The sequence below is a fragment of the Pseudomonas sp. GW821-FHT05D12 genome, assembly GCF_059419825.1.
The window spans coordinates 1-54556 of sequence record NZ_JBWKSN010000020.1; the positions used below are offsets into that span (position 1 = coordinate 1).

Below are 54556 nucleotides of genomic sequence, written 5' to 3' on the forward strand. Positions count from 1 at the left end.
CCCCCCCCCCCCCCCCCCCCCCCCCCCCCCCCCCCCCCCCCCCCCCCCCCCCCCCCCCCCCCCCGCTCCCACATTTGCAGTGTATTGGTCTGAAAGTCTTATTCCAGAGCCTTTGGCGCGGTAGTTTTAGCTTTGTTTAAACCGTGACCAATTATTGTAGGACAGTCGTGATTATGACCGCGGGGCCCTCTTTTGGCTCTAGGCGGCCCTTGGCAAAGCTGCTACTCTCGGCGCGCTTTGTGACGTCTAGGCCTGCTTGAAAGCGCCAGATACACCTAAAAAAACATACACCAATAATAATCGCATCAAATGCGATGATGAATTCGCGTCGCTGAGGAGTGGGCTTCCATGAACGAAGACTTTTGGAAGGATAAGTACCCCGCCGGGATTGCTGCAGAAATCAATCCAGACGAGTATCCGAATATTCAGGCGGTATTGAAGCAGTCCTGCCAGCGCTTCGCCAACAAACCGGCTTTCAGCAACCTGGGCAAGACAATCACCTACGGTGAACTGTACGAATTGTCCGGCGCCTTCGCCGCGTACCTGCAACAGCATACCGACTTGAAGCCGGGCGATCGAATCGCCGTGCAACTGCCCAACGTCCTGCAATACCCGGTCGCCGTGTTCGGCGCCATCCGTGCTGGCCTGATCGTGGTCAACACCAACCCGCTGTACACCGCGCGGGAAATGGAACACCAATTTAACGACTCCGGCGCCAAGGCGCTGGTCTGCCTGGCCAACATGGCCCACCTGGCGGAAAAGGTCGTGCCCAAGACCGCCGTCAGGCATGTCATCGTCACTGAAGTCGCCGACCTGCTGCCGCCACTCAAGCGCCTGCTGATCAACAGCGTCATCAAGTACGTGAAGAAAATGGTCCCGGCCTATCACTTGCCCAAGGCGATCAAGTTCAACGACGTGCTGGCCAAGGGGCACGGCCAACCGGTCAGCGACGCCAGCCCGGACAGTGGCGATGTGGCCGTGCTGCAATACACCGGCGGCACCACCGGCGTGGCCAAGGGCGCGATGCTCACCCACCGCAATCTGGTGGCCAACATGCTGCAGTGCAAGGCCCTGATGGGCTCCAACCTCAATGAAGGTTGCGAGATCCTGATCACGCCGCTGCCGCTGTACCACATCTACGCGTTCACCTTTCATTGCATGGCGATGATGCTGATCGGCAACCACAACATCCTGATCAGCAACCCGCGCGACCTGCCGGCGATGGTCAAGGAACTGTCGAAGTGGAAGTTCAGCGGCTTTGTCGGCCTCAACACCCTGTTCGTGGCGCTGTGCAACAACGAGGCGTTCCGCAAGCTGGATTTCTCCGCGTTGAAAGTCACCCTGTCGGGCGGCATGGCCCTGCAACTGGCCGCTGCCGAGCGCTGGAAGGCCGTGACCGGCTGTGGCATCTGTGAAGGCTACGGCATGACCGAGACCAGCCCGGTGGCCACGGTGAACCCGATCCAGCATATCCAGATCGGCACCATCGGCATTCCGGTGCCGTCCACGGTGTGCAAGGTCATTGCCGATGACGGCACCGAGCTGGCGCTGGGCGAGACCGGTGAGCTGTGCGTCAAGGGCCCGCAAGTGATGAAAGGCTACTGGCAGCGCGAAGACGCCACTGCCGAGATGCTCGACAGCGAAGGCTGGCTGAAGACCGGTGACATCGCGATCATCCAGCCTGACGGCTATATGCGCATTGTCGACCGCAAGAAGGACATGATCCTGGTTTCCGGTTTCAACGTGTATCCCAACGAGCTGGAAGACGTGCTGGCAGGCCTGCCGGGCGTGCTGCAGTGCGCGGCCATCGGTGTGCCGGATGAAAAGTCCGGGGAGCACATCAAGCTCTTTATCGTGGTCAAGCCGGGCGCGACCCTGACCAAGGAGCAGGTGATGGAGCATATGCGCGCCAACGTCACCGGCTACAAAGTGCCCAAGGCCGTGGAATTCCGTGACGCGTTGCCGACCACCAACGTGGGCAAGATCCTGCGCCGGGAACTGCGCGATGAAGAGCTGAAGAAGCTGGGCCTGAAAAAGTAACCCTAAAAAACCCCGCGAATGCGGGGTTTTTTAATGCTTGCTGATTAGCAGGGGTGAAATGCAATCCAAAGTGTGGGAGCGGGCTTGCTCGCGAATACGGTGTATCAGCGACTTATCATGCGACTGACACTCTGCATTCGCGAGCAAGCCCGCTCCCACATTTTAAACCGCATTCCTACAGTGCGAATTGCGCAAAGCTGACGCCGGCCCCGGCTGGACGTACATCCTTGAGGAACGAATCCTTGTCCGCGCTCAGCTCCAGGGTGATCTCCGGCTTGCGCTTGCCGGCATTGCGCACCACCAGCCCTTCGAGTTTTTCACGCAGGAACACCGTCGGCACCTTCAGGTGCAGCAACTGGTCGGTGTCGGCGTTATGCATCAACAGGTGAATCCACTCGTACTGGCCCACGGCAATCCGACCCACTGGCAGGTCGAACCACCAGATGTTGCGTTTGCGGTCCAGGTCAGTGAAGTGGCAGTTGTTGACGCCGAGTACGGCACCGCCCAGTTCCTGGTTTCTGCGGGCGATGGCCTGTGCTTTATTGAGTTTCATAACCTTCCTACGGGATCTGTTATTCAGCGTTATAGCCTGAATGTGCCGGGCATTCTCGTGGGTTGGCCGCAAAACATAAAGCCAAACCTGCGGCTGGCGATGAAATGCTCGCGCAAAAATAATTGAAACTCTGCCGAACCGCTTCGGGTCAATCTTTACGTAATGACCAAAACCCTTTGATTGTTCTTTCGGAGAAATACCATGGGCAGCACAGCGGATAAGGCAAAAGGTTTGAAAGACGAAGCCGTCGGCAACATCAAGCAAGGCGTCGGCAAAGTCACCGGCAACGACAAACTGCGCGCTGAAGGCGTGGTGCAGGAAAAGAAAGGCCAAGTCGAGAAAGCCGTCGGCGACACCAAGGACGCGGTCAAGAAAGCGACCAAGTAATACGGCGCTCGCGCAGTCTGACGGCCATCCACGGATGGCCGTTTTTATGTCACACCCCGTGATTAAAGTTTCGAAATTGTTTCGAGGTCGCCAAATAGGCTACCTTGATGTAGAAAACGGCCCCTGAGTCGCCCACGAACTCAACCTTTTGCGGCGAAAGGAGACGCTATGATTTTTCCGGTACTGCAAGGCCTCAAGCTTCATAAAGTGCTGGTGCGCACCGTCAAGGAATTCGTCGATGACGAGATGCCCACCTACGCCTCGGCACTGGCCTACCAGATGCTGTTCTCGTTGTTTCCCTTCCTGCTGTTCCTCATTGCCTTGATCGGTTTCCTGCACCTGCCGGACTTTTTCACCTGGCTGCGCATGCAGTCGGAGCTGGTGTTGCCGCCCCAGGCGCTGGAGCAGGTCAACCCGGTGATCGACCAATTGCAGCAATCCAAGGGTGGCCTGCTCTCGGTGGGTATCGTGATCGCGCTGTGGACGGCTTCCGCCGGCGTGCGCCTGATGATGAGCGCGATGAACGCCGCCTACGACGTGGTCGAAGGTCGCCCGATCTGGAAGCGCTTCCCGCTGTCGATTTTCTACACCGTCGGCATTGCCGGCATGCTCCTGGCCGCCGCCGCGCTGATGGTGCTCGGCCCGCAGGTGATGGAGTGGCTGGCCGGGCAGATCGGCATGCAGGAATTCGTGGTCACCCTGTGGACCATCCTGCGCTGGCCGTTGATTGTGATCTTGCTGATGTTCGCCGTGGCCCTCATGTACTACGTGATGCCCGACGTCGAGCAGAAATTCCGCTTCATCACGCCTGGCTCGGTGCTGGCGGTGGTGGTGTGGATCGTCGCCTCACTGGGGTTTGGCTACTACGTCAAAACCTTCGCCGACTACAACGCCATGTATGGCAGCATCGGTGCGATCATTGTGCTGCTCCTGTACTTCTACATTTCCGCCGCCGTGCTGTTGCTGGGCGCGGAGATGAATGCGGTGATCGAGCACATGTCCGCCGAAGGCAAGGACCCAGGCGAAAAGGAGTTCGACGAAGCGGGCGCCACCGATGAAAAACAGCATGTCTCCGGCCTTGGCCGGGACCACTCCAAGCCCACTAACGACGAAGTCTGATCGATGATCCGTGAAATCCTGAAAATGGGCGATGAGCGCCTGCTGCGTATCGCGCCCCCGGTGCCGCCGGAAATGTTCGACAGCCCCGAGCTGTGGCAATTGATCGATGACATGTTCCAGACCATGGAGCATGTGGGAGGCGTCGGCCTGGCCGCGCCGCAGATTGGCGTCGACCTGCAACTGGTGATCTTCGGGTTCGAGGCCAGTGAGCGCTACCCCGACGCGCCGCCAGTGCCGCAGACCATTCTGATCAATCCGTTGATCACACCGCTGAGCCCGGTGCTGGAAGAGGGCTATGAGGGTTGCCTGTCCGTGCCCGGCCTGCGCGGCGCCGTGGACCGTTACCAGCAGATTCGCTACGAAGGTTTCGATCCCAAGGGCGAGCCGATCGTGCGTTTTGCCGATGGCTTCCATGCGCGCGTGGTACAGCATGAGTGCGATCACCTGATCGGCCGGCTGTACCCATCGCGGATTACGGATTTCAGCAAGTTCGGGTTTATCGAAGTGATGTTCCCGGACATGGATCCTGCGGCTGACGAGTAAACCCCTGGCACAACCCATCAAAACGGTGGGAGCGGGCTTGCCCGCGAATGCGTTTTATCAGTCGATACATGCGTGACTGATACACCGCCTTCGCGAGCAAGCCCGCTCCCACAGGTTGATGGCATTTCACGTCAGGTTATTGGGCGGGTTTGACGAACCGCAAGGTCATCCGATCCGACTCGCCAATCGCCACGTACCTAGCCTTATCCTGTTCTCCCAGCTTCAACGTCGGCGGCAAGGTCCACACTCCGCCGGGATAGTCCTTGGTGTCCTTCGCATTGGCATTCACCTCACTTTGTCCCGCCAGCTTGAAGCCTGCATCGGTCGCCAGCTTCACCACTTGCGCAGTGGTCAGGTAACCGCTGTCCTTGATCGCTTCCAGGTCCGCGCCATCCTTGGCCCGGTGATCTTCCACGCCCAGCACGCCGCCCGGTTTCAGCACTGTGTAGAACGCACGGAAGGTGGCGTTGGCAGTGTCGGCCGCCACCCAGTTATGCACATTGCGGAAGGTCAGCACGGCGTCGGCTGAACCGGGTTTGCCCAACACCGGCGCCTTGGGGTCGAACTCGACCACTTCAGCCTTGGCATAGCGCGCCGGGTCGGCAGCGAATTTCTTCTTCAGGTTCTCTTCCGAGGTCCGCGCATAGGCACTGCTGCTCGCCGCCTGTACGGCGGCAATGTAGTGCCCGTGATCCTTGAGCAGCGGCGCCAGCAGTTCGCTGTACCAACCGCCACCCGGGGTGATTTCGATCACGGTTTGCCTGGCGCCCAGGCCAAAGAACTCCAGCGTCTGCTGCGGATGACGATAGCCGTCACGCGCACTGTTGGCGGGGTCGCGCCAACTGCCGGCGAGTACGCTGGCGTACTGCTTGGCGCTGATCGGTGCGTCGGCGGCCTGGCTGAAGGTGGGGGCGAGGAGGGCGGTGAGGGACAGCGCTGCAAGCGTCGTTTTCATGATCATCCTGTAGAGGGCTAGGGTGCCCCCGAGGCTAGCATGGGCCCTCTGCCGGCCGATCACACATTATCTGCGGTGAACCGCACCAAAGGTTCTAAGCACCGATTTTCAAGCCCATGGCGATCATCGGCTTGTTGCGTTTGTACCGCACCAGTCGTTCGCTGAGGGACTGCGGCAGCCGCGTGTCCTGGGTGAAGCCGATGCGCTGATACAACCCTTCCAGGTCCGGATGGCACAGCAACCAGACCGTGCCATCCACATCTGCCACAGCCTGCTCAATCAAGCGCGCCGCCAGCCCCTGGCCGCGATACGCCGGGTCGACAAACACCCCCGTCAGCCACTGCCCGCCGACCACCGGCGTGAGGCACAGGCCGGCGACAATCTCGCCATCGCGCGCCACCCACAAACGGCCGCCCTTGAGTGCCTTCATCGACGAATCGTGGTGGCGGTAAAACTTGTTCAGCAGCGGCCACAGCGGCTCTGCCAGCGGTTCGAGGTGCAGTTCGGGCATGGTGTTCGCGCAACATAATCCAGGGCCGGAGATTATAAGCGCCATCTGTGGGGCAATAGGTGGTATACCCAGTGTTACATCCCCTGTAAGTGGAGCATGCATCATGGCCAAAGGTATGGATTCAAAGAAAGCCGCGAAGAAAAAACCGGCAAAGACCGCCGATGAAAAGCGCGCTGACAAGAAAGCCAAGAAGTCCGAGACCGGCCTGTTCGGTCACTGAGTTACAAGCTTAGAACCAAACGATCTGCAAGATTTTTGCGCCTCATTGCACAGAGCAGGAAACACCTGCTCTGAGCTGCCGATGGCCAACTACCTTGATGAGACCCAACGCCGGGAAATCGAAGCCCTGGCGCACAGTTTTACCGCCCGCACCGAATGGCCGACCTGGCTGTTGTTGCTCGGCGTCTACGCCGGCTGGTTCGCCGTGGTCCTCGCCAGCCACTGGCTGGGTGTGGGGCTGAGTATCGTGCTGCTGATTCCCATCGTGACGCTGTGGCTGTCCGTGCAACACGAGCTGCTGCATGGCCATCCCACCCGCTCGCGCCGGCTCAACAAACTCCTCGGTTATGCCCCGTTCGCCGTGTGGTACCCCTACACGCTGTACCGCGACAGCCATCTGCTGCACCACAATGATGACGACCTGACCCTGCCCGGCATCGACCCGGAAAGCCGTTACCTCAACCAGCAACAATGGGACAACAGCTCACTGTTCGAACGTGGCGTGCATTGGCTGACCAAAACCGTGCTCGGTCGTTTTCTGCTGGCCGCGCCCTTGGCGATCACCCGCCTGGCGCGCCATGAATGGCAGCGCCTGCCACAGGTCTGGCCAATGTGGCTGGCCCACGGTGCGGTGACGCTGCTGATGCTGAGTTTCGTCGCCCACTACAGCGCGCTGTCAGTCGTGCAGTACCTGCTGCTGGTCAGCGTGCCGGCCTTGTCGCTGGCGTCGATCCGTTCCTACTATGAGCACCGTCCGCATCCGCAACCGGAGCAGCGCACGGTGCTCAACGAGGCGTCGTGGCCGTGGACCTGGCTGTTTTTGAACAACAACCTGCACCTGGTGCACCACGACTTGCCGCAATTGCCCTGGTATTTGCTGCCCACCGTCTACCGCGCCCGTCGCGAGCAGTGGGTGGCGCGCAGCGGCGGGTTCCTGGTGCAGGGCTACGGCCAGTTGATCAGCCGCCACGGGCTCAAGGCCATCGACAGCCCGCGCCATCCCTTTGCCTGAGAGGCCCGCATGAGTGATCACTACGCCGAGCTGCTGATGTATGTCGCGCCGGACCCCATCCAACAGGCCAACCAACAGTGGTTGACGCGAATTCTGGAGCGCCTGGGCCTGGGCCGGCGCGACGCCGCGCATTTGGACCTGCTCGGCCTGTGGCTGGCCCCTGAACTACTCGTTACCCAGACCTGCGGCTACCCGCTGATGACCCAGCTGCGCGGTCAGGTGCGCATCATCGGCCGGCCATGTTATGAATTGCCGCACAGCAGCAACGGCGCCCATTGCAGCCTGCTGCTGGCCCGCGAGGACAACCCGCACACCGACCTGGCGCAGTTCTACCAAAGCCGTGGCGTGATCAATGGCCACGACTCCAACAGCGGCATGAACCTGCTGCGCGAACGCTTGGCGCCGTTGCAGCAGGACGGTCGGTTTTTTTCCAGCGTCGGCATCAGTGGTGCCCACCGCGAGAGCCTGCGCTGGTTGCGCGAGGACCGTGCCGACCTGGCCGCCATCGACAGCGTCACTTACGACTACCTGGCCCGTTTCGCCCCGCAGGAAGTGGCGGGGCTGCGCGTGGTGAGCCACAGCGCGCCGAGCCCGACCTTACCCTACATCGGCCCGCACAGCTTGAGTGAGGCGCAGGTTGCAACGATTCGTGCGGCCATGAACCTGGCGTTGCAGGACTTGCCGCACGTGGTTGAAACCCTCGGCTTGCATGCGGTGCTGCCGGCCAGCGAAGACGACTATCAGGTACTCCTCGACTACCAGCAGCACGCCGCCAGCCTTGGCTATCCGGTGCTTGAATAAGGTTATATAAAAATACCTTTTAAATATTATTAAAGAATAAGCAGCCTTGCTAGGATCTCCCCACCGGAACACCGGACATAACGCGCAACCTACTCAGATGGAGCCACTATGTCCGGCGCCGACACTTCTCACAGCGATTACGTGGGCGGATTATTCCGCAGTCATTACGACTGGCTGTGCGGCCGTTTGCACCGCCACCTCGATTCGCGCGCGCACGCCGAAGACATCGCCGCCGACACCTTCGTCCAGCTCCTGAGTTCGCCGTCGGTGGAGCCGATCCGCCAGCCCCGCGCCTTGCTCACCACCATCGCCCAGCGCCTGATGTACCAGCTGTGGCGCCGTCGTGACCTGGAGCGCGCCTACCTCGACGCCCTCGATACCGACGACACCTGCACCGCGCCTTCGCCCGAAGACCTGGCGCAAATGCTCGAAGCCCTGCAAGCCATCGACCAGTTGCTCGACGGCTTGCCGGCGAAGGTCAAGGCGACCTTTCTGCTGTCGCAACTCAATGGCCTGACCTACCCGCAAATCGCCGCCGAGCTGGGCATTTCCCAGCGCTCGGTCAGCGACTACATGACCCGCGCCTTCAATCGATGCCTGCGGCTGTGCCTGGAATGAACGACGAACTGATCGACAGCGCCACGCAGTGGTACGTGCTGCTGCGTTCCGGCCAGGCCACGACGCAGGATTGGCAGCGTTATCACCAATGGCGCGCGGCCGACCCCCGCCATGATGCCTTGTGCCGGCAGTTGGAAACCCGCCTCGGGGTGTTCCAGGTGCCGCAGGCGCAAGGCGTCAGCGGCAAAGTCGTGCAGCAGGCGTTGGAGGCGCCGTCCAGTCGCCGCCAGGTATTGCAGATCGCCCTGGCCGGCGCCGGCGTGGCCGTCGGCGCGGTGCTGCTGGCCAAACCCATGGGGCTGTCGGAACTCACGGCGGATGTGCGCACCGGCACCGGCGAGCGGCGCACCGTGACCCTGGATGACGGCAGCGAATTGCTGCTCAACGCCCAGAGCGCGGCCGACATTCAGTTCGACCCGCAACGGCGCCTGGTGCGCTTGCGCGAAGGTGAACTGCTGGCCAAGGTCGCCAGTGATCGCCTGCGGCCGTTTCTGATCCAGACCGACCAGGCGCGCCTGCGTGCCTACGGCAACCGCTTTCTGGTGCGTGAGCGTGAAGGGCAGGGCCAGGTCGTCGCGCTCAACGGCGCCGTCGAAATCGATGGGCAGAACGGCGAGCGCCTGCAACTGGCCGCCGGCCATGAAGTGCATTACGACCGCACGGGCTTCGGCCCGATGCAGGCCAGTTCTTCCGGCGCCACTGCCTGGGTCGACGGCTTCCTGCAAGTGCGCGACCGCCCGCTGGCTGAAGTCATCGACGCGCTGCGCCCCTACCACCAGGGCGTGCTGCGCCTGGATCCGGCCGTGGCCGAGTTGCGCGTGAGTGGCCTGTACCGCCTGGACAACCCCCAGCAGATCCTCGACACCCTGGCGCGCACTTTGCCGATCCACATCACCCGCCGCACCGGCCTGTGGGTGACCGTTAGTGCGGCCTGATTTTTTGTGGGCGTTGACTTGCTTGCGATGCCTGCCCGTTACATCGCGTCGATGCCATCGCAGGCACGCCAGCGCCTACAGGGTTTGCGCTTCGAAAGTGGGTTCTAAGGACATAACCAAACGATCTGCAAGTTTTCCCGCGGCCGTCCCACATCACTCCCGTAAGCGCTGCGGGGAGCAGCGTTCTCGAGTTTCCTTGGGGGGAGCCAAAGTGAATCAGTTCAACCGTGTGCCGCTGCGAACCTTTGCCCTGGTGCCGTTGGCCAGTCTGTTTTTTTCGTTTGCCGCCAGTGCCGAAGAGGCGCGCCAGGTCTACCACATCGCGCCCGGCCCGCTGGATGAGGTGCTGCTGGACATCAGTCGCCAGAGCGGCCAGGTGATTTCGTTTACGCCGCAACTGGGCAATTATTCCTCGGCCCGTGTCGACGGTTCGCTGTCGGCGCAACAGGCGGTCGACGCCGCGCTCAAGGGCACCGGCCTGCACGTGCAGGTCAGCCCGGACGGCGCCTTTGTGATCAAGGAAGGCGCGGCCAAAAGTGCCCAGGCCACCAGCAGCGTCAAGGCCCAGACCAGCGCCGCCCAGGCACCGACCCTGGACCGCGTGGTGGCCATCGGCACCCGCCGCAGCGACGCCACCGCCCTGACCAGCGCGGCCCCGGTGGACGTGATCAACGCCGCAGAACTCAAGCAAACCGGCGCCACCAGCCTTAACCAGGCACTGTTCCAGCTGCTGCCCTCGTTCAACTTTCCGCAGAACAACAGCGCCACGCGCGGGCAGGATCCCAAGGGGGCCTCGCTGCGTGGCCTGTCACCCGACCAGACCCTGGTGCTGATCAACGGCAAGCGCCGGCACACCTCGGCGGTGGTGAATATTTCCGGTGGCGTGCCGTTCATTGGCGCGCAGCCGGTGGACCTGGACATGATCCCCATCAGCGCCATCGACCATGTCGAAGTGCTGCGTGATGGCGCCTCGGCGCAGTACGGCTCGGATGCGGTGGCCGGGGTGGTCAACATCGTGCTCAAGGAGCGTGACAGCGGCGGTGGCATCAACACGCAACTGGGCAAGTACGCCCAGGGCGATGGCTTCAGCAAGACCACCGACGGCTGGTACGGCATCGGTTTGCCGGGGGATGGTTTTCTCACGCTGAGCTTCAACACCCTGAACAACAAGCCCGACGATATCGGCGACAAATACGTCGCCGACGGCCAGTTGCAAGACCCGCGTTGGGGCGGGGCCGGGCGCGACAAATACAACCTGGCGGCGAATGCCGAGATCGGCCTGAACGATCAATGGCGGCTCTACAGCTTCGCCACCTTCGGCCAGGACACCTCGGTCAACAACACGCCGCCGCTGTTGGCCAGCAGCCCGAACAACGTCGCGTCGATCTACCCCGGCGGCACGATTCCCAAGTACCGCTACCGCTATGAAGACGGCGCCGTCACCGTGGGCACGCGCTATGAAGACGAATCCATCGGCCGCTTCGACCTGAGCGCGACGTATGGCCGTGACGAGCACGACGAGTTGGCGTTCAACACCGTCAACCCGAGCTATGGCGCCAACAGCCCGACCAAATTCAACGTCGCGACGCTGGTCAACGATCAGACCAACATCACCCTCGACTATGCCAAGGACCTTGACGTGAACTGGTCCAGCCACCCGCTGACCGTCTCCGCTGGCGTGGCCTACCGGCACGAGCAATATCGCCTCGAGGCCGGGGACTACGATTCCTACTCCTACGGCGGTATCGACAACGTGCAGGTGGGCGCGGTGCAAGCGTCGGGCTTGACCCCGGACGATGCCGGCACCTTCAAGCGCGATGTCGGCGGCGTGTATTTCGGCCTGGAAAACCAGGTCACCGACAAGCTGCAAGTCGGCGTCGCCGGGCGCACCGAGCACTACTCGGACTTCGGCTCCGCCACCACCGGCAAGCTCTCGGCGCGCTATGACTTTACCCCGCAAGTGGGGCTGCGCGGCACGATCAACAATGCCTATCACGCGCCAAGCCTGGGCCAGATCGGCACGTCCTGGACCACCACCACCAACCTCGATGCCAACGGCAACCCGGTGCTGACCCGCATGCTGCCGGCCGACAACCCGGCAGCGCGGGCCCTCGGCGCACAGCCGCTCAAGCCGGAGAAGTCCACCAACTACTCGCTGGGATTGGTACTGCGTCCTACCGAGCATGCCTCGCTGACCATCGACGCCTACCAGATTTCGATTCGCGACCGCCTGTTGTTCAGCGGCGGTATCTCGGGGCCGTTGGCTGAGCAGATCCTCACCAATGCCGGCTACGGCCAGTACTCCTGGGCGCAGTTCATGACCAACGCCGCCGACACCCGCACCCGGGGCGTCGACATCGTCGGCAAGTACAACCTGGACCTGGCGCAGTTCGGTGACCTGAACCTGTCGGCCGGCTACACCAAGGCGCGCACCACTATCGAGAAAGTCCACGAGAACCCCAACGGTTTCGAGGTGCTGACCCGCGAAGCCCGGGGCTTTATCGAGCACGGCTACCCCGAAGACAAGCTGGTGTTCGGCGCGGTGCACACACTCAACCAATGGACCATCGCCCTCAACCAGACCCGTTACGGCAAGTACCGCAAATACGCGGCCGCCGAAGCCAACGCCCAGTACGACCAGGTGTTCAGTGCGCAATGGACCACCGACCTGGACGTGAACTATGCGTTCACCAAACAGCTGCGGGTGTCGGTCGGTGTGAACAACCTGTTCGACAGCAAGCCCGATGACTTCAACAGCCGCCTGCGCCAGACGCCGGGGCAGCAATACAGCTACCTGTCGCCGACCGCGCCGGAAGGGGCGTTCTACTACACGCGGCTCAGTTATGACTTTTAAACCCTGATCTTGAAGGGTGTGGAGATCAACTGTGGGAGCTGGCTTGCCTGCGATTGCATCACCTCGGTCTTCCTGAAAAACCGAGGTGTCTGCATCGCAGGCAACCCAGCTCCCACACTGACACTGCCCACTCTGGATCTGTTTTGAATCTCCAAGAGGCTACTCATGAGAACACTAAAAAACCTGCTCGGTGGCTCGCTATTGGCACTCACCGTCCTGGCACAATCAGCCACGGCCGCCGAACCTGCCAAACCCATCCACTTCGGTGACATCACCTGGGAAAGCGGCAGCCTGATCACCGAGGTCCTGCGCCTGATTGTCGAGAAAGGCTACGGCCTGCCCACCGACACCTTGCCCGGCAGCACCGTGAGCCTGGAAGCGGCCCTGGCCAAGGACGATATCCAGGTGATCGGCGAAGAGTGGGCCGGGCGCAGTCCGGCGTGGGTCAAGGCCGAAAGCGAAGGCAAAGTGTTCGGCCTGGGCGACACGGTCAAGGGCGCGACCGAAGGGTGGTGGGTGCCGGAATACGTGATCAAGGGCGACGCGGCACGCGGTATCAAACCGTTGGCGCCGGACCTCAAGTCGGTGGCCGACCTGGCGCGCTACAAGGATGTGTTCCGCGATCCCGAAGACCCGACGCGTGGGCGTTTCCTCAACAGCCCAACCGGCTGGACCTCGGAGATCGTCAACAGCCAGAAACTCAAGGCCTACAAGCTCACGGACAGCTTCGTCAACTTCCGCACCGGCTCCGGCGCGGCGCTGGACGCCGAGGTGGCGTCGTCGATCCGGCGTGGCAAGCCGGTGTTGTTCTACTACTGGTCGCCGACCCCGCTGCTGGGGCGTTTCAAGCTGATCAAGCTGGAAGAACCGCCGTTCAGCGCCGAAGCCTGGAAGACGTTGTCCGACGCGAAAAACCCCAACCCGATCGGCACCCGTTCGATGCCGGCGCGCCTGGCGATTGGCGTGTCCGCGCCGTTCAAGGCGCAGTACCCGCAACTGGTGAGCGTGTTTGAGAAGGTCGACCTGCCGATTGATCTGCTCAACGGCATCCTCGGGGACATGAGTGAGAAACGCACCCCGCCCCGCCAGGTGGCGGAAGCCTTCCTCAAGGACCATCCGCAGGTCTGGCAGCAATGGGTTCCGGCGGATGTCGCGGCCAAGGTCAAGGAGGCGCTGTGATGCTGAAGATGTTTGCTGGCGTCGTCCTCTCGTTGATCGCCGGCCAGGTGTTGGCCGCCGAACCCGCCACCTTGCGCATCGGCTACCAGAAAAGCTCGGTGAGCATGGTCCTCGCCCGTGAGCACAAACTCTTCGAAGCGGCGTTGCCGGGCACCCAGGTGCAGTGGATCGAATTCCTCGGCGGCCCGCCGCTGATCGAAGCCCTCAACGGCGGCAGCCTGGACATCGGCAATATCGGCGACATCCCGCCGATCTTCGCCCAGGCCGCTGGCATCGAGTTGCAGTACTTTGCCGTCGAGCCCAACGAGGGCAAATCCGAAGCCGTGCTGGTGCCCAAGAACAGCAGCGTGCAAAGCGTGGCCGAACTCAAGGGCAAGCGCGTGGCGTTGCTCAAGGGCTCCAGCGCGCACAACCTGTTCCTCAAGAGCTTGCTGCGCGCGGGCTTGCAATGGAAGGACGTCGACGTGGTGTACCTGTCACCCTCGGATGGGCGCGCCGCCTTTGAACAGGGCAAGGTCGACGCCTGGGTGGTGTGGGATCCGTACTATTCGGCGGCGGTGGTCGACGGCTCCGCCCGCGTGCTCGGCGATGGCCAAGGCCTCAATCCTGCGGGCACGTTCTTCGTCGCCAGCAGCGCGTTTGTGCAACAGCACCCGCAAGCCATCGGCCCGATTATCCAGACCCTGGCCAAGGCGCAGCGCCTGTCCCTCGACCAGCCCGAGGAAAGCATCGCGCTGATGGCCAAGACCCTGGGCCTGCCTCCGGCGGTGGTCAAGAGCTACTTCGAACACCGTTCGTCGACAGCGATCCGCCCGCTGCAAGCCAGCGACATCGCCACTCAGCAACGCACCGCCGACCTGTTCTTCGCCAACGGCCTGATCCCGAAAAAGGTCGATGTGCAGCAAGTCGTCTTCAAGGCCCCATGACCTTGCAGGGGCCCGGCAAGCCGGGCTCCTGCGGAGGCGGACAGGCGCTATTCCATTATCAGTGAGCAGACCATGCAACCGATCTACATCGACTTTCTCAACGGCCTCGACATCGACGAGCTGGGCCTCACTAACGATGAAATCCTCGCCGCCATCGAAGCCAGCCTGGGTATCCAGGGCCGGGGCGAGGCGGTGATCGAACCGCGTACCCACCTGATTCCCGGCGGCGGTATCAACGGCCACTTCAACGTACTGCGCGGTGTACTCGGCGGCGATATCGGCTACGCCGGCGTCAAGGTGGTGGGCGATTTTGTCGACAACTACCGCAAAGGCCTGCCCTCGGAATTGGCGATTCTCAACCTGCTGGACCCGGCCACCGGCATCCCCAGGGCGATCCTCGACGCTTCGGCGATCACCGACATGCGCACCGGCGCGGTCACCGCCATTGGCGCCAAATACCTGGCCCGGCCCGACAGCAAAGTGCTGGCGCATATCGGCGCGCGCGGCACCGCATACTGGAACGTGCGGCTGCTCGATCACCTGTTCGACTTCGAGGAAATCCGCGTGCATTCGCGCCGCAGCGAAAGCCGCGAAGCCTTCGCCGAGCGCCTGCGCCGCGACCTCGGCAAACCGGTGATTGTCACCGACGACTGGGAGTCCACCGTGCGCGGCGCCGACATCGTGGTCGAAGCTTCGCGCCTGGAGCAACCCGAGCCGTTGCTGCGCACCGACTGGATCAAGCCCGGCGCCTTTGTCGTGCCCTACGGCACCATGAGCGCGGTGGAGCTGTCGCTCACCGACATCATGAGCAAGCTGGTGGTGGATGATTGGGGCCAGTGCAAGGGCGGCATGTTTGGCGCGTTGCGTGCGCATGTGGAAGCCGGAAAACTCAGCGCCGACACCTTGCACGCCGAGTTGGGGCAGATCGTTGCCGGCTTGAAAAGCGGCCGTGACAACCCCGAGGAAACCATCCTGTTCTGGCACCGCGGCTTGAGCCTCAGCGACATCGCCCTGGGCCATGCGTTGCTGGAAAAAGCCAAGCGCCTGGGGATTGGCCAGCGGCTGCGCTGGGCATGATTCACTTCGATCCCCAAGGGTTGGCGCTCGCCGATTTGCTGGCGATTGCCCGGCAGGATGCCCCGGCGGATTTCACCGTCCAGGCGCGACAACGTATCGACGCAGGCCATCGGTTGCTGCTCGAGTTGGCGGCCGCAGGCACACCGATCTATGGCGTGACCACCGGCCTCGGTGCGGCCGTGGATACGCAGGTGGCGCCGCTGCAGGCGAACATTCCCCTAGGGCGTGCGGTGGGCGTCGGGCGCCTGGCCAATCGACAGGAAGTGCGCGCGATCACGGCGGCGCGCCTGGCCGGATTGGCCCAGGGCCGCGCGGGGATTTCACCGGCGGCAGCGGACGCCTTGTTGGCGTTGCTCAACTCGGGTGTCGAGCCCAAGGTGCCGCTGCTCGGATCGCTGGGCGAGAGCGACCTGGCGCCCCTGGCACACCTGAGCCTGGCGCTGGACGTGCCGTTGACCGGCAAGGATGGCCTGGCGCTGGTGTCGGCGAATGCGGCGAGTGTCGGGCTGGGCGCCTTGCTGGTCTTCGAGGCGCGGCAGGCGTTGGAGGCCTTGATGGCAGCGCTGGCGTTGGCGTGCGAAGGCTACCGCGCCAACCTCAGCCCGTTCCAGCCGTGGGCGTCACGCCTGCGCCCGGCGCCAGGGCAGACTGAACAGTCGGCCGCGTTGTTGCAGTTGCTGGCCGGCGGCGAACTGGCAGACCAGCCCCGCCGCCTGCAGGACCCGCTGAGCTTTCGCTGTGCCACGGTGGTCCAGGGCGCGGCGCAGCAGGCGTTGCAGCAACTGCATGCACTGGTCGAACTGGAACTGCGCAGTGGTGCGGATAACCCGGCGTTGATCAGCGAAGACGCGTTGGTCTTGGCCACCGCCAATTTCGACAGTACTCACTTGGCGCTGGCCGCCGAAGGCTTGGGACTGGCGCTGAGTCGCGTCGCCGCGTGCAGCGCCGAACGGATTGCCAAGCTGCTTTCGCCGACGTCCAGCGATTTACCGCGTTTTCTGATCACCCAGCCTGGGCACGTGGGGATGGCGGCGTTGCAGCGCACCAGCTCGGCACTGGTCGCCGAGATCGGGCATTTGGCCAATCCGTTGCCCGCCGTCAGTGTGCCGGTGGCGGACCGCGTGGAAGACTACGCCGGGCAGGCACTGGCGGTGGTCGACAAGACCCGCCGCCTGACCGAGCGCCTGTTGTGGCTGGCAAGTATCGAGCTGATCGTGGCGGCACAGGCGGTGGACCTGCGCGGCCCCTTGCAACTGGGGCAGGGCGTGCGGCAGATTCATGCCGCGGTGCGCAGCCGCGTGGCGCACCTGGATCAGGATCGCTCGGGCTCGGTGGATGTACTGGCGCTCGCCACCTTCCTCGAATCCAGCCCCTTCCCCCTGTAGGCGCCGGCAAGCCGGCTGCTACAGGGGGCGTGTGTGTTTATGGATTTTCAGCAGCCAGGGCGGCAATCACCGCTGGCCGCTCACCCACGCGCTGTTGAAACGCCGCCAACGCCGGCCATTCGCCCAGGTTGATAGCGTGAAATGCCGCCCAACGTAGCACCACGAACAGGTACGCATCCGCCACCGAGTACTCGCCCAGCAGGTAATCCTTGTGCTCCAAGGTCTTTACCAGCACCGCGAAACGCTTGAACAGGGTGGCCTGGAACAGGCCACGCACCTCGCCCTGGATCGCGCTGTAAAAAAACGCCGCCAGCCCGCCATGAATTTCGGTGGCGATAAAATTCAGCCATTCCTGCAGACGCACACGCTCCCAGCTGCCGTTGGCGGGGGCGAGGTGGGCGGCGGGCTTGAGGTCGGCCAGGTACTGCAGGATCGCGCTGGCTTCGGTCAGTACCTGGCCGTTGTCCAACTGCAGCGCGGCGACGTAGCCCTTGGGGTTGATCTGCAGGAAATCCTGACCGTCGGCGGTGGTTTTGGCCTGGTTGTCGACCTGCACCAGCTCGAACGGCAGCGCCAATTCGCGCAACACGATATGCGGGGCGAGTGAACAGGCGTTGGGGAAGAAATACAGTTTCATCTGCGGCAGCTCCGTTGAATTTGCGCCAGTCTCACGGGCATGGCACCGTGCGTAAAATTAAACCTTCAGACCCCTGCCATAAGGACAGCTACTGCCATGATGAACCTGATGCACTGGCGCCTGCTGGTGGCCGTGGCTGATCGCGGCAGCATCACCGCCGCCGCCGAAGCGGTGGGCATGACGCAATCGGCCGCCAGCCAGGCCATGGCCAGCATGGAGGCGACCCTGGGTGCGCAGCTGTTTACCCGTGAACCGCGCAAGACCTTGCCCACTGCCTTGGGCCTGAGTGTGATCGAGCAGGCGCGGGTGATGCTCGGCGCCTTGCAGACGATTCGCAGTACCGTGGATGAAGCACGCCCGATGCTGCGTGGGACGATTCGCATCGCCAGTTTCCCGATGGTGCTCGCGACCTTTCTGACACCGCTGCTGCAACGCTTCGCGCAGTTGTACCCGGGTATCGAGGTCACCACCCTGGATGTCACCGACAACGAAGTGCTGACCCTGCTCGACGCCGACCTGATCGACCTGGGCGTGGTGCTCAACCCCAAGCCCGAGCGCAATGCCACGGTGCTGGGGCGCGATTTGTGGATGGCGGTGCTGCCGGTCAACCATGCACTGGCGCAGCGCCCGGCCGAGGCCAGCGTGTCGCTGGCGGAGTTGCTCGAACAACCGTTCGTGCTCGCCACCGGCGGTTGCACCGCCAACGCCCGCAGCCTGGGTGCCGCCGCGGGGCTGACGGTCAGCGATATCCGCGTGGAAGTGCGCGAATGGAACAGTGCCTTCAGCCTGGTGCGTGAAGGCGTCGGCGTGACGCTGGTGCCGGAAATGGCCTTGCCGGCCCAGCGCACCGGCCTGCGCGTCATGCCGCTGACGGTGCCGCTGCACCGCGAATTCGCGCTGGTGGGTTCCTCTGCCCGTGTGCCTTCGGCCGCTACCAACGCATTGTTGAAAATGCTTGCTGACTAGTGGGCTTGCATAGCGCCAAGCCCTGTCTATGCTCACCCAGAACCGTTGATGACGCTTGGCATATAAAGCGTTTCGGATGGTTATTTCCCCATGAAGGTGTGGCTGCACTGTCCAACAAATGAATGGAATGCGCCTTCGAGGCGCCGGGAATCCAGGGTGATCTGACCATGTTCAACCGCCATCACAAATCCGACCTGCTTGAAATCCAGCGTTTCTCCTGCGCACTCACCGAATCCAACGCCAAACTCGCCGCCATCAGCCGCTCCATGGCGATGATCGAGTTCGACCGCGACGGTGTGATCCTCGATGCCAACGACAACTTCTGCAAAACCATGGGCTACAGCGCCGAGGAAATACGCGGCAAACATCACCGCATCTTTTGCGACGAGGCCTACACCCACACCGACGCCTACGCCAAGCTGTGGCGCGACCTGGCGCGGGGCGAGGCCCTCAGTGGCACCTTCATGCGCTTGAACAAGCATGGCCAGGAAGTGTGGCTGGAAGCCAGCTATATGCCGGTGCTGGGCCCGGACAACCACGTACAGAGCGTGATCAAAGTCGCGTCGGATATTTCCGCGCGGGTACACCACGAGCATGAAAACCAGAGCCTGATCGACGCCATCGGCCGCTCGATGGCGGTGATCGAGTTCACCCCGCAGGGGCAGATCATCAATGCCAATGAAAACTTCCTGAGGACGGTGCAGTACTCCCTGGATGAGATCGTCGGCCAGCACCACAGCATGTTCTGCCATCGCAGCGAGGTGGAGTCGCCGGCCTACAAGGCGTTCTGGGCTTCGCTCAATCGCGGCGAATACCACTCGCACCGCTTCGAGCGCAGGAATAAATACGGCAAGACGCTGTTCCTGGAGGCGTCCTATAACCCGATCTTCGACGCCAGCGGGCGGCTGTACAAAGTGGTCAAGTTTGCCAGCGACATCACCGACCAGGTCACCACCCTGCGCACCGCCGCCGACTCGGCCCACGCCACTTCGGTACAGAACGACGCCTGCGCACGCAAGGGCTCGGAGGTGGTGCAGCAGACCGTGCAGATCATCGAGGAGATTTCCCACGACCTGAACCAGGCGGCGCAGAGTATCGACGCGGTGAGCAAGCAGTCGGACATCATCGGCGCCATCGTGCAGACCATCCGCAGCATTGCCGAGCAGACCAATATGCTCGCGCTGAATGCGGCCATTGAAGCGGCGCGGGCCGGCGAGCATGGGCGCGGTTTTGCGGTGGTGGCCGACGAGGTGCGCAGCCTTGCGGCGCGGACCAGCCAGGCGACGGTGGAGATTGTCGAGGTGGTGCGCAAAAACCACGACCTGTCGCTGAGCGCGGTGTCGAGCATGCAGTCGAGCTTGAGCCGCACAGGGCTGGGGGTGGAATTGGCGAACGAGGCGGGGCAGGTGATCCTGGAGATTCAGGAAGGCTCACGGCATGTGGTGGATGCGATCAGTCAGTTCAATTCGACGTTGCAACTGCAATAACGCATGAAGGAGCCGGCTTGCCGGCGATAGCATCACCTCGGTCTGGATTCACCGAGGCGCCTGCATCGCCGGCAAGCCGGCGCCTACCGTTGATCAGGGTGGCCTGTTAGATGGCGGCCAGGGTCTCTTTCACCGCCTGTGCCTGCGGGTCAGCGGTTTTCGCCGCTACCTGCTGCTCTTGCTGCTGCTTCAGGCGCTCGGCCACTTGCTTGGAAATGGCGTCCTGCTTTTCCTGCGACATGTTCTGCACATCCGCCTCGGTCAAGCCTTGCTCCTTGAGCAGTTGCTCACGGATGCGCTCGGCCGGGGACTTGCTCATGTAGTCAGTGAAGTCGGCCCGCGCGGTGCTGGTGCTGCTGCCCGCTGCCGGCACATCGGTGGTTGCGGTGGTCGCCGCCGTGGTGGCCTGCAACTGCACGCGGGTCTTGGCAAAGGCTTCGTCGATGCGATCGTTGGCCTTGTCCAGTTCCTTCTGCGCGGCCGGTACGGTCACGCTTTGCTGCGCCGCTTGCACGGCACCGCTGTACAGCGCGCTGGCGGCGGCATTGGCGGGGTCCATGTCGGGCCGCTTGATCTGTTGAATGGTCGACACCGCTTGGGTGTTGTTGTTAACCAGCATGATCGGTCACCTGGGAAAATGGTCGGTGCCAGTGCTGGAGCAATTAGCATGCCGGGTCGCATCACCCCGGTTTTATTGGGGATGGCCTGGCCGCCGCGGCAAACATTGTCCCGCCGGCGGCCAACCGTTGCCGTCAGTGGGCGATGTTTTCAAGCGCCAGGTTGCGCGTGCGCGGGCCGAACCAACTGATGGTGATCATCACGATCAGCATACTGCTGGCAATAAACGCGAGGACGCCCGGCGTGCCCAGGTGCTCGAGGATAAACCCGATCAACAGGCTGCTGAACACCGTGGACAAGCGGCTGAACGAGTAGCAGAACCCGACCGCGCGCGCGCGGATGTTGGTGGGGAACAGTTCGCTCTGGTACGAGTGATAACTGAAGCTCAGCCAGGCGTTGCAGAAGGTGATCATCACCCCGCAGATCACCAGCCCCACCGCCGTGGTTTGCAGGGCGAACAGGCTGCCGAAGATCATCGCGCCCATGGCTGAGCCGACGATCTGCCACTTGTTTTCAAAGCGGTTGGCCACCTTCACGAACAGCAACGGCCCCAACGGGTAGGCGAGCGTGATGATAAAGGCGTACAGCAAGCTGTGGGTCACGCTCACGCCCTGGCCCGACAACAGCGCCGGCAACCAATTGCCGAAGCCGAAAAAGCCGATGGCCTGGAACACGTGGAACACAATCAGCATCAACGCGCGGCGTCGGTACGGCGGTTGCCAGATATCCGCAAATCGGCCGTTGCCCTGCACGCTGACGGCTTCGGGTTCCGGTGCGTCCAGCGGTTTGCCGTGATCCTTCTGGCAGCGCGCCTCCAGGCTGTCCATGATCTGGCCGGCTTCATCAAAGCGTCCTTTTTGCGCGAGCCAGCGCGGTGACTCCGGCAAGCGCTTGCGCAGTTGCCAGATAAACAGCGCAAACACTGCACTGCTCAGCACCACCCAACGCCAGCCCGAGACCCCGAACGGCGCCTGGGGCACCAGCCACCACGACATCAGCGCCACTGCTGGCACCGACAGGAACTGAATAAAAAACGCAAAGGCGAACGCCGAGCTGCGCATGCGCTTGGGCACCAGTTCCGAGAGGTAGGCGTCGATCGTCACTAGCTCGATGCCCAGGCCGATGCCGACCAGAAAGCGCATGCAGATGATGCCCAGGGCTGAGGTCTGGATGCCCATCAGCACGGTGGCCACGGTGTACCAGATCAACGCAAAGGTGAAGATCGCCCGGCGCCCGAAACGGTCGGCGATGGGGCTGAGCAGGCTGGCGCCCAGGAACAGCCCGAGGAAGGTCGCCGAGGCGAACGCCGCCTGGTCCGAGAAGCCAAACACGCCCTCGCTGCCGATGTGGAAAATCCCGTCCGTGATCAGGCCGGGGCTGATGTAGGCGGTCTGGAACAGGTCATACAGCTCGAAAAAGCCGCCGATAGACAGCAACGCCACCAGGCGCCAGACGGTAGCGACGGCGGGCAGGCGGTCAATGCGCGCGCTGATGTGGGCGGCGCGGACTGGGTCGATGCCGTCTGTAGCGGGGAGTGCAGGCATGGTGCGGGAAACTCAGTAAGTGATCGGAATCTCGAAACTTTCCTGGAAGGCATCATCGACCGGATGGTAACCCAACACCCGCGTGGTTTCGCTCAGGTCCAGGCGCTTGAAACGGTTATTGGAGATGCCGTGGGCGATCAGGTGCTTGACGCCCTCGGCCTCCACCGACCGTTGCAGCAGTTGCACCGCGTCACGTGGGCTGAGCCAGGCGCTGAGGTCGCGCGCGTTGTTCAGGTCGTGGGTCGCGGGGAACTCGAAGGCGCCGATGCGCAGGGCAATCGTCGACAGGGGCGTCTTGGCCGCGTAATAGCCACAGAGTGCCTCGCCGTAGCATTTGCTCACGCCGTACAGGTTGGCGGGCATGACTTGCATGCCGGGCGTGATCTGGCGATCCACCGGGTAGCCTTCGATGGTTTGCGCGCTGCTGGCAAACACCAGGCGCTGCACACCGGCGGCCACGGCGGCTTCGAACAGGTGGGTGGTGGCGAGGATGTTGTTGGGCAGCAATTCGTCGAACGTGGCGCTGGCATGGGGGATGCCGGAAAGGTGCACGATCACGTCGATGCCGTCGAGCAGGGCGGCGAGGCTGGATTTGTCGCTGAGGTCGGCCTGCACGAAGCGGTGCTCGCCGAGGTTGAAGTCCGGGGCGATACGGTCGGTGAGGGTGAAGCGGTAGCGGTCTTTCGAGGCTTCGAAAAACGTTTTGCCGATGCGACCGCAGGCGCCGGTGAGCAGTACATTGATTCCTTTCATGTGCAATTCCTTAGTTGTGACCGGCAAGGGCAAAGGTCTGGAAGCCCTGATGCTGGCCGAGGCGTTGATAGTAAGCGGCAATGGCGGGGTAGGGCGGCCGCGTCATGGGGGTCATCTGCCAGCGGTGCACCGAGAGGCCGATGAGGATATCGGCGAGGGTGAATTCATCCCCGGCCACGTAGGCATTGGTGCGAGCAAGTTGTTGTTCGAGGAGGCCCATCTTGTCGTTCCAGCGCTGCACGGCGGCGGCAATCTGCGCGGCGTCGAGGCCGTCCGGGTTGTTGCGTACCAGCGCGGTGAAGGCATCGCCCCAGGCGCGGTTGAGTTCGATGGCTTGCCAGTCGATCCACTGCTCGACACGCGCCCGCGGCGCAGGCTCGGCGGGCAACAGGTCGGTGCGTTGGTAGAGGCTGACGAGGTAACGGCAGATGGTGTTGGATTCCCACAACACACCGTGATCGTCAATCAGCACCGGCACCTGGGCGTTGGGGTTCAGCTCAAGGAATTCGGCGGACTGGGTCGGCTTGAAGCCGATGCCCCAGTCTTCGCGCACGTAGTCGATGCCCAGTTCCTGGCAGGTCCACAGTACTTTTCGCACGTTGATGGAAGACGTGCGACCCAAGATTTTCAGTGAGTGTCCCATGGTGCTTCCCTGGCAGTGGAGAGCAGCCAATCTAGCAGGCGACGCCGAGGACAGCGAGTGCCTGGCGCGACCACCGATGATTTCGGGCTCAGGTACTCTCGCGCACCTGCAGCTCAAACCCCATGTCCACCACGGGTTTGGCGATCTTGTTGCCGGCCATGATCGTCAGCAAATGCTCCGCCGCCCGCCGGCCGATGGCTTCACGCGGGGTGCTGATGCTGCTCAGGCGCGGCACCATGAAGGAGGAGGCCGGCAAGTCGTTGAAGCCCAGCACCGCGACGCGCTCGGGTACTTTGATGCCATGGCGCATGGCCTCCAGCAGCGCGCCCTGGGCCAGGTCGTCGTTGCCGAAGAAGATCGCGTCCACCTCCGGATGGGCCGCCAGCAATTGCAGGAACAGCTCGCCACCCAGGCCGACCGAGGACGGGCGTGGCGTCAGCAGTTCCAGCGCGGGGTCGTACATCCCCGCCTGTTGCAGCGCACGGCGGAAACCTTCGCCGCGCAGCAAGGTGCGTTGGTCCAGTTGCGCGCCGATATAGGCCAGGCGCTTGCGCCCACGGGACAGCAAGTGCGCGGCAGCGGTTTCGCCGGCCGCCACCTGCGAGAAGCCCACGCAGTTCACGCCGGCGTTGGGGTCCAGGTCCATCATGTAGACGCACGGCACGTTGCTGGCCTCGACCATCCGTCGGGCGCTTTCGGTGCGGTCGAAGCCGGTCAGCAGCAAACCCCGCGGCTGGTAAGCCATGTAGTTGCGCAGCAGGTTTTCTTCTTCATCGCGCGAATAATGCGAGTTGCCGATCAGCACTTCAAAGCCCTTGGGCCGCAGCACTTGGTGGATGGCTTCGAGGGTTTCGATAAATAAAAGGTTGGACAGCGACGGTACCAGCACCACCACTGAATGGCTCTGCGCAGAGGCCAGCGCACGGGCGGCCGGGTTGACCACGTAGTTGAGTTCGGCGGCGGCGTGCTGCACTTTTTCCACCAGTTCGGTGGCAACGGTGCTGATGCCACGCAGGGCGCGGGACGCGGTAATAGGGCTGACGCCGGCCAGGCGGGCGACTTCGTTGAGGGTAGGGCGGCCCGTCGTGCGGGTATTTTTATCGTTCTTGGAGGTCATCAGGCGGCTTGCCAAACAAAAATCGAGGCACTAAGGTAGCGCTGTCTCCAAAGGCCTGCAAATTCTTGAAGAAAGGGTTGCCTGATCCTGTTCAAAACCATTGGAGCGGATGCACGCGTCACTCCATAAAAAAAGACAAGACGGCGCGGGAAAAGCCTGTTTTTGCACTAGCCTTACAGCGTGCAAAGGTAGCGCTATCTGCGTCCTGAGGTGTTTCATGAGTCAACCTGTTACCGCCCTGGTCATCATGGGTGTTTCCGGCTGTGGCAAGTCCAGCGTCAGCGAGGCCCTGTGCCGCCTGAACGGTGCCACCGCCATCGAAGGCGACAGCTTTCACCCCGCCGCGAACATCGAGAAGATGAGCGCCGGCCACCCCCTCAACGACGACGACCGTGCCGGCTGGCTCGACATCCTGTGCGATGAGCTGCGCCGTTCGCTCAAGGCCGGTGAGCATCCGGTGCTGACGTGTTCGGCACTGAAAAAGAAATACCGCGACCACCTGCGCGAAGCCGCGCCGGGCCTGGGGTTTGTCTTCTTGGAGCTGACCCGTGCCGTGGCCGCCGACCGCGTGTCCCATCGCCCCGGCCATTTCATGCCGGCCAGCCTGATCGACAGCCAGTTCGCCACCCTCGAATCGCCCGTCGGCGAACCGCTGACCCTGGCCCTGAATGCCAGCGAAGACAGCGTCGAGGCATTGGCCGAGCAAACCAATGCCTGGTGGCTGAAACACGGTTTTGAACCATCCAAATAATTTTTTGCCGGAAAAGATAGCGCTATCCCCGGCGACAAATTGAATACCGGCTTTAATAACAACAACAAACAGGAGAGACCCCCCATGTTTGGCATGTCCCACGAGTCCTACCTGCTGCTTGATGCAGTGGTCACTATCATCGGTCTGATCTTTCTGATCACCAAGTTCAAGGTGCACCCGTTCATTGCACTGATCATCGCGGCCGGCTTCCTTGGCCTGACCTCGGGCATGCCCGTGGACAAGATCATCAAGGCATTCCAGGACGGCTTCGGCGGGGTGCTTGGCTTTGTCGGCATTATCCTTGCGCTGGGCACCATGCTCGGCAAGATGATGGCCGAATCCGGCGGCGCCGATCAGATCGCCCAGACCCTGATCCGCGCCTTCGGCAAGGAAAAGGTCCAGTGGGCGATGATGTTCGCCGCGTTCCTGGTGGGCATCCCGCTGTTCTTCGAGATTGGTTTTGTATTGCTGATCCCGCTGGTGTTCATCGTCGCGCGCCGCACCGGCGTGTCGCTGATCAAGATCGGCATCCCGCTGCTGGCCGGCCTCTCGGCGGTGCACGGGCTGGTGCCACCGCACCCGGGCCCGCTGCTGGCCATCGGCGTGTTTGGCGCGGACATCGGCAAGACCATCCTGTATGGCCTGATCGTCGCACTGCCGACCGCCATCATTGCCGGCCCGATCTTCGGTACGTTTATCGCCAAGTACATCCCGGGCAACCCGTCTCAGGAACTGGTGGACCAACTGGCCCGCGAACCTGAGTCGAAAACCCTGCCGAGCTTCAGCATCACCCTGATCACTGTGCTGCTGCCGGTGTTCCTGATGCTGCTGAAAACCTTCGCCGACATCGCATTGGTCGAAGGCCACGTGGTGCGCAACTGGATGGACATGATCGGCCACCCGATCACTGCGCTGCTGCTGGCGTTGCTGCTGTCGCTGTACACCTTTGGCCATCGCCAGGGCATCCATTCCAAGCAGATCCTCAAGCTGCTCGACGCCAGCCTTGCGCCGACCGCCGCGATCATCCTGATCATCGGCGCCGGTGGCGGTTTCAAACAGATGCTGGTGACCAGCGGCGTGGGTGACGTGATCGGCCACATGGCGGTGAACGCGCAGATCAACCCGATCCTGCTGGCCTGGCTGGTGGCGGCGGTGATTCGTGTGGCAACCGGTTCGGCGACCGTGGCGACCATTACCGGCGCCGGCATCGTGGTACCGGTGGTGGGCATGATTCCTGGGGTCAACCGTGAGTTGCTGGTGTTGGCGACGGGCGCAGGTTCGTTGATCCTGTCGCACGTCAATGATGCGGGGTTCTGGCTGGTGAAGCAGTACTTCAACATGACCGTGGCCGAGACCTTCAAGACCTGGACGGCGATGGAAACCATCCTGTCGGTGGTGGCGCTGATCTTTATCATGCTGCTGTCGTTGGTGGTCTGACAGGCAGGCCATGATGCCGAGGTGAAAACCCCAACCAAATGTGGGAGCGGGCTTGCCCGCGAATGCGCTAGATCAGTCGCCAGATACATGACTGATACTGCGCATTCGCGAGCAAGCCCGCTCCCACATTTGTGACCGCGTTGCGGGATCAGGCTTTGGTGATCAAGCCATCCGCCCGGAACATCCCGCGAATGCCGCGCACCGCCTGGCGAATCCGGTCCTGGTTTTCGATCAGCGCAAAGCGCACGTGATCGTCGCCGTACTCACCAAAGCCGATCCCCGGTGATACACACACCTTGGCTTCGAGCAGCAGCTTCTTGGCAAATTCCAGCGAGCCCATGGCGGCATACGCCTCGGGAATCTTCGCCCAGACGTACATCGACGCCTTCGGGTTTTCCACCATCCAGCCCAACTCATGCAGACCCTTGACCAGCACATTGCGGCGCTGGCGGTACTGTTCGGCGATGTCTTTGACGCACTGTTGGTCGCCTTCCAGCGCAGCGATCGCCGCCACCTGCAGCGGGGTGAAGGTGCCGTAGTCGTGGTAGCTCTTGATACGGGCCAGGGCGTTGACCAGTTCCGGGTTGCCGACCATGAAGCCGATGCGCCAGCCGGCCATGTTGTAGCTCTTGGACAGGGTGAAAAACTCCACCGCAATGTCCTTGGCGCCCGGCACCTGCATGATCGACGGGGCTTTCCAGCCGTCGTAGACGATGTCGGCGTAGGCCAGGTCATGCACCACCAGCACGTCGTACTGCTTGGCCAGCGCAATCACGCGCTCGAAGAAATCCAGCTCCACGCACTGCGCGGTCGGGTTGGACGGGAAACCGAGGATCATCATCTTCGGCTTGGGAATCGAGCCGCGAATCGCGCGTTCCAACTCGGCGAAGAAGTCCACGCCAGGCACCAGCGGTACCGAACGCACCTGGGCGCCGGCAATCACGGCACCGTAGATGTGAATCGGGTAGCTGGGGTTCGGCACCAGCACGGTATCGCCCTGGTCCAGGGTGGCCAGCATCAAGTGCGCCAGGCCTTCCTTGGAACCGATGGTCACGATGGCTTCCGACTCGGGGTCGATGTCCACTTCATAGCGGTCCTTGTACCAGCGCGAAATGGCGCGGCGCAGGCGCGGAATGCCCTTGGAAGTGGAGTAGCCGTGGGTGTCTTCGCGCTGGGCGACGGTGACCATCTTCTCCACGATATGTGGTGGCGTGGCGCCGTCAGGGTTACCCATGCTCAAGTCGATGATGTCTTCGCCGCGCCGACGCGCAGCCATCTTCAGCTCGGCAGTGATATTGAAAACATACGGGGGGAGTCGATCAATGCGCGCAAAGCGGCGCGGCGAACCTTGGTCTGCCATTGTTGCCTCGAGAGTACGTAAGCGCCCGGAACCGTCCGAGCGACGTCGGCCACTGCGGTGGCCTGCGGGGCAGACAATACGGTCGATGATGGCCAGTTGTCCAGATGCGTAGGAAAATTTTCTGCATGGAGTCCAGCGCGGATATGCCCCTATACTCGATGCGGGTTTGTTCCCTCATAAGAAGGAGACTGTTCGTATGGATCAGCAGACAAAAAAACCGTTAGAGCCACGCATGGAAGCCGGTAAAGCCCTGGTGATCGCCGGGGTGCAAGGGCGTTATTCGAAGGCCACCGTGGGCGATATCCCCAAGCTGTGGGAGTTGTTCGACACCTGCGTCAAGGACATCAAGAAGCGCGTTGGCGGCGTGACCTATGGGGTGTGCCACAACCCCAAGCATGACGAATTCGACTACATGGCCGGGGTTGAAGTCCCCACCAAGGGCGACGTACCGAGCAACTTCAAGTCCATCGAAATTCCGCCGCTCAACTACGCCGTGTTCCCGCACTACGGCCCGGTGCAGGCGCTGGAGCAGACCTACGAACGCATCATGTTCGAATGGTTGCCGCACTCGGGCTACAAGGTGATGGGCGCGGATTTCGAGCGTTACAGCGCGGATTTTGATGCGCGCAAGGGCATCGGGACGGTGGAGATCTGGCTGCCGGTTCAAGCCAAGGCCTGAAGCAACGCGATTGAGCTGCCTGGGCAGCTCAATCGATACCGTCACTCGCTGAGCAGGCGCCCGATGAAGGACTGGCGACCCGCGTGAATGCCGCTGCTCTGCAGTGTGCTGTTGAACGTTACCCACTCCACCAGGCTGATTTGGCCGTGCTCGGGACGTCCGTTGGGGTCTCGCCATGCATTGGCGATGCCGTCCACACCAAAGGTGGCGTCCGGTTGACTGTCCGGGTTGAACCGGAGCAACTGGATGACGCTGCCATTGCCATTGCGGGCCAGTGCCACGATTTTCTGATCAGGCTGGACCACCACGCTGGTAAAACGGAAACCGTCGGCGTTTTTTTCCAGCGGCTTGCCGGCATTAAAGGCGGGATCGGGTTGGCCGTTGGCCAGCAGGATGGCCACGAAGTTCTTGTCCCACGGGATGGAATAGCTACTTCCGACAATCGCTATTCTGCCTTCCGGGCCCTTGGCCAGTGCAGTGACCTGCCTGTTTTGCTTATTGTCGAAGGGCAATACGGCGAAGCCATTTGTACCGAAGCTGCCGTCAAGTTCACCATTATCCGTCAGGCCGACGATGTAGGCCTCGCGTTTGTCGCCCAGCTTGGTCGTACCGGCAGCTACGAAACCTTTTTGAGTGATCAACACACTGTCGAGTTGGGAATTAACCAACGTATTCGGTTCGTTGTTTCCGAAATTGAGGACCTCGCCGTTGACACCGAGTTGGTAGATAAAGGTGTCACTGCCGTCACTGAATACGGCGACAATCTTATTATCGGCCTGCACGGCTAAACCGCCTTTGGTGCTCACGGGAAAGACCGCTTTATCCAGTTCCCTTATGCCGCCGACGCCAAACGACAGGTCCGCGTTGCCATCCTCTGCATTGAATCGAGTAACAAATGCGCGGTGCTCGTTTCCGCGTGCGGCCAGCAAAAGCGGCTTTCCATCAGCTTGAATGATCAGGTCCATGAGGACGGCGGATTCTGCAAGGCGCGTGTACCCGGTCCCGAATTGGGTATCGGGCTCACCCGCAGGCGTATGTTTGGTGACGGCTAATCGATTTCTATCGCCTTCGCTAGGCAATCCCACCGTCACGGTGGAACCGTCGCTGAGCACGCGTGACAGGCCTGTGGAGGACGAGGCGATGACCGTGCCGTCCTTTGGGGATTGGTTCCCGAAGGACAGGTCCGGGCTGCCGGCGGTGTTCGCCGTAGTGTGATTCGACGGAATACTCATGAGTGTTCTCCTGATGGGACGTTGAGAGTTTCCACGCCTGCTCGTTCCAAACCTTGAGCGACAACTTCGGGCATTCCAGTACAAGGCAAAGGGTGACCGCTGTATAGCTGTGAAATCTGACAGTAGACACGACCGTTCAGAGGGGGCGGTCAAACACCCAGCTCAACCGGCGCTCATACCCAATGCGGCCTCTGTACGCCTCCCCGCTGTCCACCCAGCCGGCGGCCAGGTACATCGTCATCGCCGCCACATTGTCCGCGTCCACGGACAACTCCAGGCCCTTGATCTGCGGCCACGCCTGCAGTGCCGCTGCGGGCAGCGCCTGTAGACACGCCTTGCCGAACCCGCGCCCTTGCTGCTGGCGATCCACCTGCAGCGCGTGCAGCGTCGCGCTGTGCTCGTCGGCCCAGTGGGGCAGGCAGGGTGGGCGTTTGAGCAGCAGGAAAGCCACGGGATGCTCGTCGGCAAGCAGGGCGAAGCCTTTGATCGCAGCGGGGTTGGGATTGACCAGCAGGCTGTTCAGCGCGCAGTCGATATCGCCGGAATACGCCAGTTGCTCGGGATGCACTTGCAGGGTGTTGAGCTGCTGTTTCTGCACAAGGCTCAGCGTCTCATAGGGGACGAGGCGGGTTTCCATCAGGGACGCATCCGAATTCCTACAAAGAGCCGTGGATTCTAGCGGGTTTGCCGGGGGTGAAATTATTTTTCAAGCGGCTGTCGATTCGGCGTCGGCGCGTTCGACTAAGGGTGTCTTCCGTGAATTACACCCCGCAGGAGTATCGCCATGAGCACCACCATCAATCGCCTCATCGATGCCTGGAAACACGCCGTCATCGCCCGGGATATCGACAAGATTGTCAGCTTTTACGCCGACGATATCGTCGCGTTCGACGCCGTGACCGCGTTGCAATTCAAGGGCAAGGCTGCCTATCGCGCGCACTGGGAGGAATGCATGAAGCACTGCCCCGGCCCGGGGATTTTCGAGTTCCACGAACTGCGCATCGTCGAGTCCCGGGACAGCGCATTTGCCCACTGGCTGGCCCATTGCGGCGGCGCCGGGCCGGACGGCGAGGTCAAGGCCTGCTGGATGCGCGTGACTGCCGGCTATCAACAGATCAATGGTCAATGGCGCGTGGTGCATGAGCACTGGTCGGCGCCGTTCGACATGGACAGCGGCACCGCACTGTTCGACCTGAAACCTTGAGCGCCGCGAACTATAGTCAGTAGTCCGAAAACGGAGACGCACATGAAATACCTCTGCCTGATCTACAGCAACGAACAGGTCCTGCACACCTCGCCCGACAGCCCCGCAGACCCGGAGTGTCTTGCCTATGCGCAGTCCATCGAGGCCAGCGGCCGCATGCTCGCTGCCGAACCGCTGGAATCGGTAAGCACCGCCACCACCGTGCGCATGCGCAACGGCAAGCTGTCGATCACCGATGGGCCGTTTGCCGAAACCAAGGAGCAGCTCGCCGGGTTTTACCTGATCGAGGCCCGCGACTTGAATGAGGCGATCCAGGTGGCCGGTGGCATTCCGGCCGCCCGGGTCGGCAGTGTGGAAGTGCGTCCCGTGCGCGAGTTGAATCTCTGAACACAACAATCACAAGACTTGAGGAGGTTTACCCATGACAACCCAACCCGCCGAATTCGAACTGTCCATCAGCCGCTTGATCGACGCGCCGCGCAGCAAAGTCTTTCGCGCCTGGACCACGCCCGCCCTGTTGCAACAATGGTGGGGCCCCCACGGCATGACCACCCCCGAGTGCGAAATGGACCTGTGGGTCGGTGGCCTGTTTCGCACCCTGATGCGTGCGCCGGATGGCAGCGAGTACCCGACCCAGGGCGTGTTCCTGGAGATTGAGGCGCCCAGTCGCCTGGTATTTACCGACGCCTTCAAGCCGGGTTGGATCCCCTCGGGAAAACCGTTCATGAGCGCCGAAGTGACCTTCGAAGATGTCGACGGCAAGACCCGCTACACCGCCCGCGCCATGCACTGGAGCGCTGAAGACAAACAGGCCCACGAAGCCATGGGCTTTCACGACGGCTGGGGCCAGAGCCTGGACCGGCTGGTGACATTGGTGACCCAGGGCATGCCCGATTGACGCCGGCGATCGAGGCGATCTACCGCAGCGAATCGCGGCGCGTCCTCGCTACCCTGATCCGCCTGTTGGGGGATTTCGACCTCGCCGAAGAAGCCTTGCACGAGGCGTTCTTCGTCGCGGTCGAGCGCTGGCCGCAGGACGGTGTGCCACAAAATCCCAGGGCGTGGCTGGTCTCCACCGGTCGCTTCAAAGCCATCGACCGCTTGCGCCGCCAGGCGCGGTTCACCCCGTTGCTGCAGGCTCAGGCCGACGCGCTGCAAGCGCAGGACTGGAGCGAGGAAGACGTGGAAGATGACCGCCTGCGCCTGATTTTTACCTGCTGTCACCCGGCACTGGCACCTGACGCACAGGCGGCGCTGACCCTGCGTGAGATCTGTGACCTCACCACCGAGGAAATCGCCCGCGCCTTCCTGGCCACGCCGACCACCATTGCCCAGCGCATCGTGCGCGCCAAGGGCAAGATCCGCGAAGCGAAAATCCCTTATCAGGTGCCGTCGCTGGCCGAGCTGCCCGAGCGCCTCGACAGCGTGCTGCGCGTGGTTTACCTGGTGTTCAACGAAGGCTATTCGGCCTCCATGGGCGCCGACCTCACCCGGGAGGAGCTGACCCGCGAAGCCATTCGCCTCGGTCGCCTGTTGCTGGAATTGCTGCCGGAGCCGGAAGTGATGGGCTTGCTGGCGCTGATGCTGTTGCACGAATCCCGCCGTGCAGCACGGACCTCGGCCAGTGGCGAACTGGTGCTGTTGAATGAACAGGACCGTGCGCTGTGGGATGCGTCCTTGATGGCTGAAGGCTGCGCCTTGGTGGAACGCGCACTGGCCTTGCGCGGCTACGGGCCCTATTGCTTGCAGGCGGCGATAGCCGCGGTGCATGCCGAAGCGCCGGGCGCGGGGCAAACCGACTGGCTGCAGATCGTCGGGCTCTACGATGTATTGCTCAGGCAGGTGCCATCGCCGGTGATCGAGCTGAACCGCGCCGTGGCGGTGGCCATGTGGCAAGGCCCATTGGCGGGCCTGGATCTGGTGGAAGGCATTTTGCAACGAGGCGATTTGCTCGATTACCACTTGGCGTATTCAGCGCTTGGGGAGTTTTGCCGGAAATTGGGGCGGGTAGAAGCGGCTCGTACAGCTTATGAAAAAGCCCTGGCGCTGACCCAGCAAGCGCCTGAAAAGCGCTTCCTCGAGCAGCGCCTGGCCGAACTCAAGCAGTAGGAGCCGGCAAGGGGCCGTTCAGGGCTGCTGGCGAGTCGCGGCCAACACGATCTCGCGGATGCACACATGCTGCGGTTGCTGGTAGGCATAGGCAATCGCCGAGGCCACATCGTCGGCACTCAGCACGGTGCCGCCCATGTCCTGTTTCCAGGCCTGGTAGCCACTCTTGATCGCCTCATCGGTGGTGTGGCTGAGCAACTCGGTTTCCACTGCGCCCGGAGCGATGGTGATCACGCGTACATTGCTCGGCGACAATTCCTCGCGCAGGTTCTCTGAAATCCCATGCACGGCAAACTTGGTGCCGACGTACGCCACGTGGTTCGGGAAGGTCTTGCGCCCGGCCACCGAGCTGACGTTGATGATCGTGCCGCGCTTGCGCGCGACCATGCTCGCGGCCACCGCGTGAATGCCATTGAGCAGGCCCTTCACGTTGACGTCGAGCATCTGCTCCCACTGCGCCGGGTCTTGCTCGCTGACTGCGCCCAGCAGCATCACGCCGGCATTGTTGATCAACGCATCGGCCGGGCCGAATTGCGCTTCAGCTTCCTTCACGGCAGCGACGAGGGCGGCGCGGTCGGTGATGTCGACCCCACGGTTCAGGGTGTTCGGCAGGTTGAGGTCGTTGAGGCGATCAATACGGCGTGCCAGCAGCAACAGCGGGTGACCGGCGGCGGACAATCGGCGGGCGGTAGCTTCGCCGATACCCGAACTGGCGCCGGTGATGATGATCAGTGGCTGGCTCATGTGTGCACTCCTGGAATAAGAAAAATCGATAACTGAAACGTGCGCGCAGTATATTTACCCGGTTAAAGGCTGAAAAATGCCTTATTCCTCTGTCTGTCATCGGATCTGGCTATGGATGTACGTCACCTCAAGGCGTTTCTCGCGGTGTTTGAAGAACGCAATATCACCGCTGCAGCGCAGCGTTTATTCATCAGTCAGCCGACGTTGTCGGTGACCATCAAGCAGTTGGAAGATGAGCTGGGCGTGGCGCTGTTCGTGCGTCAGCCTCGCGGGGTCGAGGTCAGTGCCGAAGCACGGGTGCTGTATCCCCAGGCGCGGCGCATGGTGGCCGAAGCGGAGGCGCTGAGCCGGTTGTTTCGCGGCCGCGAGAATCGCATTGCGCTGGAGTTGGGGGTCAAGGGCGATATTGCCGACAGCCAGATCGAAACCTTCCTGCGCATGGCACACCAAGGTCTGCCCGGTTTGCTGCTGACCCTGCAGGAAGGCTGTGAAGGGGAAGGGCGCCTGGCGGTGGAGGAAATGTGCTGCGAGGACGAACTGTTCCTGCCGATCTGGGAAGAGTCCTACGTGATGGCGTTACCGGTCGCACATCCCATGGCGCAGGCTGGCACAGAGCAGGCCTGGGCGCCAATCGAGGACTGGATCACCTGCCCGCAACATGATTCCCATCAGCGCCTGATGGCCTTGTATGGGCGCTCGCCGCAGGCGGTAGCCGGGCATGCCGGCTCATTGACCCAGGCCCTGCATATGGTGGCCGCCGGTGTAGGCGTGGCGATGTTGCCGCAGTCGCTGGCGGCCGAGCGCGCCGGGGTGGTGAGCCGTGAATGGCACCTGCCGGCGCCGACGCGGCGGGTCGGGCTGTGCTTCGCCGCGCAAGCGTTGGAATCACCCGCGCTGCGCGCCCTGCACGAATATTTCCAGAACAACCGACCGCCGCAACGCTAGGCGTCAATCGACCATCAGCCCCAGCATCCAACTCCCCGCCGGCCCTGGCGGGTACTGCCGCGACCACAGCGCATCCACGGCCACCGAGCGCGGCCAACTGCGTACCTTGAGTTCGACCAGCCCGGCATTGCCGAAGCGTTCCACCAGCCAGCGAGGCAGCTCGGCCCAGCCGAAACCGAGCTGGGCCATTTCCATCAGCATCAGAAAACTCGGCGCCGACCACACACGGCCCGTGGGGCGTGTTTCATTCGGGTTGATGATGCTCGCCAGGCGCAGTTCACGGTGTTGCTGCAGGGCTTGCAGGTCGATGGTGTCCAGGCTCGCCAAGGGATGATCCGGGGCGACGAACAGCGCGATTTCCGTGCGTTCCTCCACCGGAGCGCGGCTCAGGTCGGGCGGATACACCGCCTGGGCCTCGACGAACGCAATCTGCGCCCGGCCGCTTTGCACCAGGGCGATCAGGTCTTCGCACTCGGCGATCAGCCATTCCAGTTCCAGGTCCGGGTAACGTTGCTCGAATGCCTTGAGCGCCAGTTCGAAGCGCTCCGACTGGTAGGTGTCGGACATGGCGATGGTCACTTTCGGCTCCAGGCCCTGGGCCAACTGGCTCGCCGCCAGCTCCAGGCGGCTGCTGGCCTCCAGCACCTGCTCGGCGCGTTGCAGCAACACATGGCCGGCCGGTGTGAGCGTCGGCTTGCGGCTGCTGCGATCGAACAGCACCACGTCGAGATCAATCTCCAGGCTGGCCACCGCTGCGCTGACGGTGGACTGGCTCTTGCCCAGCTTGCGTGCCGCCGCCGAGAACGAACCCTGGGTGGCGGCCTGGACAAACGCCTGCAGCACTTCATGAGAGGCCATGACTATCGCCTTGGTAGATGGTTATTAGTTATGAAGTATCGACTTGAAGGGTAATGATAGCAACCATCGTCACTCACGGAGCCGGGTCATGCACCCTACCAAGTCGATTACTGAACGCGTTTGCCAAGCCCTGGGTTTTGAAGGCCTGGCCTTATTGATCTGTACCCCGTTGCTGGTCTGGATCACTGGCCGGCCGGCCCTGGAGATGGGCGCGGTAACCCTGGGCCTCAGCGTGCTGGCGCTGACCTGGAACATCATTTTCAACAGCCTGTTCGACCGCCTCAAGGTGCGCCTGCAACTCGCCGGTGGCGTGTGGACGCGCATGCTGCATGCCGTGCTGTTCGAGGGAGGGCTGATCATCGTGGCGGTCCCGCTGATTGCCGCGTGGCTGAAGATCAGCCTGGTGCAGGCGTTTTGGCTGGACATTGGCGTGCTGCTGTTTTTCCTGCCGTACACCTATGTGTATCACTGGGGGTATGACGTGTTGCGGGAAAGATTCGTACGCCAGCGCGTGCCTAGTCGGGCTTGAGCGTCGCGACAAAATCCAGGAACGCCCGCACCTTGGCTGCCGGCAAATGCCGCGAGGGGTAGTAGGCGTACAGCGGAAAACGCTCGTCCGGCCAGTCCGGGAACAACTCCACCAGGCTGCCGGCCTTGAGCGCCGGCGCCAGGCCCAGGTCGAGCATCTGCGCCACCGCATGGCCGTGCTCGCACACGCTGTACAGGGTGCTGGCATCGTTGACCACCAGGCGGCCGTCGGTGCGCACGATCAATTGCTCACCGGGGCGGTGAAATTCCCAGGCAAACGGGCGACCGGTTTGCGAGTCGCGAAAATCCAGGCACATGTGCCCGTTTTCCAGGTCCTGCGGGGTGGCCGGTCGGCCATGGCGTTCCAGGTAGGCGGGGGAGGCCAGGGTGAGCACGCGCACTTGCATCAACTTGCGCGCGATCAGTGAAGAGGATTGCGGGATGCCAAAGCGGATCGCCAGGTCGAAGCCATCGGCGACCAGGTCGCCCAGTTGGTCGCGGGTGTGCAGGTCCAACTGCAATTGCGGGTAGCGGCGCATGAAATCGCCCAGTACCGGGCCGAGGACCAGCCGCGAGAAGTACGGGTCGATATTCACCCGCAGGCGCCCGCGTACGGTGTGAGCGCTGTCGGCCGCCGAGTTGGCCGCCTCTTCGAGACCGGCCAGCAGCGGGGCAATTTCCTGATAGAAACGCCGGCCCTCGTCGGTCAGTTGCACCGAGCGCGTGGTGCGGTCGAACAGGCGAATCCCCAAGCGTTTTTCCAGGCGTGAAATCGCCCGGCTGACGCCCGAAGGCGTCATCTCCAGGCTGACGGCGGCGCGGGCAAAACTGCCGCTGTCGACCACGGCCGCCAATACGCCCATGCCGCCGGCCAAGCCTGGATCAAAACTCATCGGTGATTGCCTGTCAGTGATCTGAGGGCATTGATGCTAGCGCAGAACGCCTACAGAAACATGCCGCCTGAGGCCTCGATGCGCTGCCCGGTGATCCAGTGGCTGCCGTCGGCCAGCAGCGTCGAGATCGCCCCGCCGATATCTTCCGGCAATCCTGCGCGGCCGAGGGCGGTATTGTTGGCGACCATCGCGTTCACGTTGGGGTTATCGCGCACCGCGCCGCCGCTGAAGTCGGTGGCTATCGCGCCGGGAGCCAGGGTGTTCACGCTGATTCCGCGCGGGCCCAGTTCCTTGGCCTGATAACGCGACAACACTTCCACCGCACCTTTCATCGACGCATACGCCGAGTACCCCGGCAGGCTGAACCGCGCCAGGCCGCTGGAGATGTTAATGATGCGCCCGCCATCGCTGATCAGCGGCAGTAGTTTTTGCGTGAGGAAAAACGGTGCCTTGAAGTGGATTGCCACCAGGCGGTCGAACTGTTCTTCAGTGGTTTCGGCAAACGCGGCGTTGACGCCAATGCCGGCGTTGTTGATCAGGAAATTCAACTGCTGCTGGGCGAAAACCTCCTTGAGCACACCGCCGACCTGGCCGACGAAGTCGTTGAAGGACGCGCTCTGGCTCACATCCAGTTGCAGCATGGCGGCGCGGCCACCCAGGGCCTCTATCTGTGCCACCACCGCCTGGGCTTCGTCGGCGGCGCTGTGGTAGGTGCCGATGATGTCGACGCCCTGTGCCGCCAAGTGCAGCGCGGTGCTTTTGCCCAGGCCGCGGCTGGCGCCGGTGATCAATGCGATTTTACGGGTCATGGTGCAGTCCTCTCAGGTGGTCAGTGGGACTGAGTGTATTTGTCCGGCTGTAACGTGATAAACAGGGGTATATCGGAATCACTGGCCGGATAAGGCGAACAATCCCATGAACAAGCTGGAACTGCTGCGCACCTTTGTGCGCGTCACCGAACTGTCGAGTTTCACCGGCGCCGGCGAGAGCCTGGGCCTGCCGCGCTCCAGCGTGTCCGAGCATGTCCAGGCGCTGGAAGAGCTGCTCGGCACACGCCTGCTGCAGCGCACCACGCGCAAGGTGCAGGCGACCCAGGACGGGCGTGTGCTGTATGAGCGCAGCAAGGATCTGCTGGCCCACATGGACGAGCTCGAAGGCCTGTTTCGCCAGGATGAGGCGCAACTCAGCGGGCGTATCCGCGTGGACTTGCCCAACGTGATGGCGCGGGACCTGATCCTGCCGCGCCTGCCCGAGTTCATGGACGCCCACCCCTTGATCGAGCTGGAAATCAGCACCACCGACCGCCAGGTCGACCTGCTGGCCGAAGGGTTCGACTGTGTGCTGAGGGTCGGCGCACAGCCCGACCAGACGGTGGTCGCGCGGTGGTTGTGCAGCATGCCGATGATCAACTGTGTCAGTGCCGGCTACCGCCAGCGCCATGGCGTACCCGAGACCCTCGAGGACCTGGCGCACCATCAACTGGTGCATTACGTGCGCCCCTTGGGATCACGTTCGACGGGGTTCGAATACCAGCAGGGCGACAAAGTGCACCGCGTGCCGATGGCCGGGAGGGTCACGGTCAACAGCACCGACGCGTACAAATCCGCCTGCCTGGGCGGCTTCGGCATCACTCAGGTGCCGGTCCTGGGCATCCGCGATCTACTCGCCAGTGGCGAGCTGGTTGCCGTGCTGCCCGACTACCCGGCGCCGGCGCTCGATGTGTCGCTGCTCTACGCCGGGCAACGGCATTTGCCACAGCGTGTGCGGGTGTTCATGGACTGGCTGGCCGCGACGCTGCAAGCCCGACTCTAACGGCGAGCCGACAACTGCTGCGGCGCCAGGAAGGCGTCATGGAAATAATCGCGCACGGCCTGCATCGCCGGGGTAAACGCACGCTCGCGATGCCAGGCCAGCCCGACACTCATGGGCGTGACCGGGTCGGTCACGGTGAGGGTTTCGATGCGCTTGCCTTCCAGTGACCAGGGCCGATGCACCAGGTCCGACAGGATCGCCACGCCGCTGCCATTGGCGACCATGCTGCGTACTGCTTCCACCGAGCTGGTGCGCAGCCGCACCTGGGGCGTTTGCCCGGCCTGTTCCCAATAGCGCATGGCGCTGTGTTCGGCTTCATCGACGGTGAGCAGGATGTACGGTTCGCGGGCCACATCCGCCAGGCTCACGGCGCCGCGTTCGCACAACGGGTGATGGCTGGGCAGCCACAGGCGGCGTTCGGAGTTGAACAGGATTTCGGAGACGATATCCGCATGAGTCAGGTTGGCGGTGAGCACCACTGCCATGTCGAATTGGCCGTCGAGCAGGCCTTGTTCGATGGCCTGGCGCTCCTGCTCGAACACCTCGATGGTCACATCCGGGTGCCAGTGTTCCATGCGCTGCAAGTGGTGCGGCAGGAAGTAACCGAGCACCGTGTAGCTGGCGGCCAGGCGCAGCACGCCACTGGCGCGGTAGTCGGGCAATGGGCTGTTGAGGGCGTCGTCGACGCTGCGCACAATCACATAGGCACGGTTGAGAAAATGCCGGCCGGCGTCGGTCAGGTTCATGCCCTGGGCCGAACGCACGAACAGCTGCACGCCGAGCATCGCCTCCAGTTCCTTGATCGCCGTGGTCACCGCTGACTGGGAAATGTTGAGGTGGATGGCGGCCTGGGAAATCTGGCCGATTTCGGCGGTGGCGACGAAATAACGCACTTGGCGCAAGGTCAATGACACGCTGCATTCCTCGTAGGGGCCGGGCTTATCTGATTTTCAGAAGATGGGCTATCTGATAATAGATCTTCCCAAGGGGTCAAGACGCGGCCTACTTTTCCGCCATCACCTTTGCGGAGCGACCTCGATGCAGGCAGTGGATTTCAACTCGGACATGGGCGAAGGCTTCGGCCCCTGGACCATCGGCGATGGCGTCGACGCGCAGCTGATGGCCTATATCAGCTCGGCCAACATCGCCACCGGCTTCCACGCCGGCGACCCCGGCACCATGCGTCGCACCGTCGAGCGCGCCAAGCAACTGGGGGTGGCCATCGGTGCACATCCAGGGTTTCGCGACCTGGTCGGCTTCGGGCGCCGGCATATCAACGCTCCGGCCCAGGAACTGGTCGACGACATCCTCTACCAGCTCGGCGCCCTGCGCGAAATCGCCCGCGCCCAAGGCGTGACCCTGCAACATATCAAGCCCCACGGCGCGCTCTACATGCATTTGGCCCGCGACGAAGAAGCCGCGCGGCTGCTGGTGCAGAACCTGCAGATCATCGAACCGACACTGCTGTTGTACTGCATGCCCAACTCGGTGATCTGGCGCGTGGCCAAGGAACTCGGGCAACCGGTGGTGCGCGAGTTCTACGCCGACCGTGAGTACGATCTGAGCGGCTCCATCGTGTTTACCCGCACAGTGCGTGCGCTGGATCCTGCCACCGTAGCGGCGCGGGTTCTGCGCGCCTGTCAGACCGGGTTGGTGCGCACGGTGGAAGGCGAAGATCTGTTTATCGAATTCGATTCCATCTGCCTGCACAGCGACACACCCGGCGCCCTGGAATTGGTGGAAGCCACCCGCGAAGCCCTCGACCAGGCAGGAATCGTGGTGGCCAATGGGCTGCCTGCGGCCAACGGGGCTTGATGTGGTGAGCGGGCTTCCTGTGGCAAGCGGACTTTATGTGGTGAGCAGAATTCCTGTGGTGAGCGCGCTTGTTGTGGTGAGCGGGCTTGCCCCGCGTTGGGGCGCGTAGCGGCCCTAAAATCAGACGGCCGAGTTCTACCTGGAAGTACACAGGGGGCTTACTGGGGCTGCTGCGCAGCCCAACGCGGGGCAAGCCCGCTCACCACATAAAGCGCGCTAGCCAAAGGAAGCTTGCTAGCCAAAGGAAGCCCGCTCACCACATAAAGCCCGCTAGCCACAGGACGCCCGCTCACCACAAAAAAAACCGCTCAGCACAATAAATCCAATCACCCCTATTCATTTTTTGCCTGCCTTTCTATAACGATTCCAAGAGGAACAGACATGGCTCAAACACCCCCCATCCGCTACAGCTTCGGCGGTGATGAACACCTGTTTGCCGAGGTCAGCGAGAGCATGTCGCTGGAGGCCTTTTTCACGGGCATGGCCGTGACCCGGGCCGTGGAGCGCCTGGCCCTGGAAGGTGTGCTGGATGTGTGCCTGGCCAATGCGTCGTTCCAGATTCGCTTCGACCCCGACCGCATCGCGCCACACGTGCTGCTCGACGCGGTGCAGACCGCCGAAGCCCAGGCCGTGGCCGAACGCACCCTGCACACGCGCATCATCGAAATCCCGGTGCTCTACAACGACCCCTGGACCCATGAAACGCTGATGCGTTTTCGCGACCGCCACCAGGACCCCAGTGCGACCGACCTGGAATACGCCGCGCGCATCAATGGCCTGGCCGATGTCGACGCGTTTATCGCCGCCCACAGTGGCGCGCCGTGGTTTGTGTCGATGGTCGGCTTTGTCGCGGGCCTGCCGTTCATGTTCCAGATGGTCGAGCGCGAGCGGCAGTTGCAGGTGCCCAAGTACCTGCGCCCGCGTACCGACACTCCCAAGTTGACCCTCGGCCATGGCGGCTGCTTCGGCTGCATCTACTCGGTGCGCGGGGCCGGCGGTTACCAGATGTTCGGCGTGACCCCGGCGCCGATCTACGACCCGGCGCAGCAATTGGCCTACCTCAAGGAACACATGGTGTTCTTCCGGCCCGGTGACATCGTGCAATTCAAACCCATCGACCGCGACGCCTACGACCAGGCCGTTGCCGAAGTGGACGCAGGACGTTTCGACCTGCGCATCCGTACGGTGGAATTTTCCCTCGATGCGTTTCTCGCCGACCCCATCGGCTACCCGAAAACCCTGCAGGAGGCGCTGGCATGATCAAGGTCCTCAAACCCGGCCTCGCCACCTCCGTGCAAGACCTTGGCCGCGAAGGCTATTACCACCTGGGCATTCCGCCCTCGGGGGCGTTGGACCAGTACGCCTTGAGCGCGGCCAACCACCTGGTGGGCAATCCCATTGGCGCAGCGGGCCTGGAATGCACGTTGATTGGCCCCGAGCTGGCGTTTCAACAGGACGCCCTGGTAGCCCTCAGCGGCGCGTTGATGTCACCGCGCCTGGACGGTGAAGTGGTGCACCAGGACACCGCCTTCCACGTGCGTGCCGGGCAGGTGCTGCGCTTCGAGTTTCCCAAGGCGGGCGCGCGCACTTATCTTGCGGTCGCCGGTGGCATCGACGTGCCTTTGGTGCTCGGCAGTCGTTCCACTTACACCCTCGGTGCGCTCGGTGGTTTTCACGGGCGACGCTTGCAGGCGGGGGATGAGCTGCCCATCGGTACCGCCAGCGGACAGGGGCGCGCGGGCAACAGCCTGCCGATGGCGCTGCGCCGGTCGGTCGGTGGCGATGTGACGTTGCGCGTGGTGCCGGGGCTGTACTACGAGCGCTTGACGGCCGGTGCAAAGAGCAGCTTTTTTGCCGAACCCTGGACCGTCGGCTCCGAGGCCGACCGCATCGGCTATCGCTTCAAGGGCGGCAGCGCGCTGAGCTTCCAGTCACGCGAGCAGCCGTTCGGCGCGGGCTCGGATCCGTCGAATATCGTCGACAGTTGCTACCCCATCGGTTCGATTCAGGTACCGGCCGGGCTGGAGCCTATCGTGCTGCATCGGGATGCGGTGTCGGGCGGCGGCTACGCGATGATTGGCACGGTGATCAGTGCCGACCTGGACCTGATCGGGCAGATGCAGCCGAACCAGCGCGCGGGGTTTGTGGCGGTGACGCTGGAAGAGGCGCTGGAGGCGCGGCGGGTGTACAAAAAACGCCTGAAAATAATGGGCGGGTTATTCAATAGCTGAAAACCCATAGAACCAATGTAGAGCCGGCTTGCTCACGCCTGCGGTGTGTCAGTCGCCAGGTGTCCTGACTGACAGACGGCTTTCGCGAGCAAGCCCGCTCCCTCACGGTTAAACGGTGCTGTGTCAGAACAATTGGGTGAACAGCCAGTAGAGGCTGCCTGACAGCAGAATCGCCGCCGGCAGCGTCAGCACCCAGGCCATCAGCAGATTGCGGATGGTCTTCATCTGCAAGCCACCGCCATTGGCCACCATGGTCCCCGCCACACCCGACGACAACACATGGGTGGTCGACACCGGCAAGCCATACATATCCGCCGCGCCGATGGTCAGCATGGCCACCATTTCGGCCGATGCGCCCTGGGCGTAAGTCAGGTGGGTCTTGCCGATCTTCTCGCCGACGGTCACCACGATGCGTTTCCAGCCGACCATGGTCCCGAGGCACAAGGCGATGGCCACGGCGATCTTCACCCACAGCGGGATAAAGCGCGTGGAGTTGTCGATCTGATCCTTGAACAGCTTGAGCTTGCCCTGGGTGTCGGCGTCGAAATTGCCGACCTTGCCCTTGTCCATCAGGCGAATGGTTTCGCTGGTCAGGTACATGTCGTTACGTACGTTGCCTACGGCTTCGGCGGGGACTTTGGCCAGCGAGCCGTAGCCTTTGACTTCATCACCGATCTGGCCGGCGAGGGCGGCAAGCGCCGGTACCAGTTCCGGCGTGGCTTCCTTGGTGCGCACATAGGTCGACAGGATCGGCCGCGGGTCCCCCGTCAGCGCCTGCGGTGCGCTTTTCACCAGGGCCACCTGGGTCACTTCAGCCACGGCGGCGAACTGCAGCGATTGCTCGGCCGGCATGGTGCGGTTCAGCGCGTAGGCCATCGGCAGGGTGCCCACCAAGATCAGCATGATCAGGCCCATGCCCTTCTGGCCATCGTTGGAACCGTGGGCAAACGACACGCCGGTGCAGGTGGCGATCAGCATGCCGCGAATCCACCACGGCGGCGGAGTGTCGCCCTTGGGCGCCTTGTACAGCGCGCGGTTTTTGACAAAGGCGCGCAGGGCCAGCAATAGCAGGGCGGCAAAGGCGAAGCCGATCAATGGCGACAGCAACAGCGCATAGCCGATCTTGATCGCCTGGCTCCAATCCACCCCGCTGGTGCCGTCACGCCCGTGCATCAGTGCATTGGCCACGCCGACGCCGATGATCGAACCAATCAGCGTGTGCGAAGAAGACGCCGGCAACCCCAGCCACCAGGTGCCGAGGTTCCACAGGATCGCAGCGATCAGCAGGGCGAAGATCATCGCGAAACCGGCCGAGGAACCGACCTGCAAAATCAGCTCGACCGGCAGCAGGGCAATGATGCCGAACGCCACGGCACCGCTGGAAAGCAGCACCCCGAGGAAGTTGAAAAAACCCGACCACACCACCGCAAAATGCGGCGGCAGCGAGTTGGTGTAGATCACCGTCGCGACCGCGTTGGCGGTGTCGTGGAAGCCGTTGACGAACTCGAAACCCAGGGCGATCAATAGCGCCACGCCCAGCAGCAGGAACGGCGTCCAGGTGGTGACCACCGCGCCCATTTCGTGCATGTCGTGCATCAGGCTGTAGGCGGTGAACAACAGGCCCATGGCGAGCACGGCGAAGAAGATGATTACCGTCACCAGGCCGGGTTTCTTGTCCAGCCTGGGTTTGGGCTCGCTGTGCGAGGAGCGGGTGGAGGCAGTCAGGGAAGGGGTGGCCATGCCGGAGCATCCAGTGTGGGGAGGATGGCATCCATATTCATTGCAGAATGTTACAGAGATACTGCGGCAGGTCAGTGTTTAATCAATCGGCCATGCCGCCGGTCTATAACTGCCCCTTGGTAGGCGCCGGCAAGCCGGCTCCCACCCTCGAGGGCATTTCAAGTCGAGCGTGCGCTTCAGTAATCCTTGCGCTTGCGAAAGGCCCAGCGCCCGGCAATCAAGGTGAACGTCGCCACCAACGCCACCAGGATCCAGAAGCCTTCCGGGTCCTGGGAAAGCGGTACACCGCCCACGTTCATGCCGAAGAAGCCGGCAATGATATTGATCGGCAGCGCCAGCACCGTCACCACGGTGAGGGTGAACAGCGTGCGGTTGCTTTGCTCGTTGAGGTTGGCGGCGATTTCTTCCTGTAACAACTTGATCCGCTCACCGAGGGCCATCAGGTCATTGATGATCAGCGCAAACTCCTCGGTGGATTTGCGCAGCTCCTTCACGTCTTCCTTCTGCAGCCATTGCGGCGGGCGGTTGAGCAGGCGCAGCAGCGAGCCGGGTTCCAGCGCGAGCAGGCGTTGCAGGCGCACCAGCACCCGGCGCGCCGCCCCTAGTTCCGCCCGGTTGGTGGACAGGCGCGAGGACAGCAGCTGGTCTTCGATATGGTCGACGCTGATGCTGGTCTTGCGCACGATCTGGGTCAGGACTTCGCCCTGGTCGCGCAGCAGGTGCACCAGCAGCTCCAGCGGCGAGCGAAAGGTTTCACCGGCTTTCACCGACGAGCGCAGCTTGTCCACCGAGTGCAGCGGTTGCAGGCGCGCGCTGATCAGCAAGCGGCTGCGCGCGCACACCCACAGCGTGGAAATATCCGACGAGACCATGCTGCTGAAGTTGAACACCACGTCGTTGACCACCGCGAGCAAGGCCGAGTCGACATGTTCGATGCGCGTGGAGCGCGAGCCTTCATGCAGGGCCTCAAAAAATTCCTCGGGCAAATCCAGGTGCGCCTGCATCCAGCGCTCGCACGCGGCGTGGGCCAGGTTCAGGTGCAGCCAGAGGAATTCTTCGGGGTCGCCGGGTTGCTGCAAGGCCTGCAGGGCGGTGGCCGAGTCAATCTGCTCAGCCTTTTCACCAGGGCGAAAACGGAAACCGTAAAGCAAGCCGAACAGGTCGGAATCCTGATGGCTGTAGTCGAGGCTGTGGTTCATGGAGGCTCGCAGAGAAAGCGCCTGTAGGACGTTTCACAGGTTCGCGTGAGCGATCATTGCAAGGGGATTTGACAGTTTTGTGACGGTTCGCGACTTATTGCGTTGCGATGACACTTTATTGACCGCCTGTCAGCAACCGTTCAAGAAGCCTCTCTCACCAGGCATCAAGAACCGCTGCTGACAGGGACGCTTTGGCCCCTGATCAGGGGGTGGGCAGGCTGAACGTGAACACGGTGCCGTGCTCGGCGGTGGTCGACACGTTCAGCTCGCCGCCATGCGCTTCGGCGATCTGCTTGACGATATACAACCCCAGACCCAGGCCGGCCTGGGGGGTATCGGTGGTCGGACGCGAATAGGGCTGGAACAACCGGGGCAAGGCTTGCGCACTGATCTGCCCGGGGTTCTTGACGGTCAGGTTGAAATGGCCTTGCTCGATCTTTGCCGTGACCTCCACCGGTCCCTCGTGGCTGCCATGGTGAATGGCATTGGCCACCAGGTTGGAGAGCAGCTGCGCGAGGCGATCGCGGTCGCCACTCACGCCTTGCAGGTCGTCGATATTCGCCTGGATCACGCGCTGCGGGTGCACGCTCTGCACTTCCGACACCACATGTTGCAGCGCCTCCTGCAGACCCTGGCAATCGCCGATGTTCAACGGAATGCCATTGCCCAGGCGGCCACGGGCGAAGTCCAGCACGTCTTCGACCAACTGCGCGGCGCGGCGGCCGCTGGTGAGGATATGTCGCAGCAACGTGTCCGTGGCCGGATCCGGGTGCTTGCGCAGCAGCCGTTCAGCAGCGAAGTTGATCGCGAACAGCGGGTTGCGCAGATCATGACCAAGCACGGCGATGAATTGCTCACGCAGTTCGGCGGTATCGCGTTCTTCCTGCAATTGCGCGTGGGTGAACTGCGCGGCTTCTTCAGCTTCGATTTGCAGCGACAGCACCCGGGCGAATGACTCCATGGTCGACTGGATCGTGCTGCTGCGCAGCTCTGCAGGGTTAGGGTCGAGGGCGCAGATGGTGCCGAAGAAGTGCCCGTTGGTGCGAAACACCGGCACTGAGATATAGCTTTCGAAGTGATACAGGCGCGGCGTGTGGTGGTCGTGGTAGAGCGGGTCTTCGCTGGCTTTGTCGATGACCACGGACACGTGGGAGCCGCGAATCTCGTGGCAAATCGTGGTCGTCAGGTCCAGTTCGCCGCCGACGCCAAGGCCGAAGTCCAACTGATCGAGCACGGCGCACGCGGTCCAGGTGTCATCGGTCACCCGCGCGACCGCTGCGAAGCGCAGGCCGGTCATGTCGCTGATGACTTTGAGCATCGCGGGGACGGCACTGATGCGGCCAATGGTGGCGATGTCGGCGGCTTTTTGCCCCATGCAGCAATCTCTATCCCAACGTGCTGAGCGTTATGCCCCGGCCAATGGGTGGGATTTTAGCGACCTTGTGCCATGTGGGTGTAATTTCATTCGCAAAATCGAGGATTTTCTTACGCCCGCTGACGCGCGGACATAAAAAAACCGCGCCACCCGGAGGTGGCGCGGTTGCTTGAGGGGGCGACTCAAGTGTCTTGCTTGTTTTCCAGCACGGCGCCGGTCTTGGCGTCGAGCTTCACTTCAAAGCGTTTGCCGGCGGTGTCGGTCAGGTCGACTTCGTAGACCAGCACGCCGTTTTTGTGATCCAGCTCGGTGTCAGTGATGCTGGCACCGGCGTGGGTGGCGACGGCAGCGGCGTTGAGTTTGTCGAACGGCATCACGGCGCCGGACTTGACCAGGCCTTCAATGTGATCCGGGCGAACATCGGCCTGGGCCAGGCCGGCAGTCACGGTCAGGGCGGTGGCGGCGAACAGTGCGGTCAGGGTTTTCATGGTGTGTGTCCTTCTTCGGTGAGCTGTTTAAGTGGGATCAGGTTATCCAGCGCAACTTAATTCACGCTTAATTATTTCAAGCGGTTGCGCAGTTTGTTCAATCCGCCAAGGGCGCGGGATTTCATGCTGAGGGCTCACGTAAAGGGAGACTCGGATGAAACGGTTGGTCAGTTGGCTTTATGCGCCTGTCTTTTTTGCAGGGTTTATCGGGTGGGCACTCGCGTATGTGCAGGCCAGGCAACCGCAAGGGTTGCTGCTGGTGTTTGTAAGCGCGGTGGCGGTGTCATTTCTGGTCGAGCAATGGCTGCCGTATGAGCGGCAATGGAACCGCAGCCTGGGTGATCGTCGACGCGACACCTTGCATGCGTTGGTCAATGAAAGTCTGAATGCCGCGGGGTTGCTGATCCTGCCCGGACTGACCGCGCTGTTGGCGTTCGAAGGCCTCTGGCCACGAGGCTGGCCGCTGTGGGAGCAATTGTTGCTGGCCATTGTCGTGGCCGACGCCGGGATTACCTTGATGCATTACGCCAGCCACCGTGTTGCGCCGTTGTGGCGCCTGCATGCGGTGCATCACAGCGTACAGCGGCTCTATGGCTTCAATGGCTTGATGAAGCACCCCTTGCACCAGACGCTCGAAGCGACGGCAGGCCTGCTGCCGCTGATCCTTTTGGGCATACCGCTGGACGTGGCGCAGTTGCTGGCATTGGCCATCGCTGTTCAGTTGATGCTGCAGCACTCGAATGTGGCCATGCGCCTGGGGCCGTTGCGCTGGGTGTTCGCCTGGGCGCCGGTGCATCGGTTTCACCACATGAAATACGGGCGTGCGGGGGATGTGAATTTCGGGCTGTTTTTCAATCTGTGGGACTGGCTGCTGGGCACTGCGTTTGATCGCCCGCGCTATCGCATGGGGCCGGGGGACCTGGGGATTGGCAGTCGGCCGGATTTTCCGCGGGATTATGTGGCGCAGTTGTGTGACCCGTTCGCGGCGGTGAAGTCGGGCAAGGAGCCGCCGTTGCCGCAGGATTTACGTTAGGAACTGCACCTCCAGCTGGCGCAGGGACGCCCCGGCGGTGACGCCGAACAATTGCTTCATGGTCCGCGAGAAATGCGCCGAATCGGCAAAGCCCGCGCCGTGGGCGGCCTCGGTCAGCGTGCCGCCCGCGAGGGCCAGTTGCAGGGCCACACGCAACCGTCGCCACAGCACCAGGCGGCGCACCGGCACACCGAGCTGATCACTGAACAGGCGCTCCAGTTGGCTGAGTGAAAGGTGTGCCGCCTCGGCCAGGACCAGGGCCGACACTTTGCCGCCCAGATGTTGATCGAGACTGGCGAGTGCGCGCTCGATGCGTGGATCGTCGAGGCGCCGCCGGGGCAACTGGTGCAGCGTCTCGATAAACCCTGCGCCGCCCAGCAGCAGGGCCTGCAACGGCTCGGCAGCAAAGACGATGGGTTCGGCATACAGCACCTGCACCTCACCCTCGGCCTGGAGGATGGCGTGGCGGAGTCGCGAAGGAATGAACAGGCGATCGGCCGTGATCACGCGGCCTTCAAGGCTGACCGTGATGGGCCGGCCTGGGGAGAACATCAATTGATGGGCGTAGTGCGCATGGGGCGCGGTGCGCCCCAGCTCGCCGTGGATCAGGCCGTAATCACGGCGCAACCACAGGCGACCCGACCATTCGGGCTTCACTCAGTACTTATAGTCGTTCAGCAGGTCCTGCACGCTGGACGACGGCCAGCGCTTGTAGAACTTCAGCAGTTCAGCGGCGCGGTTGGTGAAGATGCCGTCGACACCGGCCTTCATCACCTTGTCGAAATCCACCGGCTCATCGACGGTATAGACGTGCACCAGCAGGCCTTTGTCGTGGGTCAGCTGGTTCATTTCCGGCTTCACCAGGTCGGTGTAGCTCTGGTCGCCATGGGCGGTCAGCTCGGCCGAAGGGCCGGTGCCGATGGCGCCGAGGCTCTTGGCTTCGTCGACCCATTTTTCGAACTCGGCGGCGTCTTTCGGCTCTTGCTTGGCGTAGTAGGCAGCCTTGGTGGTTTCGCCGGACTCAGCGAAGGTCTGTGTCGATTTCGGCTCGATGCTGCCAGGGCCGACCCACAGCAGCAGGATCTTCGGCGTGTTCGGCATTTCTTTCTGCAGTTCTTTCAGGCTGGCCGTCTCGAAGGTTTGCAGGACCACGCGCCCCTTGCCCTGGCCGACACCGGTGTTGCTCTTGCCCAGCTTGGAGCCGGCAGAGCTCAGCCAGCCTTTATCCAGCAACTTGTTTTTCAGGTCGGCTTCGATGCCCGGGAACTGCTTGGGCTCCTTGGTCTCGATGTACAGGCCGGGTTTGTGCTGCGGGTTGCCTTCGGCGATCTTGATGATGTCGTCCAGGCTCTGGATTTTCAGGCCGACGAAGCCCGGACGTGCGCGGTCGGGGTAGGCGGCGTTGAACCAGCTGCCGGCGTCGAGGGTTTGCAGTTCTTTCCAGGTGAATTCGTTGGCCGGGGCGTCCTTGCGCTCGGGGAACTTGGTGGCCACGTCGGTGGTGCGCTGCAGGTTGTTGTCGTGGAGGGCGAACAGTACGCCGTCCTTGCTGCGCTGCAGGTCCATTTCCAGGTAGTCGGCACCCAGGTCGCGGGCGACCTTGTAGGCGGCGGCGGTGGATTCCGGGGCATCGTAGGACGCGCCACGGTGAGCGATCACGGCAGGGTAGGGAATGCCTTCGTTTGTCGCCAATTCAGCCGGGCTGATCGGGTCGGCAGCCTGTGCCTGGCCGAGGCCCAGCGCCAGGGCGAGCAGCAGGGCGCTCTTGGAAAACGTGACAGGCATATGCGAAGTCCTTTCGTGGAGGTAGCTTTGAGAAGGCCTCCTTTTTAACAATTGATTGCGAAAGGCGCTATCACCAAACCGACATTAACGTGCGCACCCGCCAATTTTCTCGGTTTTTTTGCCGTGCATTGCAGTACTCTTGCCCGAAGCTGCTCCGTTAGAGGGCAGTACTTTCTGCCACGCGTGTAAACCATCTTTCCAGTCCCCGTGGGACTTTTCAGTGAGGTTTACCATGCGCATCACTTCCGAGCTTATCTGCCAGGCCGCCGACCAACTCCGTGGCTTTGTCGGCCTCAACCGCAAGACCGGCCAGTACATCGTGCGTTTCAGCGAAGATGCCTTCGGCATGGACGTGGCTGATGACGGCATCATTCCCACCGCCGAATTCGTCTGGCTGCCCGCCGCCGAGCAGACCATGACCCTGTCGCGCGAACGAATCCAACTGCTGCTCGACCAGAACATCGACGACCGCATCAACATCACCGAGCCATTGCGGGCGTACATGCGCCGGGTGGAGATTCCGCAGATCAGTGCGTTGCGTAGCCTGGTGAGCTAGGTCGACGGGTTTTCAGTCTTATGAAGATCAACATGTGGGAGCTGTGCCTGGCACAGGATCAAGGCCTACCACTGATAAATGTGGGAGCTGGCTTGCCTGCGAAGGCGGTGGGTCAGCTGGCTTAGCTTTTACTGATACACCGCTTTCGCGGGCAAGCCCGCTCCCACATTGGAGCGGTGTCGGGCTCGGGATTCAGGGCTGGCACCAATAAGATTGGGAGCTGTGCCTGGCACAGGATCAAGGCTTACCACATGATAAATGTGGGAGCTGGCTTGCCTGCGAAGGCGGTGGTTCAGCCACTGCATGAATTGGCTGAAAAAATGCCATCGCAGGCAAGCCAGCCCCCACCGTCACACCGCTCCAAAGGCGTAGGCCCGCTCCACCTTGCACACCCGCGTCTGAAACGCGGAGTACCAGGTGGAGCGCCCTTGCTCACGTACCGCGCGATGTTCTGCCTGCTGCTTCCACGCCAGGATCGCCGCCTCGCTGCTCCAGTACGAGACGGTAATCCCCAGGCCATTTTCACGCGCCGATTCCACGCCGAGAAACCCCGGCTGTTCGCGTGCCAGTTCCAGCATGCGGTTGGCGGCCTCGCCGTAGCCGTGATCACCTTCGGTGCGCAGTGAGCTGAAAATCACTGCGTAATACGGCGGGGTCGGTGTGGTCGCGATCATGCCACTGTCTCCTGGCATGCCTTGAGCAGGGCGATCGCCAACGGTGGCGTGATGCCCCTGAGGGCGGCGCGTTCCGGCTGAAACAACGTAGCGACAAAGAACGGATGATCGAGCAACTCCACGGCGCGCAGGTCGCCCGCCGAATCGTGCCCGCTGGGAATCAACTCGCGTTCCAGCAATGCCTGTGCAAATCCGGGGTTCATGCCGTAGCGGCAGCGATAGCCTTCCTCGATGTCGAGGGTGCCATAAGCGTCGGCGATGCGCGTGTAGGGGGTCAAACGCACGGTGTCAGTGGCCTCTACCAGCGAGCAGCTCAGCGGTGCGATCACCGCGCGTTGGGCCTGTGGCGCCAGTTCACCATGTTCCGCGTCGGCCCAGCCCAGTACGTTGCGGGCATATTCCAGCACCGCATGTTGAAAGCCGCCGCAGGTGCCGAGGAAAGGTCGCCGTTGTTCGCGGGCAAACCGGATGGCGCGCAGGGCACCGTCAGTGTCGCGGTAAGGGCTGGCAGGCACGCACCAGAAACCGTCGAAACCGTGCAATGGGGTGGCGGGCGTGAGCGTGTCGGTGTCGATCCATTGCAGGTGAACCTTCAGCCCAAGGCTGTCGGCGGCCAGCTGCAACGCGACGGGAATGGCCTGGTGCGCGGGGACATCGGGGTTGTAGTCGCCGATCAGGGCGAGGTGCAGAGCAGTAGCTTTCATCGTGTGCGTCCCATGGCTTGTGGTGTCCTGGTGCGCACTATAGATTGGCGTTCACGCAATCAATATTGGCGTTTATCCACATGCTCATTGCAGCCACGCACTATCAAATTGACTACGCCGACTTGTCATTGATCCTCGCCCTGGTGCGCGGCGGCAGTCTGGCCCGGGCGGCGGCGTTGTTGCGGGTGGATGTGTCCACAGTATTTCGCGCGGTGCGCCGGCTGGAGGCCGCGTTAGGCCAGACGCTGTTTGAAAAGAACCGCGCCGGTTACCTGCCCACCAGCTTGGCGAGCAACCTGGCGCAACAGGCCGAGCGCGCCGAGCAAGCCCTGGAGGCAGCGCGGGTTGGCGTGGAGCAGGGCGGTGAAGTGATCAGTGGCACGGTGCGCCTCACCTGCACCGACTCGGTGCTGCAAGGCCTGTTGCTGCCGGCGCTGGCGCAGTTCATGCCGCAGTTCCCGGCGCTGACCCTGGAGCTGAGCACCTCGAATGACTTTGCCAACCTCAGTCGCCGCGATGCCGACATCGCCCTGCGCCTGACCAGGACGCCACCTGAGCATCTGGTCGGTCGATGCCTGGGCACCGTGGCTTATCAGGTGTGCGCCAGTGCAGCTTACGCGCGCGAGCATCAAGGTCGGGCGCTGGCCGATCTGGCATGGGTCGCGCCGGATGATTTCCTCCCCGACCATCCCACCGTGGTCTGGCGACGCGAACATTTGCCGGGTGTACGCCCCAGTTATCGCTGCAACAGCATGTTGTCGGTCACCGAGCTGGTACGCGCGGGGCTGGGTGTGGCGGCGTTGCCGGATTTCCTCCTGGATGATGCCCTGCACCCAGTGGGCCCGGCATTGGCAGGGCACGACACGGCGCTATGGCTGCTGACGCGTCCCGATTGCCGCGCCTTGCGCTCGGTGGTGACGCTGTTTGATGAGTTGGGCCGACATGTGCAGGTCAAGCCGTCCCACACTGCATAGACGCGGTTACTTGGGTTTTCGCACAAACTGCTCATGCATTTCGCACGTCAGTATTTCGATTCGCTCAGTCAGCTGTTTGGTCATTTCTGTCAGCCGGGTGTTCTGCTCCAGCAGTTCCAGCAACTGCTTGGTGGTCTGCGCGGCCTGGGCCTGGCGTTCGGTATTGGCCACGGCCAGCGCCTCACGGTGCTGCGCATCGGCGTCCGACTGGGCTTTGTCGCGGGCGGCCTGGCGTGTCTGGGCCAGCAGGATCAACGGCGCGGCGTAGGCAGACTGCAAGCTGAAGGCCAGGTTGAGCAGGATGAACGGGTACACGTCGAAGTGGGTGATGCCGGTGATGTTCAGCACCACCCACAGGATCACGATCGCGGTTTGCGCGCCGAGAAAGGTCGGCGTACCGAAGAAGCGCGCAAACGCCTCGGCCTTGAGCGCGAAGGTGTCGTTGCCGAAGGTCGGCGCCAGGTGGGCGTGGACACGATGGAAACGCAGGTGGTCGACGGGGGCGGTTGCAGGCTTGTCTGGGGTCATGGCGGGCTCGAATCTTCTGCTTG

General features: G+C 62.5%; 56 protein-coding genes and 2 pseudogenes. 32 read left to right on the forward strand and 26 right to left on the reverse strand.

The window, feature by feature from the left end:
- Window positions 1-348: 348 nt before the first annotated feature.
- Complete coding sequence (gene fadD1 / locus AC07SI_RS27905) at window positions 349-2040, forward strand: long-chain-fatty-acid--CoA ligase FadD1 (RefSeq protein WP_065909023.1); 1692 nt, start codon at window positions 349-351, stop codon at window positions 2038-2040.
- A 175-nt stretch (window positions 2041-2215) separates the two neighbouring features.
- Here fadD1 and AC07SI_RS27910 read toward each other — a convergent pair whose 3' ends face one another.
- A complete protein-coding gene (locus tag AC07SI_RS27910) occupies window positions 2216-2593 on the reverse strand; it encodes a hypothetical protein (RefSeq protein ID WP_003193739.1) in 378 nt (125 codons plus the stop codon).
- Window positions 2594-2794: 201 nt separating this feature from the next.
- On the opposite strand from AC07SI_RS27910, the gene AC07SI_RS27915 reads away from it, so the two are divergent.
- From AC07SI_RS27915 to def, 3 genes are all read left to right on the forward strand, one after another.
- Window positions 2795-2980 carry a CsbD family protein gene (locus tag AC07SI_RS27915; protein WP_016973106.1) on the forward strand — a complete coding sequence of 62 codons (186 nt, stop codon included), beginning with the start codon at window positions 2795-2797 and terminating at the stop codon, window positions 2978-2980.
- Window positions 2981-3148: 168 nt separating this feature from the next.
- Window positions 3149-4099, forward strand: a complete 951-nt coding sequence (locus AC07SI_RS27920) for a YihY/virulence factor BrkB family protein (RefSeq protein WP_065909026.1) — start codon at window positions 3149-3151, stop codon at window positions 4097-4099.
- Between the two features lie 3 nt (window positions 4100-4102).
- Window positions 4103-4642, forward strand: coding sequence for a peptide deformylase (gene def / locus AC07SI_RS27925; protein WP_065909029.1), 540 nt, complete (start codon window positions 4103-4105; stop codon window positions 4640-4642).
- 136 nt (window positions 4643-4778) lie between these two features.
- Here def and AC07SI_RS27930 read toward each other — a convergent pair whose 3' ends face one another.
- Window positions 4779-5597: a class I SAM-dependent methyltransferase gene (locus tag AC07SI_RS27930; RefSeq protein WP_065909032.1), complete on the reverse strand. Its 819-nt coding sequence runs from the start codon at window positions 5595-5597 to the stop codon at window positions 4779-4781.
- A gap of 94 nt (window positions 5598-5691) precedes the next feature.
- Window positions 5692-6108, reverse strand: a complete 417-nt coding sequence (locus AC07SI_RS27935; protein WP_495006935.1) for a GNAT family N-acetyltransferase — start codon at window positions 6106-6108, stop codon at window positions 5692-5694.
- Window positions 6109-6409: 301 nt separating this feature from the next.
- Here AC07SI_RS27935 and AC07SI_RS27940 point away from each other — a divergent pair, with 301 nt between their 5' ends.
- The 9 genes from AC07SI_RS27940 to AC07SI_RS27980 all read left to right on the forward strand — a co-directional run bounded on the left by AC07SI_RS27940 (window position 6410) and on the right by AC07SI_RS27980 (window position 17114).
- Complete coding sequence (locus tag AC07SI_RS27940; RefSeq protein WP_495006936.1) at window positions 6410-7339, forward strand: fatty acid desaturase; 930 nt, start codon at window positions 6410-6412, stop codon at window positions 7337-7339.
- Window positions 7340-7348: 9 nt separating this feature from the next.
- The gene (locus AC07SI_RS27945; protein ID WP_495006937.1) at window positions 7349-8140 is read left to right on the forward strand and encodes a phosphate/phosphite/phosphonate ABC transporter substrate-binding protein; all 792 of its coding nucleotides are present in this window, start codon (window positions 7349-7351) and stop codon (window positions 8138-8140) included.
- Between the two features lie 108 nt (window positions 8141-8248).
- Window positions 8249-8758, forward strand: coding sequence for a sigma-70 family RNA polymerase sigma factor (locus tag AC07SI_RS27950; RefSeq protein ID WP_065909044.1), 510 nt, complete (start codon window positions 8249-8251; stop codon window positions 8756-8758).
- Window positions 8755-9693 carry a FecR domain-containing protein gene (locus tag AC07SI_RS27955; RefSeq protein ID WP_495006938.1) on the forward strand — a complete coding sequence of 313 codons (939 nt, stop codon included), beginning with the start codon at window positions 8755-8757 and terminating at the stop codon, window positions 9691-9693. Before AC07SI_RS27950 ends, AC07SI_RS27955 begins: the two co-directional genes overlap by 4 nt.
- A 211-nt stretch (window positions 9694-9904) precedes the next feature.
- Complete coding sequence (locus AC07SI_RS27960; protein ID WP_106802792.1) at window positions 9905-12547, forward strand: TonB-dependent receptor; 2643 nt, start codon at window positions 9905-9907, stop codon at window positions 12545-12547.
- A gap of 165 nt (window positions 12548-12712) precedes the next feature.
- A complete protein-coding gene (locus AC07SI_RS27965; RefSeq protein ID WP_495006939.1) occupies window positions 12713-13726 on the forward strand; it encodes an ABC transporter substrate-binding protein in 1014 nt (337 codons plus the stop codon).
- On the forward strand, window positions 13726-14652 hold the full coding sequence (locus AC07SI_RS27970) for an aliphatic sulfonate ABC transporter substrate-binding protein (protein ID WP_495006940.1): 927 nt from the start codon (window positions 13726-13728) through the stop codon (window positions 14650-14652). Before AC07SI_RS27965 ends, AC07SI_RS27970 begins: the two co-directional genes overlap by 1 nt.
- Window positions 14653-14724: 72 nt before the next feature.
- Complete coding sequence (locus tag AC07SI_RS27975) at window positions 14725-15729, forward strand: ornithine cyclodeaminase family protein (RefSeq protein WP_495006941.1); 1005 nt, start codon at window positions 14725-14727, stop codon at window positions 15727-15729.
- Complete coding sequence (locus tag AC07SI_RS27980; RefSeq protein WP_495006942.1) at window positions 15726-17114, forward strand: aromatic amino acid lyase; 1389 nt, start codon at window positions 15726-15728, stop codon at window positions 17112-17114. The genes AC07SI_RS27975 and AC07SI_RS27980 overlap by 4 nt, the downstream gene beginning before the upstream one ends.
- Before the next feature lie 37 nt (window positions 17115-17151).
- On the opposite strand, the gene gstA is transcribed toward AC07SI_RS27980, so the two are convergent.
- Window positions 17152-17751 carry a glutathione transferase GstA gene (gstA, locus tag AC07SI_RS27985; protein ID WP_495006943.1) on the reverse strand — a complete coding sequence of 200 codons (600 nt, stop codon included), beginning with the start codon at window positions 17749-17751 and terminating at the stop codon, window positions 17152-17154.
- 96 nt (window positions 17752-17847) lie between these two features.
- On the opposite strand from gstA, the gene AC07SI_RS27990 reads away from it, so the two are divergent.
- The 3 genes and pseudogenes from AC07SI_RS27990 to AC07SI_RS28000 all read left to right on the forward strand — a co-directional run.
- A complete protein-coding gene (locus AC07SI_RS27990) occupies window positions 17848-18717 on the forward strand; it encodes a LysR family transcriptional regulator (protein ID WP_495006944.1) in 870 nt (289 codons plus the stop codon).
- Between the two features lie 167 nt (window positions 18718-18884).
- Window positions 18885-19661 (forward strand): annotated as a pseudogene (locus AC07SI_RS27995) (PAS domain-containing protein); the annotation flags it as partial.
- Window positions 19662-19787: 126 nt separating this feature from the next.
- Window positions 19788-20204 (forward strand): annotated as a pseudogene (locus AC07SI_RS28000) (methyl-accepting chemotaxis protein); the annotation flags it as partial.
- Between the two features lie 106 nt (window positions 20205-20310).
- On the opposite strand, the gene AC07SI_RS28005 reads toward AC07SI_RS28000, so the two are convergent.
- The 5 genes from AC07SI_RS28005 to gntR all read right to left on the reverse strand — a co-directional run bounded on the left by AC07SI_RS28005 (window position 20311) and on the right by gntR (window position 24882).
- Entirely contained in the window at window positions 20311-20823 is a 513-nt protein-coding gene (locus tag AC07SI_RS28005) for a hypothetical protein (RefSeq protein ID WP_065909064.1), read from the reverse strand.
- Between the two features lie 133 nt (window positions 20824-20956).
- Window positions 20957-22366 (reverse strand): MFS transporter, encoded by a 1410-nt coding sequence (locus AC07SI_RS28010; protein ID WP_065909065.1) that lies wholly within the window; start codon window positions 22364-22366, stop codon window positions 20957-20959.
- A 12-nt stretch (window positions 22367-22378) separates the two neighbouring features.
- Window positions 22379-23119, reverse strand: a complete 741-nt coding sequence (locus AC07SI_RS28015) for an NAD-dependent epimerase/dehydratase family protein (protein WP_495006945.1) — start codon at window positions 23117-23119, stop codon at window positions 22379-22381.
- Window positions 23120-23129: 10 nt separating this feature from the next.
- Window positions 23130-23762, reverse strand: coding sequence for a glutathione S-transferase family protein (locus AC07SI_RS28020; protein ID WP_065909071.1), 633 nt, complete (start codon window positions 23760-23762; stop codon window positions 23130-23132).
- An 88-nt stretch (window positions 23763-23850) separates the two neighbouring features.
- Entirely contained in the window at window positions 23851-24882 is a 1032-nt protein-coding gene (gene gntR / locus AC07SI_RS28025) for an HTH-type transcriptional regulator GntR (protein ID WP_162946162.1), read from the reverse strand.
- Between the two features lie 214 nt (window positions 24883-25096).
- On the opposite strand from gntR, the gene AC07SI_RS28030 reads away from it, so the two are divergent.
- Together AC07SI_RS28030 and AC07SI_RS28035 are read left to right on the forward strand one after the other, a co-directional pair.
- Window positions 25097-25630: a gluconokinase gene (locus tag AC07SI_RS28030; protein WP_065909076.1), complete on the forward strand. Its 534-nt coding sequence runs from the start codon at window positions 25097-25099 to the stop codon at window positions 25628-25630.
- Window positions 25631-25714: 84 nt separating this feature from the next.
- Window positions 25715-27067, forward strand: coding sequence for a GntP family permease (locus AC07SI_RS28035; protein ID WP_065909078.1), 1353 nt, complete (start codon window positions 25715-25717; stop codon window positions 27065-27067).
- Between the two features lie 148 nt (window positions 27068-27215).
- On the opposite strand, the gene alaC is transcribed toward AC07SI_RS28035, so the two are convergent.
- A complete protein-coding gene (alaC, locus tag AC07SI_RS28040; RefSeq protein WP_065909081.1) occupies window positions 27216-28427 on the reverse strand; it encodes an alanine transaminase in 1212 nt (403 codons plus the stop codon).
- A 196-nt stretch (window positions 28428-28623) separates the two neighbouring features.
- Here alaC and AC07SI_RS28045 point away from each other — a divergent pair, with 196 nt between their 5' ends.
- Window positions 28624-29106, forward strand: coding sequence for a GyrI-like domain-containing protein (locus AC07SI_RS28045; protein WP_495006946.1), 483 nt, complete (start codon window positions 28624-28626; stop codon window positions 29104-29106).
- Between the two features lie 41 nt (window positions 29107-29147).
- Here AC07SI_RS28045 and AC07SI_RS28050 read toward each other — a convergent pair whose 3' ends face one another.
- Both AC07SI_RS28050 and AC07SI_RS28055 read right to left on the reverse strand, forming a co-directional pair.
- The gene (locus AC07SI_RS28050; protein WP_495006947.1) at window positions 29148-30338 is read right to left on the reverse strand and encodes an NHL repeat-containing protein; all 1191 of its coding nucleotides are present in this window, start codon (window positions 30336-30338) and stop codon (window positions 29148-29150) included.
- A gap of 136 nt (window positions 30339-30474) precedes the next feature.
- The gene (locus tag AC07SI_RS28055; RefSeq protein ID WP_495006948.1) at window positions 30475-30975 is read right to left on the reverse strand and encodes a GNAT family N-acetyltransferase; all 501 of its coding nucleotides are present in this window, start codon (window positions 30973-30975) and stop codon (window positions 30475-30477) included.
- A 147-nt stretch (window positions 30976-31122) separates the two neighbouring features.
- On the opposite strand from AC07SI_RS28055, the gene AC07SI_RS28060 reads away from it, so the two are divergent.
- The 4 genes from AC07SI_RS28060 to AC07SI_RS28075 are packed head-to-tail and all read left to right on the forward strand — an operon-like array spanning window position 31123 to window position 33651.
- Complete coding sequence (locus tag AC07SI_RS28060; RefSeq protein WP_213554356.1) at window positions 31123-31542, forward strand: nuclear transport factor 2 family protein; 420 nt, start codon at window positions 31123-31125, stop codon at window positions 31540-31542.
- A gap of 42 nt (window positions 31543-31584) precedes the next feature.
- Entirely contained in the window at window positions 31585-31929 is a 345-nt protein-coding gene (locus AC07SI_RS28065) for a YciI family protein (RefSeq protein ID WP_065909096.1), read from the forward strand.
- A 34-nt stretch (window positions 31930-31963) separates the two neighbouring features.
- Complete coding sequence (locus tag AC07SI_RS28070; RefSeq protein WP_106802803.1) at window positions 31964-32440, forward strand: SRPBCC family protein; 477 nt, start codon at window positions 31964-31966, stop codon at window positions 32438-32440.
- On the forward strand, window positions 32437-33651 hold the full coding sequence (locus AC07SI_RS28075; protein ID WP_495006949.1) for an RNA polymerase sigma factor: 1215 nt from the start codon (window positions 32437-32439) through the stop codon (window positions 33649-33651). Before AC07SI_RS28070 ends, AC07SI_RS28075 begins: the two co-directional genes overlap by 4 nt.
- Before the next feature lie 18 nt (window positions 33652-33669).
- On the opposite strand, the gene AC07SI_RS28080 is transcribed toward AC07SI_RS28075, so the two are convergent.
- Window positions 33670-34395 carry an SDR family oxidoreductase gene (locus AC07SI_RS28080; RefSeq protein WP_065909105.1) on the reverse strand — a complete coding sequence of 242 codons (726 nt, stop codon included), beginning with the start codon at window positions 34393-34395 and terminating at the stop codon, window positions 33670-33672.
- Window positions 34396-34506: 111 nt separating this feature from the next.
- Here AC07SI_RS28080 and AC07SI_RS28085 point away from each other — a divergent pair, with 111 nt between their 5' ends.
- Window positions 34507-35340 (forward strand): LysR family transcriptional regulator, encoded by an 834-nt coding sequence (locus AC07SI_RS28085; RefSeq protein WP_495006950.1) that lies wholly within the window; start codon window positions 34507-34509, stop codon window positions 35338-35340.
- A 3-nt stretch (window positions 35341-35343) separates the two neighbouring features.
- Here AC07SI_RS28085 and AC07SI_RS28090 read toward each other — a convergent pair whose 3' ends face one another.
- Window positions 35344-36198, reverse strand: a complete 855-nt coding sequence (locus tag AC07SI_RS28090) for a LysR family transcriptional regulator (protein WP_106802806.1) — start codon at window positions 36196-36198, stop codon at window positions 35344-35346.
- Window positions 36199-36286: 88 nt separating this feature from the next.
- Here AC07SI_RS28090 and AC07SI_RS28095 point away from each other — a divergent pair, with 88 nt between their 5' ends.
- Window positions 36287-36727 (forward strand): multidrug/biocide efflux PACE transporter, encoded by a 441-nt coding sequence (locus tag AC07SI_RS28095; RefSeq protein ID WP_065909121.1) that lies wholly within the window; start codon window positions 36287-36289, stop codon window positions 36725-36727.
- Here the strand turns inward: AC07SI_RS28095 and AC07SI_RS28100 are convergent.
- Together AC07SI_RS28100 and AC07SI_RS28105 are read right to left on the reverse strand one after the other, a co-directional pair.
- Window positions 36714-37619 (reverse strand): LysR family transcriptional regulator, encoded by a 906-nt coding sequence (locus tag AC07SI_RS28100; protein ID WP_065909124.1) that lies wholly within the window; start codon window positions 37617-37619, stop codon window positions 36714-36716. The two genes, AC07SI_RS28095 and AC07SI_RS28100, sit on opposite strands and share 14 nt — an antisense overlap.
- A gap of 50 nt (window positions 37620-37669) precedes the next feature.
- The gene (locus tag AC07SI_RS28105; protein WP_495006951.1) at window positions 37670-38428 is read right to left on the reverse strand and encodes an SDR family NAD(P)-dependent oxidoreductase; all 759 of its coding nucleotides are present in this window, start codon (window positions 38426-38428) and stop codon (window positions 37670-37672) included.
- 106 nt (window positions 38429-38534) lie between these two features.
- Between AC07SI_RS28105 and AC07SI_RS28110 the strand changes: the two genes are divergently transcribed.
- Window positions 38535-39431: a LysR family transcriptional regulator gene (locus tag AC07SI_RS28110; RefSeq protein WP_065909129.1), complete on the forward strand. Its 897-nt coding sequence runs from the start codon at window positions 38535-38537 to the stop codon at window positions 39429-39431.
- Here AC07SI_RS28110 and AC07SI_RS28115 read toward each other — a convergent pair.
- Entirely contained in the window at window positions 39428-40345 is a 918-nt protein-coding gene (locus AC07SI_RS28115) for a LysR family transcriptional regulator (RefSeq protein WP_065909132.1), read from the reverse strand. The two genes, AC07SI_RS28110 and AC07SI_RS28115, sit on opposite strands and share 4 nt — an antisense overlap.
- Window positions 40346-40469: 124 nt before the next feature.
- Here AC07SI_RS28115 and AC07SI_RS28120 point away from each other — a divergent pair, with 124 nt between their 5' ends.
- From AC07SI_RS28120 to AC07SI_RS28130, 3 genes are all read left to right on the forward strand, one after another.
- Window positions 40470-41246 (forward strand): 5-oxoprolinase subunit PxpA, encoded by a 777-nt coding sequence (locus tag AC07SI_RS28120; protein ID WP_120449624.1) that lies wholly within the window; start codon window positions 40470-40472, stop codon window positions 41244-41246.
- Between the two features lie 381 nt (window positions 41247-41627).
- Entirely contained in the window at window positions 41628-42506 is an 879-nt protein-coding gene (locus tag AC07SI_RS28125; RefSeq protein WP_065909136.1) for a 5-oxoprolinase subunit B family protein, read from the forward strand.
- Window positions 42503-43477 (forward strand): 5-oxoprolinase subunit C family protein, encoded by a 975-nt coding sequence (locus tag AC07SI_RS28130; RefSeq protein WP_495006952.1) that lies wholly within the window; start codon window positions 42503-42505, stop codon window positions 43475-43477. The genes AC07SI_RS28125 and AC07SI_RS28130 overlap by 4 nt, the downstream gene beginning before the upstream one ends.
- A gap of 123 nt (window positions 43478-43600) precedes the next feature.
- Here the strand turns inward: AC07SI_RS28130 and AC07SI_RS28135 are convergent, their stop codons facing one another.
- The 4 genes from AC07SI_RS28135 to AC07SI_RS28150 all read right to left on the reverse strand — a co-directional run bounded on the left by AC07SI_RS28135 (window position 43601) and on the right by AC07SI_RS28150 (window position 48279).
- Window positions 43601-45217 (reverse strand): inorganic phosphate transporter, encoded by a 1617-nt coding sequence (locus AC07SI_RS28135; RefSeq protein WP_495006953.1) that lies wholly within the window; start codon window positions 45215-45217, stop codon window positions 43601-43603.
- A gap of 176 nt (window positions 45218-45393) precedes the next feature.
- Window positions 45394-46416, reverse strand: a complete 1023-nt coding sequence (locus tag AC07SI_RS28140) for a transporter (protein ID WP_065909143.1) — start codon at window positions 46414-46416, stop codon at window positions 45394-45396.
- Window positions 46417-46618: 202 nt separating this feature from the next.
- The gene (locus AC07SI_RS28145) at window positions 46619-47791 is read right to left on the reverse strand and encodes a GAF domain-containing sensor histidine kinase (RefSeq protein ID WP_495006954.1); all 1173 of its coding nucleotides are present in this window, start codon (window positions 47789-47791) and stop codon (window positions 46619-46621) included.
- A gap of 182 nt (window positions 47792-47973) precedes the next feature.
- Entirely contained in the window at window positions 47974-48279 is a 306-nt protein-coding gene (locus tag AC07SI_RS28150) for a PepSY domain-containing protein (RefSeq protein WP_120449618.1), read from the reverse strand.
- A 154-nt stretch (window positions 48280-48433) separates the two neighbouring features.
- Here AC07SI_RS28150 and AC07SI_RS28155 point away from each other — a divergent pair, with 154 nt between their 5' ends.
- Window positions 48434-49312: a sterol desaturase family protein gene (locus AC07SI_RS28155; protein WP_495006955.1), complete on the forward strand. Its 879-nt coding sequence runs from the start codon at window positions 48434-48436 to the stop codon at window positions 49310-49312.
- On the opposite strand, the gene AC07SI_RS28160 is transcribed toward AC07SI_RS28155, so the two are convergent.
- Entirely contained in the window at window positions 49304-49969 is a 666-nt protein-coding gene (locus AC07SI_RS28160; RefSeq protein ID WP_495006956.1) for a helix-turn-helix domain-containing protein, read from the reverse strand. The genes AC07SI_RS28155 and AC07SI_RS28160 overlap by 9 nt on opposite strands.
- Window positions 49970-51097 carry a glycerophosphodiester phosphodiesterase family protein gene (locus tag AC07SI_RS28165; protein ID WP_065909153.1) on the reverse strand — a complete coding sequence of 376 codons (1128 nt, stop codon included), beginning with the start codon at window positions 51095-51097 and terminating at the stop codon, window positions 49970-49972.
- 232 nt (window positions 51098-51329) lie between these two features.
- Here AC07SI_RS28165 and AC07SI_RS28170 point away from each other — a divergent pair, with 232 nt between their 5' ends.
- Window positions 51330-51653, forward strand: a complete 324-nt coding sequence (locus tag AC07SI_RS28170; protein ID WP_201145755.1) for a DUF2025 family protein — start codon at window positions 51330-51332, stop codon at window positions 51651-51653.
- Between the two features lie 350 nt (window positions 51654-52003).
- Here the strand turns inward: AC07SI_RS28170 and AC07SI_RS28175 are convergent, their stop codons facing one another.
- Both AC07SI_RS28175 and AC07SI_RS28180 read right to left on the reverse strand, forming a co-directional pair.
- The gene (locus tag AC07SI_RS28175; RefSeq protein WP_201145754.1) at window positions 52004-52327 is read right to left on the reverse strand and encodes an antibiotic biosynthesis monooxygenase family protein; all 324 of its coding nucleotides are present in this window, start codon (window positions 52325-52327) and stop codon (window positions 52004-52006) included.
- Window positions 52324-53031 (reverse strand): CTP synthase C-terminal region-related (seleno)protein, encoded by a 708-nt coding sequence (locus AC07SI_RS28180; protein WP_495006957.1) that lies wholly within the window; start codon window positions 53029-53031, stop codon window positions 52324-52326. The genes AC07SI_RS28175 and AC07SI_RS28180 overlap by 4 nt, the downstream gene beginning before the upstream one ends.
- A gap of 80 nt (window positions 53032-53111) precedes the next feature.
- Here AC07SI_RS28180 and AC07SI_RS28185 point away from each other — a divergent pair, with 80 nt between their 5' ends.
- Window positions 53112-54005 (forward strand): LysR family transcriptional regulator, encoded by an 894-nt coding sequence (locus AC07SI_RS28185; protein ID WP_495006958.1) that lies wholly within the window; start codon window positions 53112-53114, stop codon window positions 54003-54005.
- Between the two features lie 6 nt (window positions 54006-54011).
- On the opposite strand, the gene AC07SI_RS28190 is transcribed toward AC07SI_RS28185, so the two are convergent.
- Window positions 54012-54533 carry a DUF1003 domain-containing protein gene (locus tag AC07SI_RS28190; protein ID WP_495006959.1) on the reverse strand — a complete coding sequence of 174 codons (522 nt, stop codon included), beginning with the start codon at window positions 54531-54533 and terminating at the stop codon, window positions 54012-54014.
- Window positions 54534-54556 lie beyond the last annotated feature (23 nt).

What these genes read in the sequence shown, in the direction of transcription:
- AC07SI_RS28100 (WP_065909124.1), bottom strand. Translation starts at nt 37,619, where the DNA reads ATGAGTTTTGATCCAGGCTTGGCCGGCGGCATGGGCGTATTGGCGGCC.
- AC07SI_RS28065 (WP_065909096.1), top strand. Translation starts at nt 31,585, where the DNA reads ATGAAATACCTCTGCCTGATCTACAGCAACGAACAGGTCCTGCACACC.
- AC07SI_RS28030 (WP_065909076.1), top strand. Translation starts at nt 25,097, where the DNA reads ATGAGTCAACCTGTTACCGCCCTGGTCATCATGGGTGTTTCCGGCTGT.
- AC07SI_RS28155 (WP_495006955.1), top strand. Translation starts at nt 48,434, where the DNA reads ATGAAACGGTTGGTCAGTTGGCTTTATGCGCCTGTCTTTTTTGCAGGG.
- alaC (WP_065909081.1), bottom strand. Translation starts at nt 28,427, where the DNA reads ATGGCAGACCAAGGTTCGCCGCGCCGCTTTGCGCGCATTGATCGACTC.
- AC07SI_RS27930 (WP_065909032.1), bottom strand. Translation starts at nt 5,597, where the DNA reads ATGAAAACGACGCTTGCAGCGCTGTCCCTCACCGCCCTCCTCGCCCCC.
- AC07SI_RS28180 (WP_495006957.1), bottom strand. Translation starts at nt 53,031, where the DNA reads ATGAAAGCTACTGCTCTGCACCTCGCCCTGATCGGCGACTACAACCCC.
- AC07SI_RS28190 (WP_495006959.1), bottom strand. Translation starts at nt 54,533, where the DNA reads ATGACCCCAGACAAGCCTGCAACCGCCCCCGTCGACCACCTGCGTTTC.
- AC07SI_RS28110 (WP_065909129.1), top strand. Translation starts at nt 38,535, where the DNA reads ATGAACAAGCTGGAACTGCTGCGCACCTTTGTGCGCGTCACCGAACTG.
- AC07SI_RS28035 (WP_065909078.1), top strand. Translation starts at nt 25,715, where the DNA reads ATGTTTGGCATGTCCCACGAGTCCTACCTGCTGCTTGATGCAGTGGTC.
- AC07SI_RS28185 (WP_495006958.1), top strand. Translation starts at nt 53,112, where the DNA reads ATGCTCATTGCAGCCACGCACTATCAAATTGACTACGCCGACTTGTCA.
- AC07SI_RS28090 (WP_106802806.1), bottom strand. Translation starts at nt 36,198, where the DNA reads ATGGCCTCTCATGAAGTGCTGCAGGCGTTTGTCCAGGCCGCCACCCAG.
- AC07SI_RS28170 (WP_201145755.1), top strand. Translation starts at nt 51,330, where the DNA reads ATGCGCATCACTTCCGAGCTTATCTGCCAGGCCGCCGACCAACTCCGT.
- AC07SI_RS28145 (WP_495006954.1), bottom strand. Translation starts at nt 47,791, where the DNA reads ATGGGGCAAAAAGCCGCCGACATCGCCACCATTGGCCGCATCAGTGCC.
- AC07SI_RS28015 (WP_495006945.1), bottom strand. Translation starts at nt 23,119, where the DNA reads ATGAAAGGAATCAATGTACTGCTCACCGGCGCCTGCGGTCGCATCGGC.
- AC07SI_RS27945 (WP_495006937.1), top strand. Translation starts at nt 7,349, where the DNA reads ATGAGTGATCACTACGCCGAGCTGCTGATGTATGTCGCGCCGGACCCC.
- AC07SI_RS27950 (WP_065909044.1), top strand. Translation starts at nt 8,249, where the DNA reads ATGTCCGGCGCCGACACTTCTCACAGCGATTACGTGGGCGGATTATTC.
- AC07SI_RS27940 (WP_495006936.1), top strand. Translation starts at nt 6,410, where the DNA reads ATGGCCAACTACCTTGATGAGACCCAACGCCGGGAAATCGAAGCCCTG.
- AC07SI_RS28020 (WP_065909071.1), bottom strand. Translation starts at nt 23,762, where the DNA reads ATGGGACACTCACTGAAAATCTTGGGTCGCACGTCTTCCATCAACGTG.
- AC07SI_RS27920 (WP_065909026.1), top strand. Translation starts at nt 3,149, where the DNA reads ATGATTTTTCCGGTACTGCAAGGCCTCAAGCTTCATAAAGTGCTGGTG.
- AC07SI_RS27915 (WP_016973106.1), top strand. Translation starts at nt 2,795, where the DNA reads ATGGGCAGCACAGCGGATAAGGCAAAAGGTTTGAAAGACGAAGCCGTC.
- AC07SI_RS27955 (WP_495006938.1), top strand. Translation starts at nt 8,755, where the DNA reads ATGAACGACGAACTGATCGACAGCGCCACGCAGTGGTACGTGCTGCTG.
- AC07SI_RS28085 (WP_495006950.1), top strand. Translation starts at nt 34,507, where the DNA reads ATGGATGTACGTCACCTCAAGGCGTTTCTCGCGGTGTTTGAAGAACGC.
- AC07SI_RS28105 (WP_495006951.1), bottom strand. Translation starts at nt 38,428, where the DNA reads ATGACCCGTAAAATCGCATTGATCACCGGCGCCAGCCGCGGCCTGGGC.
- AC07SI_RS28120 (WP_120449624.1), top strand. Translation starts at nt 40,470, where the DNA reads ATGCAGGCAGTGGATTTCAACTCGGACATGGGCGAAGGCTTCGGCCCC.
- AC07SI_RS28050 (WP_495006947.1), bottom strand. Translation starts at nt 30,338, where the DNA reads ATGAGTATTCCGTCGAATCACACTACGGCGAACACCGCCGGCAGCCCG.
- AC07SI_RS27910 (WP_003193739.1), bottom strand. Translation starts at nt 2,593, where the DNA reads ATGAAACTCAATAAAGCACAGGCCATCGCCCGCAGAAACCAGGAACTG.
- AC07SI_RS28175 (WP_201145754.1), bottom strand. Translation starts at nt 52,327, where the DNA reads ATGATCGCGACCACACCGACCCCGCCGTATTACGCAGTGATTTTCAGC.
- AC07SI_RS28070 (WP_106802803.1), top strand. Translation starts at nt 31,964, where the DNA reads ATGACAACCCAACCCGCCGAATTCGAACTGTCCATCAGCCGCTTGATC.
- def (WP_065909029.1), top strand. Translation starts at nt 4,103, where the DNA reads ATGATCCGTGAAATCCTGAAAATGGGCGATGAGCGCCTGCTGCGTATC.
- AC07SI_RS27965 (WP_495006939.1), top strand. Translation starts at nt 12,713, where the DNA reads ATGAGAACACTAAAAAACCTGCTCGGTGGCTCGCTATTGGCACTCACC.
- AC07SI_RS28140 (WP_065909143.1), bottom strand. Translation starts at nt 46,416, where the DNA reads ATGAACCACAGCCTCGACTACAGCCATCAGGATTCCGACCTGTTCGGC.
- AC07SI_RS28060 (WP_213554356.1), top strand. Translation starts at nt 31,123, where the DNA reads ATGAGCACCACCATCAATCGCCTCATCGATGCCTGGAAACACGCCGTC.
- AC07SI_RS27975 (WP_495006941.1), top strand. Translation starts at nt 14,725, where the DNA reads ATGCAACCGATCTACATCGACTTTCTCAACGGCCTCGACATCGACGAG.
- AC07SI_RS28130 (WP_495006952.1), top strand. Translation starts at nt 42,503, where the DNA reads ATGATCAAGGTCCTCAAACCCGGCCTCGCCACCTCCGTGCAAGACCTT.
- AC07SI_RS28010 (WP_065909065.1), bottom strand. Translation starts at nt 22,366, where the DNA reads ATGCCTGCACTCCCCGCTACAGACGGCATCGACCCAGTCCGCGCCGCC.
- AC07SI_RS28080 (WP_065909105.1), bottom strand. Translation starts at nt 34,395, where the DNA reads ATGAGCCAGCCACTGATCATCATCACCGGCGCCAGTTCGGGTATCGGC.
- AC07SI_RS27935 (WP_495006935.1), bottom strand. Translation starts at nt 6,108, where the DNA reads ATGCCCGAACTGCACCTCGAACCGCTGGCAGAGCCGCTGTGGCCGCTG.
- AC07SI_RS28005 (WP_065909064.1), bottom strand. Translation starts at nt 20,823, where the DNA reads ATGCTGGTTAACAACAACACCCAAGCGGTGTCGACCATTCAACAGATC.
- AC07SI_RS27980 (WP_495006942.1), top strand. Translation starts at nt 15,726, where the DNA reads ATGATTCACTTCGATCCCCAAGGGTTGGCGCTCGCCGATTTGCTGGCG.
- AC07SI_RS28150 (WP_120449618.1), bottom strand. Translation starts at nt 48,279, where the DNA reads ATGAAAACCCTGACCGCACTGTTCGCCGCCACCGCCCTGACCGTGACT.
- AC07SI_RS27990 (WP_495006944.1), top strand. Translation starts at nt 17,848, where the DNA reads ATGATGAACCTGATGCACTGGCGCCTGCTGGTGGCCGTGGCTGATCGC.
- AC07SI_RS27970 (WP_495006940.1), top strand. Translation starts at nt 13,726, where the DNA reads ATGCTGAAGATGTTTGCTGGCGTCGTCCTCTCGTTGATCGCCGGCCAG.
- AC07SI_RS28125 (WP_065909136.1), top strand. Translation starts at nt 41,628, where the DNA reads ATGGCTCAAACACCCCCCATCCGCTACAGCTTCGGCGGTGATGAACAC.
- AC07SI_RS28045 (WP_495006946.1), top strand. Translation starts at nt 28,624, where the DNA reads ATGGATCAGCAGACAAAAAAACCGTTAGAGCCACGCATGGAAGCCGGT.
- gstA (WP_495006943.1), bottom strand. Translation starts at nt 17,751, where the DNA reads ATGAAACTGTATTTCTTCCCCAACGCCTGTTCACTCGCCCCGCATATC.
- AC07SI_RS28095 (WP_065909121.1), top strand. Translation starts at nt 36,287, where the DNA reads ATGCACCCTACCAAGTCGATTACTGAACGCGTTTGCCAAGCCCTGGGT.
- AC07SI_RS28165 (WP_065909153.1), bottom strand. Translation starts at nt 51,097, where the DNA reads ATGCCTGTCACGTTTTCCAAGAGCGCCCTGCTGCTCGCCCTGGCGCTG.
- AC07SI_RS28055 (WP_495006948.1), bottom strand. Translation starts at nt 30,975, where the DNA reads ATGGAAACCCGCCTCGTCCCCTATGAGACGCTGAGCCTTGTGCAGAAA.
- AC07SI_RS28135 (WP_495006953.1), bottom strand. Translation starts at nt 45,217, where the DNA reads ATGGCCACCCCTTCCCTGACTGCCTCCACCCGCTCCTCGCACAGCGAG.
- fadD1 (WP_065909023.1), top strand. Translation starts at nt 349, where the DNA reads ATGAACGAAGACTTTTGGAAGGATAAGTACCCCGCCGGGATTGCTGCA.